Below are 57,671 nucleotides of genomic sequence, written 5' to 3'. Positions count from 1 at the left end.
CGGATTGCCTCTGCGGGTGACCGTGCTGGCTCAGGACCAGAGCGCACCGGCGCTTCAGGTCGGCTTCACCGCAATTGACTTCGCAGTTCCCGACGCCGCTCTGTTCGACTTCGTGCCGCCGGCCGGTGCCACGGTCACGGAGCAAACCTTCTCGAAAATGTCTGACGGCGCTCCCGGTGATGGCGTCGATCACGCCGGCGACCACAGCGCAGTGACGGGCGACATGCCCGTTGTTACGGGAACCGGCTGGTCCACCATCATCGAAGTGCCCGCAGCCACGGTACCGGCCGAGCTGGGGGACAACCCCATGGTCGACCAGCTGATGACTGCCGTCGACGGCGGGCGCGCTCTGACGACGTCCCTCCTGACGGTCTTCCTGGCCACTGATGGTCGCGTCTTTGTCGGCGCGGTCCCGCTCGCTCTGCTCCAGGCAGCCGCCGAGTGAGTTCTCCAGCAGTGCTGGTCATCGTACTGATATACCCCACGCTGTGACCGGCGATACTACGGAGCGAGACTTCGCGATCGAGAGCCGGGGGCTCACCAAGCGGTTTGGCAAGCAAACCGCTGTGAATAACATCGATCTCGCGGTTCCCCGCGGCTCCGTCTTCGGTTTTCTCGGACCAAACGGTTCCGGCAAGACCACCAGCATTCGCATGCTGCTCGCTCTGACCCAGGCCACGAGCGGCACGATCTCCGTGCTGGGCCACTCCATGCCGGACCGGCTCCACGACGTACTGCCCCGGGTCGGTGCCCTCGTCGAAGGGCCGGCCTTCTATCCCTTCCTCTCGGGTGCGGCCAACCTGCGCCGACTGGACACCGCCGACCGAAACGCACCGAGCATCACCCGCCGCGCCAGGGTGCAGTCCGCCCTCGAGCGGGTCGGGCTCTCCCATGCGGCAGACAAGAAGGTGCACGCCTATTCACTGGGCATGAAGCAGCGGCTCGGCATCGCCAATGCGCTGCTGCTGCCGCGCGAGCTGTTGGTACTCGATGAGCCCACCAACGGCCTGGATCCCCAGGGCACCCGGGAGGTGCGCAGCCTGGTGCGTTCCCTGGCGGCCGAGGGAACGACGGTGTTCGTTTCCAGCCATCTGCTCGCGGAGGTGGAGCAGATCTGCACTCACGCCGCCGTGATGAGCGCCGGCAGCATCGTCGCCCAGGGCACCCTGGCCGCGCTGCGGCAGGTCGGGGACACACGGGTGCGCGTGCGCACACCGGATGCCGCCGGTGCGGTCCGCGTGCTCACCCACCTCGGGCTGGAGCCGACACACGCTCCGAACGACGGTGCCGACCCGGACGTGGTCGCGCCGCTTCGCGGCTCCCACTGGCAGCCGGAGGCCATCGTGACGGCCCTCGTGGCCGGTGGGGTGCGCATCCGTGGTTTCCTCATCGAGGAGCCGAGCCTCGAAGAACGCTTCGTCGCCTTGACCGGGGAGGGTTTCGATGTCGTCCAGTGACGTTCTTGCGCCGAAAAGCGCCGACTTCCCCGCCCGCCGCGGGGGTGGCTGGAACCTGCTCGGATCCGAAATAGCGGTGCTGTTTCGCCGCCGTCGCACCTGGGCCATGCTCGTCGCCGTTGCACTCATCCCGATCCTGCTCGCCGTCGCGGTACGGTTGTCTTCGTCGACACTGGACCCGGGGGAGGGGCCGCCTTTCCTCGATCGGGTGACTCAGAACGGCCTGTTCGTCGGCTTCACCGCGATGGTCGTCGCCGTCCCCCTGTTTCTGCCGCTCACCATCGGTGTGGTCGCCGGTGACACGATCGCCGGGGAAGCCGGCCTCGGCACCCTGCGCTACCTTCTGGTGGCGCCGGCCGGCCGGGTGCGGCTGCTGCTGGTCAAGTTCACCGGTGCGGCCCTGTTCTGCCTCGTAGCGACGCTGACGCTCACTCTGTCCGGAGCGCTCATCGGTGCGGCGCTGTTCCCGGTCGGACCCGTCACTCTGTTGTCGGGCGACACCATCAGCGTGGCCGAATCGCTGCTGCGTTCGCTGCTCATGGCCGCCTACGTCACCGTCTCTCTGCTGGGTCTGGCGATGATCGGGCTGTTCATCTCCACGCTCACCGACGTTCCCGTTGGCGCTATGGCGGCGACGATCGTGGTCTCGGTCGTCGCCCAGATCCTCGACGTCATTCCGCAGCTGTCCTGGCTGCACCCCTGGCTGTTCAGCCACTATTGGCTCGGCTTCGCCGACCTGCTCCGGCAACCCCTCGACCTGGGCTCGTTCGGCCAGAACGCGATCGTGCAGGCGTGCTACCTGGCAGTTTTCGGGGCGCTGGCTTACAGCAGATTCGTCACCAAAGACATCCTGTCTTGATGCACAGCCGGAGAGACAAGCAAACTTAACGAGACAAGGCCGGATCCATGGGATCCGGCCTTGTGAACTGTCTCAACCAGTCCTCGTTGATCTCTCGAAAGAAATCTCCGTGTCCGAGATGGGAATTGAACCCACACGCCCTTAACGGGCACTGGCACCTCAAGCCAGCGCGTCTACCAATTCCGCCACCCGGACTGGGTGAAACGGCCTCCGGATGAACCGGCTGCCGAGGTAATAACTTAGCACGGTTTAGAACCCTCGTTGTGTCACTGCCCCCGGCACCGACCGGTAGCGTTTGATCATGGCTTCTTTCCCAAACGTGCCCCCGGCCCCACATTCCGCTGATTCAGCGGGGCCGTCCCGTGAGGACGTTCCTCAAAAACTAGACCTGACCGCAGAAATCGCGAGGGATCTCATCCGTTTTGACACCACAAACTATGGTGAGGGTCGTTCCAACGGCGAAACGGACGCCGCCGAGTACGTTGCCGAGAAGCTGCGCGCCCTCGGCCTCGCACCCCAGCTGTTCGATTCCGAACCGGGCCGAACCAGTGTGGTCGCGCGGGTGAAAGGGCGCGACGCCTCCCGGCCGGCGCTGGTCGTGCACGGGCACCTCGACGTTGTGCCGGCCGATGCGGCCAACTGGAGCGTCGACCCTTTCGCCGGCGTGATCAAGGACGGCCTGCTCTGGGGCCGTGGCGCGGTCGACATGAAGAACATGGATGCCATGATCCTGGCTTCCCTCCAGGACGTGATCAGCGCCCACGGTGCGCCCGAGCGAGACCTCATCATCGCGTTCTTCGCCGACGAAGAAGCGGGTGGCGTTCTCGGCTCGCACTTTCTCGTCAACGAGCACCCACACTTGTTCCACGGTGCGACGGAGGCGATCAGTGAGGTCGGCGGGTACTCGATCACACTCGGCGGAAAACGTGCATATTTGCTTCAAACCGGGGAGAAGGCCCTGATCTGGGTCAAACTCGTCGCCCGCGGCGAGGCGGGGCACGGCTCCCGCATGCACCCGAACAACGCGATCACCCGGCTTGCTGAGGCCGTGGCCAGGCTCGGTCGCCACGAATGGCCGATTCGGCTGACCGACACGACTGAGCAGCTGCTCGGTGAAATTGCCCGCATCCTGGACGTCGACCCTCAGCGGGTCGGCCCCGACGAGCTCGCCCTGGCGACCGGTACAGCCGCCGGCTTCATCCAGGCCAGCCTGCGCACGACCGCGAACCCGACCGGCCTGGCCGCCGGTTACAAGCACAACGTCATTCCCGACACGGCCCAGGCCCTCATCGACATCCGTTCCCTGCCGGGCGAGGAAGACCTCGTACTCGCCCAGATTCAGGAGATTGTCGGTTCCGACATCGAAATTGTGACGATGCACCGCGATATCGGCCTGGAAACGGAATTCAGGGGGCCGCTCATCGAGGCGGTCGTGAGCACCCTGGAGCGCCACGACCCCGGTGCTCCGGTATTGCCGTACCTGCTGTCCGCGGGAACCGACAACAAGGCGCTCAGCACGCTCGGCATCAAGGGCTACGGTTTCGCACCGCTCCGCCTCCCGGCCGACCTGGATTTCCCGGCAATGTTCCACGGTGTGGACGAGCGGGTACCGCTGGACGCATTAGTGTTTGGCAGGCAGGTTTTGACCGACCTGCTGTCAAACTATTGACGAAGTGAACCCCGCTCGGCGCAGCCGGGCTCGGGCTCCTGTGAGTATCCTGAGTGACCTGAGAAAGCGAAGCGTGTGGATTTTCTGAATGCGATCATCCTGGGCCTGGTCCAGGGATTGACCGAGTTCCTTCCGGTGTCCTCGAGCGCGCACATCACCATTGTCGGCCAGTTTCTCGGCACCGGTGAAGACCCTGGGGCTCGATTTACCGCCATCACGCAAATCGGCACCGAGGCAGCCGTCGTCATTTTTTTCTGGCGCGACATCGTGCGCATCATCGGTCAGTGGGCCAGATCCCTCACTGGCCGAGTCCCGCGAGCGGACCCGGATGCCCGCCTGGGCTGGCTGATCATTCTGGGCTCGCTGCCCATCATCATTCTGGGCCTGCTGTTCCAGGACCAGATCGAGACCGTGCTGCGCTCGCTCTGGATCACCGCCACCATGCTCATTGTCTTCGGCGTCCTGCTCGGCATTGCCGACTACGTCGGCGCCAAACGGCGCAAACTGCAAGACATCACCGTCGGCCACGGTGCAATCTACGGCTTCGCCCAGGCGCTCGCGCTGATCCCAGGCGTGTCCCGGTCGGGCGGAACCATCACCGCTGGCCTGTTCCTCGGCTATGAGCGCGCCGCCGCTGCCCGCTATGCCTTCCTGCTGGCGATTCCCGCCGTTCTCGGGAGCGGCTTCTTCCAGGTCTACAAGTCCATCGCCGAACCCTGCCTGGCCGGCGCGACCACCTGCACCCCCGAAATCTTCGGACCGCTCGAAACACTCGTGGCAACGATCATCGCCTTCGTCGTTGCCCTCGCCGTGATCGCCTTCTTCATGAACTACATTTCCAAACGGAGTTTTCTCCCGTTCGTGATCTATCGCATCGTGCTCGGCATCGTGCTGTTCGTGCTCCTCGGCACCAACGTCATCTCCGCGTAGCCGGCCCCTACAGCATGACCCCTGCCAACCGATCGCCGCAGCGAAGCTAGGCTGGTCGAATGCGTGCATGGGAACGACCCGACATTGTCTCTGTCCCCGGTGAGTCGAGTGCACCCTGGCTCCACGACACCAAAACCGACAGCCTCGTGCTGGCACGGCCGCTCGATGCCGCCCGCCTCTACGTCTGCGGAATTACACCCTACGACGCGACCCACATCGGCCACGCCAACACCTACCTGGCCTTCGACACCCTGCAGCGGGTCTGGATCGACGCCGGTTTCCGCGTGCACTACGCCCAGAACGTGACGGACGTCGACGATCCGCTTCTGGAACGCGCCACCGCCACCGGCGTGGACTGGCGTGAGCTGGCCGAATCGCAGGTTGAACTGTTCCGCACCGACATGGAGTCCCTCGGCATTATTCCGCCGAATGATTTCGTCGCCGTGACCGAGGTCATCGACGAGGTCGCCGCCGCCGTCGCGCTCCTGCAGGCAGCCGGGTTCGCCTACACCGTGCCGACGGACGATGCCATCGCAGGGGCTGACGGAACGATCGCAGCTGACCTGTATTTCGACATTCAAGCGGCTGAAACCAGCACAGACTGGACCCTCGGCGACGAGAGCAACCTCGACCTGGTCAGCATGCTCCGGCTGTTCGCCGAGCGCGGGGGAGACCCCGACCGGGCAGGCAAACGCGATCGCCTCGACCCGCTGCTGTGGAAAGCCGCTCGAGCCGGCGAACCGGCGTGGGAATCGATGGTCGGTGCCGGGAGACCCGGGTGGCACATCGAATGTTCGGTCATCGCCCTGAAAGAACTCGGCACCGATTTCACCGTGCAGGGGGGCGGCTCAGACCTGATCTTCCCGCACCACGACATGAGTGCCGGGCACGCACAGGCGCTGTCCGGACATCCGCTTGCCGGCGTCTACAGCCACACCGGAATGGTGGCGTATCGGGGCGAGAAAATGAGCAAGTCCCTCGGAAACCTCGTTCTGGTCTCAAGGCTGCGCGCCGGCGGTTTCGACCCGCGCGCGATTCGACTGGCGCTCCTGGCCCGGCACTACCGCACCGACTGGGAATGGACCGCAGCGCTATTGGACGAGGCCGTCGTGCGCCTGTCCGTGTGGACTGCGGCCTTCGGAGCTGCGGCCGTGACCACTGCCGCGGGCGCAGCTGGCACGGCGACGACCGGTGCGTCCGCCGAGCTTGTGCAATCCCTCCGGCTCGCGCTCCGCCATGACCTCGACACTCCAGAGGCCCTGCAGCTCATCGACGACGCGGTCGACGTCCCGCTCGATGACCTCGGCCTGGTCAACCGTGCGATCAGCGCACTGCTCGGCGTTGCGCTGTAGCGCTGCCATTCCGCGGGCGTGATCCCCGCGGCTCGGCTAGTGTCGTGGGCCGTCGGGCCTGCTGCCGGGACCATCCGGGCGACCGTCGGGTCGGCCGTCGCCGCCGCGCTTGCGCAGGTACTTCTCAAATTCCTGCGCGATAGCTTCTCCGCTCGCTTCGGGCGAGTCGACGGTGTCGCGGGCCTGCTCAAGCTGGGCGATGTAGGCGGCCATTTCCTCGTCCTCTCCGGCCAGGACGTCGATACCGGTCTCCCAGTCGGCCGCTTCGGTGACGAGCGCCCCGCGGGGGATGACCACGTCGATGACCTCCTCGAGCTTGTCGATCAACGCGAGCATCGCCTTGGGCGAGGGGGCGTTATGCACATAATGGGGGACGGATGCCCAAATCGACAGGGTAGGAATTCCGAGCGTCTCGGCGGCGTCCGACAACACGCTGAGAATACCCACCGGGCCCTCGTAGTTGCTGCGTTCGATCTGTAGCTCGGCGCGAACCTGCGCATTGTCGCTGGAAACGAAGATCGAAATCGGACGGGTGTGCGGAACATCGGCGAGCATCGCTCCGAGGAACACCACGCAACTCACGTCGGCGGCGAGAGCCGAGTCGAGAATCTCTGCGGCAAAACTCTTCCAGCTGCGTGACGGCTCCGTGCCGATCAGAAGGTAGATGTTGCCCGCGTTGGTTCCGCTGACCCGCAACTGGGCATCTTCGGCGAGGGGAACGCTGACGACTCCAGGCGTTTTGGGGCCGTACATGATCGCGCCCGGCCAGCCGAGCGCGCGAACGCCGTCTTCATTCGTCGAAACGTTCGGCCGGTTGAACTGATAGTCGAAGTACAACTCCGGATCGACCTCGGTGATCACCTCGACGTCGAGCAGGTCCTTGAGCGCGCGAACGGCACCCGTCGCGGCCTCTCCGGCATCGTTCCAGCCTTCGAAAGCGACGACCAGAAGGCGACCGCTCAGAAACCCATTACCGTCAGCCACCGTGTCTGTCCTCAATTCCTTCGGCCTCCCACGTGGAGGGCCTCAGTCAAGGATAGGCGGTGGCCCTACACTTGAACCCCGTGAATGTTTTTCCGCTACCGCTGCCCACGCCCCTTTCCCTGCCCGCTGCTGTCCTCTGGGACATGGACGGCACCATCGTCGACACCGAACCGTACTGGATGCGGGCGGAAACTGAACTCGTGGCCGAGTTCGGCGGTGTCTGGACCCACGATGACGGTATGTTGCTCGTCGGATCCGGGCTGTGGAATTCCGCTGCGATCCTGCAAGCGCGAGGCGTGGAACTCTCCCCGGATGCCATCGTGGCCCGCCTCACGGATCGCGTGCAGGAGCAGCTGGCTGAACACGGTATTCCCTGGCGTCCCGGATCACGCGAGCTGCTGCAGGAGTTGAAAGCCGCCGGTGTCCCGACCGCACTCGTGACAATGTCGGTGGAGCGCATGGCCCGCCAGATCATCGACCTCATCGATTTCGTCGCGTTCGACGTTGTCGTCGCCGGCGATATGGTCGCCAACAGCAAGCCGCACCCGGATCCGTACCTGGTCGCTGCCGCGCAACTCGGAGTCGACCCGGCGGAGTGCGTCGCGATCGAGGATTCCCTGCCTGGCGTCGCATCCGCTGTTGCGGCCGGCACCATCACCATCGCCGTTCCGCACCAGATCGACCTTCCGGAGAGCGACTATTACACCCGCTGGTCCACCCTCACCGGGCGCACCCTCGAAGACATTACCGCGCTGTACCACATCTCGACGCGGTCCGATTCGGCCGCTCCCGTTCATCCTCTCGCCCCCACCGGGTCCGCCCGAAACGAAAGTGCACCACTCGCATGAGCAATAACCAGGTCATCCAGAACAGTGGGCTTTTTCGCGTCGGCGACCGGGTGCAACTCACCGGGCCCAAGGGGCGGATGAACACCATCACGCTCCAGGAGGGCCTCACCTTCCACACACACCGCGGCATCCTCGCGCATGACGACATCATCGGGCAGCCAGACGGATCCGTCGTCAGCAACAACGTCGGGGTCGAACATCTTGCCCTGCGACCCCTGCTGGTGGATTTCGTGATGAGCATGCCGCGCGGTGCCGCAATTATCTACCCCAAGGACGCTGCCCAGATCCTCGCGCAGGCGGATATCTTTCCCGGCGCAACCGTCGTCGAGGCCGGCGTCGGTTCGGGGGCGCTGTCACTCTGGCTGCTGCGCGCGATCGGGCCGGCCGGCCGGCTGGCCTCCTTCGAACGGCGCGAAGAATTCGCCGATGTGGCGAGGGACAATATCGCCACCTTCCTCGGATCCGACCCACAGAACTGGACCATCACGCTCGGTGACCTCGCCGAGACGCTGCCCGATACCCTGCCGGCGCACAGCGTCGACCGAGTCGTCCTGGACATGCTGGCTCCGTGGGAATGCCTCGGCGCCGTTTCCGATGCCCTCAAGCCTGGGGGAGTGCTGCTCTGCTACGTCGCCACGGTGACGCAGCTCTCCCGCGTCGCTGAAGCCATCCGCGGCACGGGGTTCTATACCAACCCGGATTCCAACGAAACGATGATTCGAGGCTGGCATGTGGAGGGTCTCGCCGTGCGACCGGATCATCGCATGATCGGCCACACCGGCTTCCTCATCACCGCTCGACGTCTGGCCCCCGACACGATCCTGCCGGAACTGAAACGACGCCCCTCCAAGACAGACTTCAGCGACGCGGATGTCGAGGCCTGGACTCCCGGAGCGCTCGGCGAACGCAACGTGAGCGCGAAAGTCATGCGTAAACGCGTGCGCGCCGCCGGCACGAGCGCCGAGCTTTCCAAGGCTCGAGACCTCGACGCCGGTTAGGATGGACCCCGGCCCTTTTGGTTGTAGTGCGCCGAAGCCGCAGCCATCATGCGCCCGCAGCACCCCTACCACCCCTCACACCAGCGCAGCAGACCCATGTTGCAGCAACCCCGTACCGAAAGAAGGACTTGTGCGCAAAGCATCCGCGCTGATCATCACCGCCGGCCTCGTGATGACGGCACTGACGGCGTGCGCCAGCCCTGGCAGCGCCCAGGCCTCCTGCGACGCGGGGGCCGCGTCGGGCCCGGCCTCGAAGCTGGTCACGGTGACGGGGAATCTCGGTTCTGCTCCGGCGGTCAGCTTTCCGACGCCGCTGAAGTCATCCACCACTCAGCGCAGTGAGATCATTGCGGGCTCCGGGCAACGGGTGCTTCCCGGGCAGATGGTCTCGGTCGAATTGAACCTGTACAACGGCACAACCGGCGCTGCTCTCCAGTTGGGAGCTTTCGACGGCAGCACCGCCCTACCACTCGCTCTGGGCGATACCACCATTGCCGGACTTGTCGATGGTTTGGTCTGCACCCGGGTGGGCGAGCGCGTTGCGGTCGTCATGGCACCGGAGGACGGCCTCGGTGTCAACGATCAGCTCCAAATCGGCGCGACGGATTCTCTCGTTCTCGTCGTTGACATCGTCAAGGCTTTCCTGCCGCGGGCCGACGGAGAAGAGCAGGCCGTCGCTAACGGTCTTCCTGCCGTGGTGCTGGATGCCGACGGCACACCCGGCATCGTGCTTCCGTCCGGTGATATGCCGACGGGTCTGGAAGTGGGTCTCCTCAAGAAAGGCGCTGGCGAGAAGGTTCCGGCTGACTCTACGGTCGTGATTCACTACACCGGCCTGTTGTGGGCGGGAGACACGGTCTTCGAGTCCACCTGGGCGACCCGAAGTCCCCGCGTGGCAGCACTGGGTGACCTGCCGGAGGGCCTGGCGACCGCGCTCACCGGTCAGACCGTCGGCTCCCAGCTCGTCGTCGTTGTTCCGCCTGACCTGGGCTTTGGCCCGGAAACGCAGGACAAGGTTCCCGGTGGTTCAACCCTGGTCTACGCAGTGGACATCCTGGGCATCGACTGATTGTCGAAACTCAGCGCGTTGATGGGCGTGATCTCCATGCGCCTGTGATCCCGCTCGTGCAGTGTTGTTAGGAAGATAGGATCGCACCGTGACTCCGACGCCCCCTCACTCAGATTCAACCGAGCGAACCGAACTCAAACCGCTGGCGGTCGCGGCTCCGGAGCGGCTGTTCAGCCTGGTTCTGGCGCTCGTGGCAACGGAATCGGGGCTGACCAAATCCGACATCCTGGCCAACGTGCAGGGGTACCGCCAGCGGTACGTTTCCGGCGGCTCCAACGAGAGTCTGGAACGCCAGTTTGAGCGGGATAAAGACGACATCCGCGAGTTGGGTATTCCGCTGGAAACTATCGAGCCGCCGGACGATCCCGGCAGCAATCACTTCCTGCGCTATCGAATCCCCAAAGGTCTCTACGACCTGCCGGCCGACGTGACCTTCACGCCCGACGAGGTGTCCCTGCTCAAACTCGCCGGCACCGTCTGGCGGGAAGGATCGTTGTCGGGGGAATCACGACGCGCGCTGATGAAATTGAATTCTCTCGGTGTCGAATCGAGCGAACCGGTCCTCGGTTACGCACCCCTGGTGCGCACGAGGGACCAGAGCTTTGAACCTCTCGCCAAGGCGATGGACCGCGCGCAGGTCGTGGCCTTCCTCTACCTCAAGCCGGGGCAGACCAAACCGGCACGTCGGGTGGTAGCTCCGCGCGCAATCGTGCAGCATGACGGCCGCTGGCACCTGTACGCCACAGATGAGGCCGTTCACGCACCGCGAACATTCCTCCTGGCGCGCATCGTCGGCGCCGTGGCGGTCGTTCCCCACGCGATTCCTGCTCCGTTCAGTGACGGCGAGTCTGACGACGCGGCCAGACGCGCGGCCGACGGGACGACGGACAGCGCCCGCGCTCTCGCCGAGCTCGACGCCCTGTGGGCCAGCAACACTGCCCGAGTTGTCGTGCTGCCAGGCTCCGACGCCGCCGTGCGCCTCGGTGCCAGGCACACGACAACCAACCCGCCGGCCGACGAGTCGACTGGGCTTGAGCGCACACTGCACTTCACCGACCTGAACATCCTCGCCGACGAGTTGGCCGGATTCGGCCCCGAAGTGTTCGTCGACACTCCTCGCGCCTTACGCACCGCCGTGCGAAATCGACTCGTCGCGGCTCGGGACGCTCATGCCAGTCGGCTGCCGGCCGCCTTGTCCGGGCGCACGCCGCGACGTCGAACGCCACCGCTGCTCGCGGCTACGGGCAGACCGGCCGCCCAGCCGCGGGTGGCCGGTGACCAACTCACCCTCCTGCTGTCCCTCGTCCCGTACCTCATCGATCAGGGACGCGTCACCGTCTCCGAGGTAGCCGAGCACTTCGGACTTACACCGGAGCGGGTTCGTGGCCTGGTCAGCCTGATTGCCCTGTCTGGTATCCCCGGGGAAACGCACCAGTACCTGCACGGCGACCTGTTCGACATTCTCTGGGACGAATTCGAGAACAACGATCGGATCGTACTCACCCACCAGGTCGCCATCGACGATTCACCACGATTCTCGGCCCGCGAGGCCGCAGCGCTCATTGCCGGACTGCAGTATCTGTCCGCGCTTCCCCACAATACCGACACCGACGCCATCGCGTCACTGATGGCCAAGTTGACTCGCGGCGCATCGGCGCCGCCCACGCAGGTCGCCGTCGCTCAGCGGGATGCCGGTACCACCCGCGATATCGTGCAGACGTCTTTGAGCACCGGGATGCAGGTCGAGTTCGACTATCTCAATGCTCGCGGCGGCCAGGAACACAGACTTGTGGACCCGTTGCGCATTGAATCCGTCGACAGCGACTGGTATCTTCGCGGTTGGTGTCACCTCCGGGAAGCCGTGCGCACGTTCCGGCTGGACCGGATGAGCAGCCCACGAGTCACCGCCGCGCCGCGCAGCACGCACCCGGCCGACCTGCTCCTGCCCGACACCCTGTTCCAGGCGTCAGCCGAAGACATCGACGTCCGACTCGAGCTCGCGACCGCGGCCCTGCCGCTGCTGGCTGATTACCATCCCGAACGGTCCGAACCCATCGGCTCGGGAGCCCGCACCCGCACCACCCTGCGCGTCGCTCACGCTCATGCGTTGAAACGCCTCGTCACCGGCCTGGCCGGAATCGTAACCGTTCTCGAACCGGCCGAATCGCGGGCTGTAGTCGCCGACTGGGCCGCGGCCGGACTCGCGCAATATTCCGGTAACGAGTCAACGTCGGAAGAGGGCTAGCGGATGCCCTGGTGGTCCTGGCTGCTCATCTGGTGCATGTTGGCGCTCGGCCTGCTGGCTGTGCTCAGCTGGTTCACCGTGGCGCTGTACCGTCAGGTCCGTGGGACTCTGCGGGCTCTGGAATCTTTGAGCGATCAGGTCTCCGCAATCGACCGTGATCTGTCGTCCGCCACGCCTCCCTTCGCTGCCGCCGCGTTCGCGGATGCGACAGTGCTGCTGCACGATGTCGAGCAGCAGCGAGTGGAACGCACCCACCGACGCCAGCTGCGTCGCGATGCGCTGATCGTGCGGGGTAAACTGATGCGAAACGCCCGCTAACCGCCACGCCCGCTGATCCAGAGGACATACCCTCATGCTGCAAAACCTGACCGGATGGCATTTCCTGATCATCCTCGTCGTCGTACTGCTCCTCTTCGGTGCTCCCAAGCTTCCCGGACTCGCGCGAAGCCTGGGGCAGTCGATGAAGATCTTCAAGAGCGAGATCAAGAGCGATTCTGTCGATCCTGATCCCAACGCTGCGGCCCAGTCCGCGGGGAATGACGCATCGAAGACGTCCGGCCCGACGGCGGCCGGCCCAGCCGATCCCGCCGTCAAGCCCTAGCACCGTGGCGGTCCGCGCCCGACGAAGTGCGACCGAAGCGGGAAAGATGTCGCTGGGCCAGCATCTGATCGAACTGCGCAAGCGCCTCTATCTGGCTGCGGCCGGTCTCCTCATCGGTGCCATCGCTGGTTGGTTCCTTTCCGATTTCGTTTGGGATCAGCTGCGCGAACCGATTTATGCCATCATCAATGCGCAACATCGTAACGCCCAGATCAACTACCCCGACATCACGAGTGCTTTCGACCTCAAACTGAAGATCTCGCTCTATGTCGGGCTCATCGTTTCGAGCCCGGTGTGGCTCTACCAGGTCTTCGCCTTCCTCGTTCCCGGGCTCACCCGCACCGAGAAGAAATACACCTTCGGATTCCTGTTCACGGCCATTCCCTTGTTTCTGGCCGGCTGCGCAGCGGGGTGGATCGTACTGCCGCACGTGGTCGAGCTCATGACGAGCTTCGCCCCCACCGAGGATTCGGCGTTCATCAACGCGCAGGGATACTTTGACTTCGTGCTCAAGCTCGTCGTAGCGATCGGAATTGCGTTCGTGCTGCCGGTCTTCATCGTGCTTCTCAACTTCGCCGGCGTCATCAGTGCCACGTCGATCATCAAATCTTGGCGGATCGCCATATTGGTCATCGTGCTCTTCACGGCGATCGCCACCCCGGCCGCCGACGTCGTGTCGATGTTCCTGCTGGCCATTCCCATGGTCATGTTGTACTTTGCCGCCTATGGCATCGCCTGGCTGCACGATCGGCGCGTGGCCAGGAAAGTGCTCGCGTTCGAAAAAGAACTCGCGCTCTAGCGCTAAGACCTGGATGTAGCAATTGTTAAGGACCACGTGACGCACACGCAATCGCCGGCCGAACGGTACGCGGCCGCACGCACCCGGGCCGGCCAGCCAATGCTGCAGGACTTCGAGGGCGGCCTCAAATTCGACCTCGATCCGTTTCAGCGCGAGGCCTGCGCCTGTCTGGAGGCCGGCAATAGTGTGCTTGTGGCAGCACCGACCGGAGCCGGCAAAACGATCGTGGCCGAGTTCGCGATCTACTTGGCGATGCGACAGTCCCGTGCGAAAGTTTTCTATACCGCGCCCATGAAGGCGCTCAGCAATCAGAAGTTCCAGGAATTCGTTGCCGAGTACGGCGCAGACCAGGTGGGGTTGCTTACCGGTGACAGCAACGTCAATCCGGGAGCACGCATCGTGGTCATGACGACCGAGGTGCTCCGGAACATGCTCTATGCCGACTCCGATCTGCTGACGAACCTCGCCTTCGTGGTGATGGACGAGGTGCACTATCTCGCGGACCGTTTTCGAGGAGCTGTGTGGGAGGAAGTGATCATCCATCTTCCCCAGCCGGTGCGCATGGTCTCGCTCAGCGCGACGGTGTCGAATGCGGAAGAATTCGGAGACTGGTTGCAGGCCGTGCGCGGCGAGACCGACGTGATCGTGTCTGAGGAGCGGCCGGTCCCGCTCGAACAACACGTGCTCGTCAAGAACAATATGCTCGACCTGTTTGATTCCACCGGCCTGATCGGCACCCATCGGGTGAACCCCGAACTCGTTCGTCTGGCCCACGCCGGGGGGCGCTCGGCTGGCGGGCGCGGCCGAGGTTCCGGCCGCCAGGGCGGCGCCTCCGGGGGCTACCGGGGGCATGACAAGCAGCGCCCGCAGTTCGACGCCGGTCGGATGGATCGTGGCGATATCGTGCGCATGCTCGACGGCAAGCATTTGCTGCCGGCCATCTTCTTCATCTTCAGCCGGGTCGGCTGCGACCAGGCCGTGCGGCAGGTTCTCCGCTCCGGGGTGCGTTTGACGCAGGAACACGAGCGCGAAGAAATTCGCCAGATCGTCGACGATCGGTGCCGTACCCTGCTCGACGAAGACCTCGGCGTGCTCGGCTACTTCGAGTGGCTGGACGGGCTCGAACGCGGTGTCGCCGCCCACCACGCCGGCCTGCTGCCGGCGTTCAAGGAAGTCGTGGAGGAGCTGTTCCAGAAGAAGCTCGTCAAGGCGGTGTTCGCGACGGAAACGCTTGCGCTCGGCATCAATATGCCGGCCCGCACGGTCGTCCTGGACAAACTCGAGAAGTTCAACGGTGAGGCTCGGGTTCCGATCACGCCGGGGGAATATACGCAGCTGACCGGTCGGGCCGGTCGCCGCGGCATCGACACTCTCGGCCACTCGGTCATCCAGTGGGCGCAGGGACTCGACCCCCAGGCCGTTGCCTCGCTCGCCTCCCGGCGCACCTATCCGCTGAATTCGAGCTTCAAGCCGACCTACAACATGGCCGTCAATCTCATCGACCAGTTCGGTGTCGTGCGCACCCGCGGAGTGCTGGAATCGTCGTTCGCGCAGTTCCAGGCCGATCGCGCCGTCGTCGACCTGGCCCGCTCGGTGCGCCAGCAAGAAGAGTCCCTGGCCGGATTCAAGACCAGCATGACCTGCCACCTGGGCAATTTCGAGGACTACTCGTCGATTCGTCGCCGTCTGACCGAGGTGGAACGCGAAGGCACCAAGGCCGATAATTCCCTACGCGGTGAGCGGGACAAGCGTCAGCGTGAAGTGACCAGCCTGCGCAAGCAAATGCGCGCACACGGCTGCCACCACTGCCCAGACCGGGAGGCGCACTCCCGGTGGGCGGAACGATGGTTCAAACTCAAGCGGCAAAAGGATGCCCTCAACCAGCAAATCTCGCAGCGCACCGGAGCCATCGCCCGCGTTTTCGACCGGGTGTCCGATGTTCTCCTCGGCTACGGTTATCTCGAATCCGATGCGAGCGGCGCCATCGCGCTCAGCGAGAGCGGACGCATCCTGCGCCGCATCTACGCGGAACGGGATCTGCTCGTTGCCGAGTCCCTGCGCCGGGGCCTGTGGAACGAACTCGATGCCGCGAGCCTCGCAGCGATGGCCTGTGCGCTCGTCTTCGAGCCGCGCCGGGAAGAGGGACTCATCGATGCCCGCTTCCTGCCCAAGGGTGCTTTCCGCCCCGCCCTCGACGAGACGCAAGACCTCTGGAGCCGCATCGACGACCTCGAACGCGACCACAAACTGCCCGGCAGCAATCCGCTCGCGGTCGGCCTCAGCCTCGCCATGTGGAAATGGGCCCGCGGCGCGTCACTGAGCGACGTGCTCTACGAAGCGGAGATGGCCGCCGGCGATTTCGTGCGCTGGACCAAACAAACCATCGACCTGCTCGATCAACTGTCCATCGCCGGCGACGCACAGGTCGGGTCGACCGCCCGGGCGGCCATGGACGCGATCCGTCGCGGCATCGTCGCGTACTCCTCGGTGGCCTGAACCGGCCATGGGGGGGAGTGAGCGTGCGTTCAGCCTGCCGTTGTGGGCATCCGTTCTCGTCGCCGCGGGCGCCGGAGCGATTCTCGATGCCGGTTTCCCCGATCGCGACTGGTGGTTTCTCGCGCCCGTGGGCGTCGCTCTCATGCTCCTGGCCCTGCTCGGACGCAGCCTGGGCACCGGGCTGCTCGTGGGGCTGGTCGCCGGATTGTCGTTCTGGCTGATCCACATCTTCTGGATCACCCTGTATCTCGGTCTCGTGCCGTGGTTTGCGCTCGGCGGGCTGCAGAGCCTGTTCTTCGCCGCCGGACTCGGCTTCACCGCCGTCGTGCTGCGGCACGGTCCGCGAGTCTGGCCGAGCAGCTGGGGCCGTCTCGGTCTCCTGCCTGTCATTGTCGCCGGTCTGTGGACGGCGCGTGAAGCCATCAGCGCGGTCTGGCCCTATGGTGGTTTTGCCTGGGGCCGAGTCGCGCTGTCGCAGTCGGAGAGCCCGTTCGGACCACTCGTCGCCTGGGTCGGCCTGTCCGGCCTGAGCTTCATCGTGGTCTGGCTGAGCGCCCTCGCCGTGCAGCTGTGCCGCGAGCCCGACCTGGCACGCACCCTGCGCGCCGGCATTGGCGTCGGAGCCGTCGCGCTCGTCCTCGCCATCCCGGCCTGGCCGACCATCCAGAGCGGAACGATCCGCCTGGCCGCAGTGCAGGGCAACGCGGATGCCGGGCTGTTCGCCGAGTATGCCCCCGGCCAGATTCTGCAGGACCACACCTCAGCCACCCTGCCGCTGCTCGGCGAGACGGTCGATTTCGTCGTGTGGCCGGAGAACGCGAGCGACATCGACCCCACCCGGTCGGCAGCCGCGGCGCAGGTACTCGACTACATCAGCACCGAAATGGATGCCCCGCTCATCACCGGCACCATCACCCGGCCCGGAGACACCTATTTCAACAGCTCGCTGCTCTGGAAGGCCGATCGGGGAGCCGTCGACGTCTACGACAAGATTCATCCGGTACCGTTCGCGGAATACATGCCGGATCGGGCCTTCTGGCGACCATTCGCCCCGGACCTGATCGACCTCATCGGCCGCGACTACGGCATCGGCACCCGCGACAACATCTTCGACATCGATGGGGTGCTGGCTGGCATCGCGATCTGCTTCGACATCGCCGACGATCAGCTCGTGCGCGAGATGATCGACGGAAACGCTCAGATCATCCTCGCGCAGACCAACAACGCCGATTTCGGCCGCACCGACGAGAGCGTGCAGCAACTCGCCATCGCCCGGTTGCGCGCGCTGGAAACTTCACGCACGGTGGTGAACATCTCCACCGTCGGGTCGAGCGCCATCATCACTCCCGACGGACAGACGCTGGACAGCTTGCCGACCTTCACGGCGGGCGCCATGGTGCAAACGGTGCCGCTCAGTGACGCCGTCACGCCGGCGATGCTGGCCGGCCGCGGCGTGGAATGGCTCGTGTCGGGGCTGGGCCTCGCCGGTCTGGCGCTCTGTATCGGTGCCGCTCGGCGTCCACGACGCCGCTAGCCCACCCCGGATATCGAACCGCCTGGTGAACCAACAGCCTGACTAGCCAACTTCCTGATTAACCGACGACGACCCCGCCACCAGGTGCGGAGTCGTGCGGGGTGCAACCGGCGGTCAGGCGCCGATCTTCTGCTGGCCACCACGGCGCAGACGCAACACGGAGAGGCGCTCTTCGAGCAACTCTTCGAGTTCGTCCCTGGTGCGACGTTCCAGCAGCATGTCCCAGTGGGTCCGAGGGATCTTCTCGTCCGAGTGGTCAACGATCACCGGCAGGGAGTCAACGAGCCGGGTCGCCGTCCGTGCACAGTACTTGCATTCCCATTCGTCCGGAGCCTCGGCTTCGGCCGAAAAAATCATAACCGTCTCCCGCCCACACGTTTCACACCGGTAGGTGTGCGGTAATCGGGGGGAGAAGGTGACGCCTTCTTCGCTCTGTAGGCTTTGTGCGCCTAATCTCATGCCACGCAAACTGCGGTCAGCCATAGTGTGGTCTCCTCTCGCTCGCAATCACAGGTTCGATCACGACGCTTTCACAGTTGTAAACCATCAAGCTGGGTATTAACCTTCCCAGACCCCCCATTCTGGGAGGTAATTCTCAGGTTCGGCGAGTAATGGCGTTCACAGCAAGATCCGTGCGGTCAGTGACCAGTCCATCGACACCGAGGTCGAGGAGTCGAATCATGTCGAGGGGGTCGTTGATAATCCACACGTGCACCTCAACGCTTGCTCTGTGCATCATCGCCACGAACCGGGGCGTGACGATTCGAAGAGCGCCGGCTCGTTCGGGAACCTGCACGGCGACACAACCCTCGAGGGCGCGGCGGACCAGGGTGGTAAGCCCCAGGTTCGCCGCCGCCACGGCCCGGGCCACGAGCGGCGCGGAAGCCGATGAGACCACACCGGGCAGCAGACTGACCACGTGTCGGCGGCGTCGTTCGTTGAACGAGGTCACGAGGACCCGAGCGGTGGCTCGCTGGTCCCTGATCGCCCGGGCGGTCGGTTCGGCGGCGGCATCCGTCTTGATATCGATATTGAACAATGCTGTCGGAAACGCCTCGAGCGCATCCGCCAGGGACGTGAAACCCTGCCCGTAGCCCAGATCGATGTGTCTCAACTCGGCCATGGTGAGCTGGTCAATGCGCACGTCCCGCCCCAGGGTCGCCAGATCGGGATCGTGGCTGATGACCGCCACACCGTCAAGGGACACCTGAACATCGGTCTCGAGGTGGGTCGCCCCGCCGGCGAGGGCCTTTACGAAGGCGAGCAGGGTATTTTCCGGCGCTTCCTGCGCCAGGCCGCGGTGGGCGAATACCCGGGGCGACGGTGCGGTCAAGAACTCCGACGGTGCGCTGTCGACCACCACCTAGACCTGGGGTGAAGCGGATGCTGCCGGTGCGGCCGCGCCGGACGGCGCAGCCCCGGGGGACTGGGCCGCATTCGCACCGAACGCACTGCCGATGCCCTTCATCGCTTCGGTTAATTCACTCGGCACGATCCAGAGCTTGTTGGCGCTGCCCTCGGCAAGTTTGGGCAGCGTGAGCAGGTACTGGTAGGCGAGGAGCTTCGGGTCGGGATCTCCGTCGTGAATGGCTTTGAACACCGTGGTGATGGCTTCGGCCTCGCCCTGCGCGCGCAGAACGGCCGCTTTGGCATCACCCTCGGCTTCGAGGATCGCCGCCTGGCGTGCTCCCTCAGCGGTGAGGATGGCTGATTGCTTGGTGCCCTCAGCAGTGAGGATGAGCGCGCGACGGTCACGTTCGGCCCGCATCTGCTTTTCCATCGAATCCTGGATGGAGTGGGGTGGTTCGATGGCCTTGAGCTCGACTCTGCCCACGCGAATGCCCCATTTGCCGGTGGCTTCGTCGAGGACGATGCGCAATTGGCTGTTGATGTTGTCGCGGCTGGTCAGCGCCTCCTCGAGGTTCAGGCCGCCGACCACGTTGCGGAGGGTCGTCGTGGTGAGCTGTTCGACCGCACCGAGATAATTATTGATCTCGTAGGTGGCGGCGCGGGCATCCGTCACTTGAAAATAGACCACGGTGTCGATGGAGACGACGAGGTTGTCCTCGGTGATCACTGGCTGCGGGGGGAAGGAAACGACCTGCTCACGAATGTCCAGGAGCGGCCGCACCCGGTCGACGAACGGCACGAGCAGGTTGAGGCCGGGGAGCAGGGTCTTGTGGTACTTGCCGAGGCGTTCCACCACACCGGCGTTGCCTTGCGGGATGATGCGAATGGCGCGCACGAGGATGACGATGACAAACACGGCCAATACGGCGAGCAGGGCGATCACGAAGATCTGCCCGATGAAGGCTGCTGGGTCAAGCATTGTTCTGGGTCCTTTCAGCGGGGATGACGACGGCGGTTGAGCCCTCGATGAGATGCACGGTGACCGGATGGCCAGGCTCGATGCCCGCTCTGGCCATCAGCAGGCGAGCCGTCCAGGTTTCACCATTGGCCAGTTTGACCAGCCCGCCGGTCTCGGTGACGGTCGAGACGACCCGGCCGGTCATCCCGATCAGAGCATCGATATTGCTGAGCGCCGGATCGCCGCCCTTGCGCAGGGCTCGCAACAGAAAGGGCCGGATGGTCAGGAGCAGCAGCACCGACAGGCCAGCGGCAACCACGATCTGCAGCCACCATTCCAGGCCGAGCAGGTTGGCGGCCAGACCCCCGAGGCTGCCGATGGAGATCATCAGGAATGTGAATTCCAGGCTCAACAGTTCGATGGTGATGGCCACCAGAATGAACACGAGCCACAAGATCCAGAGATAGTCGGTCAGGTCGACCATGGGTGACACCTTCCACATTCCGTTTCCCCTCGAAACTAGCAGGTGCCGGGGACAACACGCCGGGGGAGTCGCCGAGGCTTGTTGATAAGGTCGGACGGTAGATGATGGCCGATCAGGTCACACTTCGCCACGGAATATCGATGACTGAATTTAGAGGAGCACCCGTGACCAATCCACTTGCAGCAGGATCACTCGAGGGCAAGCGTGTACTCGTCACCGGCTCGTCTCGCGGTATCGGCGCCGACACGGTCGGCTATTTCGCCGAAGCCGGAGCACGCGTCGTCATCAACTACCGAAACAAGGAGGCGCGCGCGAACAAACTCGCCGACGCCATTCGCGCCGCCGGGGGAGAAGCCATCACGGTCGGCGCCGACCTGACCGATCCGGCTTCGGTCGCCGCGATGTTCGAGACCATCCGGTCCGAATTCGGCGGCCTCGACATTCTCGTTATGAACGCCTCGGGCGGCATGGAAAGCGGTATGGCTGAGGACTATGCCATGACGCTCAACCGTGACGCCCAGGTGAACCTGCTGAACGAGGCCATCCCGCTGCTCGGCGACGACTCGCGAATCGTCTACGTCACGAGCCATCAGGCACACTTCATCAAGACCACCCCCACCATGCCGGAGTACGAGCCGGTCGCCCGCAGCAAGCGCGCCGGCGAGGATGCCCTGCGCGCTGTCATCCCCCAGCTCAAAGACTCCGGTATCGGATTCGTCGTCGTCTCGGGCGACATGATCGAGGGCACCATCACGGCGACTCTCCTCGAACGGTCCAACCCGGGAGCCCTCAGCGCCCGCAAGGAAGCGGCCGGACGACTGTACAACGTCAGCGAGTTCGCTGGGGAGATCGTTTCGGCAGCGGTCGAGCCGGTTCCGGTCGGAAACACCCGCCTCGTTGGCGACACGACCGGTTTCGTCGGCGAGTAGGGTGATCGGCGAGTACCGGGTCTATTAGCCGATGAAGGCCGCCGATCTTCCCCTGCTCGGGTCTTTGTCGCGCCCGACGATCCATCCCGACGGTTCTCGGGCCGTGTTTGCGAGGGCCCATGCCGATTTTTCAGCGGATGACTACGTCGGCCAGCTCTGGACTGTCGCGCTGCTGGGGGAGCCCGCTCCGCGCCGTGTGACTCGCGGCTTCCGCGATTCGGCGCCCCGGTTCTCCCCAAACGGCAGCCTGATCGGATTCCTTCGGGCGCAGGCCGGTGGTGCAGCACAGTTGCACGTTGTCGACGCGGCCGGGGGCGAACCCGTTGCAATGACCGACGCCGCGCTCGGCGTGACCGACTTCCGGTGGCATCCAAGCGGCGATCGGATCGCCTTCCTGGCCCGGGTTCCCGAGCAGGGCCGGTACGGCACAGTGGCCGGTCTGTCCGCAGAATCCGAGCCGGCCCGCCGTGTTCTGACCCTCCGATACCAGGCAAACGGGGTCGGCTACACCACCGATCGCCGGCTCCACGTTTTCCTGGCTGCGGTTCCCAACGTCTGGGATGAACCGACGCCCGCTTCCGCGCCCTCCGCGGCCGATGTGACGCGCACCGAGTCCGGCACCGACGCTGCCGCCGGATTCATCGCTGCCGCCATCGTCCCGTCCGGACTCGCTGTCGCCCGCCAATTGACCGACGGGGACTTCGATCATTCCGGGTTGGCGTTCTCTCCGGATGGGACCCGTCTCCTGACGATTTCGGCCCGCCATGCCGGGCGTGACTGTGACCTGCGCGGCCAAATCATCGAACTCGACCTCAAAAACATCGAGGATGCCGAGACGGTGGTTCCCGTTCGCACTGTGGTGGGGCCGGAGGGAAACCTGAGCATCTCCGGGCTGGCCTGCGCCGAGAACGGGTCACTGTGGTTTCTCGCGACCGACCTGGGCCTGGCCGGCCGAGATTTCGTCGGACGGGTGACTGCTTTGTACCACTGCAGTACCCCGTTCGACGACTCAGCTCCGATCCGCGTGACAGACCCGGAGCAGAACGATCAGGACCGGCTCGACCTCGACCCGGCCGGGGGCATCACCCCTCTCGCGGATGGCTCGGCGCTCGTGCTGCGCGGTACCCGGGGCCGGGTCGAGCTGGTTCGCGTGCACGGTCAGGGACCGGTCGAAGCCGTCGATTGCGGCGCGGCCGTGGTCACGGCCGTGGCTGCCTGCGAGTTCACCGTCGTCGTCGCCGTGCAGTCCGCCGGCACGACCGGTGACCTCGTTTTCGTGCGCCTCGACCGCAACGACGCCGAGCCGCGGGACGCCGGACCCCGGCGTCTCACCGATTTCTCCGCTGCGCTACGAGCAACCGGTCTGGTATCCGGCATCGAGCTCACCGTCACCGGGCGAGACGGCTATCCGGTGCACGGCTGGGTGCACGCCCCTCCGGGGCCGGGCCCGCACCCGGTACTCCTGACCATTCACGGCGGCCCATTCGCACAGTACACCGGTGCGCTGCTCGATGAGACCCAGGTCTACGTCGACGCGGGCTACGCGGTTGTCCTGTGCAACCCGCGCGGTTCATCCGGTTACGGTGAAGCCCACGGGCGCGCCATTCGGCAATGTCTGGGCACCCTCGACCTGGCCGATGTCCTGGATTTCCTCGATGGCGCCCTGCGGGCCGAGCCCGTTCTCGATCCTGACCGGGTCGGCATCATGGGCGGGTCCTACGGCGGCTATCTGACCGCCTGGACGATCGCCCACGACCATCGATTTGCCGCGGCCATCGTGGAACGCGGCTTTCTCGATCCCGAAGCGTTCGTCGGTACCAGTGATATCGGTGACTTCTTCGGCGACGAATATGCGGGAACGGATGCCGAACTGTTGCGGTCCCAGAGTCCACAGTTCCAGGTCGGCCACGTGGTCACCCCGACCTTGGTGCTGCACTCAGCACAAGACCTCCGATGCCCGCTCGCGCAGGGGGAACGATATTACGCGGCGCTCAAACGCGGCGGAGTTCCGACGGAACTGGTCATCTTTCCGGGGGAGAACCACGACCTCAGCCGCACCGGTCGCCCACGGCACCGTCTGGAACGGTTCGAGATTATTCTGGATTGGTGGGACCGACACCTGCCAGCCACACCGACTCACAGGAGAACCGATGAGCACGACCTCGAAAACGGCCACCCCGTCAGGTAAAATCCCGATTGCGGACAGCCACGATCTGATCCGCGTGCAGGGCGCCCGGGCGAACAATCTCAAAGACGTCAACGTCGAGATTCCGAAGCGGCGGCTGACCGTGTTCACCGGGGTATCCGGGTCCGGCAAGAGCTCGCTCGTTTTCGGTACCATCGCCGCCGAGTCCCAACGCATGATCAACGAGACGTACAGCACATTCGTCCAGGGGTTCATGCCGACCCTGGCGCGGCCGGACGTCGATGTGCTGGACGGGCTGACGACCGCCATCATCGTCGACCAGGAACGCATGGGTGCCAACGCGCGCTCCACCGTCGGCACCGCCACAGACGCCAACGCGCTGCTGCGCATCCTCTTCAGCCGGCTCGGCCAGCCTCACATCGGCTCGCCACAGGCGTATTCCTTCAACGTCGCCTCGATCAGCGGCGCCGGTGCCGTCTCGATCGAACGCGGCGGACAAACCGTCAAGGAGCGCCGCAGCTTTAGCATCACCGGCGGGATGTGTGCCCGCTGCGAGGGGCGGGGCTCCGTCACCGACATCGACCTAACAGCGCTGTACGACGACACCAAGTCCCTCAACGACGGAGCGCTCACCATCCCGGGGTACAGCATGGACGGCTGGTTCGGCCGCATCTTCAACGGTTGTGGATTCTTCGACCCGAATAAACCGATTGCTGAATTCACCAAGAAGGAGCTCGGCGACCTGCTCCACAGGGAGCCGACCAAGATCAAGATCGAGGGCATCAACCTCACCTATGAGGGGCTGATCCCGAAGATTCAGAAATCGATGCTCTCCAAGGACGTCGACTCGCTTCAGCCTCACATCCGCGCGTTTGTGGAGCGAGCGGTCACCTTCACCGTCTGCCCTGACTGCGACGGAACCCGACTGAGCGCGGGGGCCCGGTCGTCCAAAATCAACGACATAAGTATCGCGGATGCCTGCGCGATGCAGATCAGCGACCTCGCCGACTGGGCACGGGAGCTGGCCGAACCATCCGTCGCGCCGCTGCTCGTATCTTTGCAGCACCTACTGAACTCCTTCGTCGAGATCGGGCTCGGCTATCTGTCCCTCGACCGCTCCTCTGGCACCCTCTCCGGCGGCGAATCGCAGCGCACCAAGATGATCCGTCACCTCGGTTCTTCCCTCACGGACGTCACCTACGTCTTCGACGAGCCGACGATCGGCCTGCACCCCCACGACATCCAACGGATGAACACCCTGCTGGTACAGCTGCGCGACAAGGGCAACACGGTGCTCGTCGTGGAGCACAAGCCGGAGATGATCATGATCGCCGACCACGTCATTGATCTGGGCCCTGGTGCGGGCACGGACGGTGGCACCATTGTGTTCGAGGGGTCCCTCGCCGGTCTCCGATCCAGCGGTACGTTGACCGGGCGGCACCTGGACGACCGGGCCGCCGTGAAACCGACGGTGCGCACACCCTCGGGTGTCCTTCAGGTGCGCGGTGCCGATGCCCACAACCTGCAAAGCGTCGACGTCGACATTCCGCTCGGTGTGCTGGCGGTGCTGACCGGCGTGGCCGGTTCGGGAAAGAGCTCACTGATCCAGGGCTCAGTTTCCGGCCGAGGCGGGGTGGTGACCGTTGACCAGGGTGCGATCAAGGGCTCCAGACGCAGCAACCCGGCCACTTATACGGGAATGCTCGAACCGATTCGCAAGGCCTTCGCAAAAGCCAACGGCGTCAAACCTGCACTGTTCAGTTCCAACTCCGAAGGTGCATGCCCCAACTGCAACGGTGCCGGCGTCATCTACACCGATCTCGGGATGATGGCCGGCGTTGCCATACCGTGCGAGGTGTGCGAGGGAAAGCGGTTCCAGGCATCCGTTTTGGAGTACCGCTTCGGCGGTCGCGACATCAGCGAAGTTCTGGCAATGTCGGTGACCGAGGCCAATGAATTCTTCGGTGTGGGGGAGGCACGCACTCCGGCCGTCCACGCGATCCTGGGTCGGCTGGCCGACGTCGGGCTCGGATACCTCAGCCTCGGCCAGCCGCTGCCGACACTGTCCGGCGGCGAACGGCAGCGGCTGAAGCTCGCTACCAACATGGCCGAAAAAGGCGATGTATACATTCTGGACGAACCGACCGCCGGTCTCCATCTGGCCGACGTCCAGAATCTGCTCGGCCTGCTCGACCGGCTCGTCGACTCTGGAAAGTCGGTCATCGTGATCGAGCACCACCAAGCTGTCATGGCGCACGCAGACTGGATCATCGACCTCGGCCCGGGAGCCGGCCACGACGGCGGTCAGATCGTCTTTGAGGGCACACCAGCCGACCTTGTGTCCGCTCGTTCGACACTCACGGGCGAGCACCTTGCAGCCTACGTCGGCGCTGTGGCAGTTGTCAGGACCTGTGCCTGACCGCGCGGTCTAGCCTCGCCGGGAAGGAACCCATGCTGACCCCGCTCAGAGCCACCCACCTAATGACCGATAATGCACATTATGTCAAGTAAGTCGTTTCGAAAGGGCCGAAGCGGCACCTCGCATCGGGGACAGCGCTGAACGCCTGCTCTGGCTCCAGCGCCGCCGCAGGTCATCGGAGAAGGCCGAACGAAAGGCCATAACCCGCCACGCAGTGAGAACCACGAATACGAGATAGGCCTCAGCGCAGACGACGAGGACTGCAAGACTGAGGGCCTCGATCCCAATCAGGTTCATGCCGATCGAGATGATTCCGGTGGCCATTACCATCGCAAAGCATCCTGGCGGCATCGTCCGCACAGCGGCGTGCACTCGCACACTCCGCTCCGACGTCATGTTCACAGGCTAGCCCCCGGAGTGGCCCAGCCTCCCCTGGACCGGTCGCAAGCGACCGGATCCTTCGCGGAGAGGGGTCAGACCGGCGCGGATCAGTGCACCGGTGGGCTGGTCGACAATAGGGTGAACGCGTCAGGCTTGGGTACGGTGAATCACCATGCCGAACTCATTGACCGGTTCAAAAGCGTCGCGGTCCCAGGCCCCGGGATGGGGAACCGGACAGTTGACCACGGTGTTTCGGGTCGAATGATCGATGGTGTGCTCGCGCATCGCGTGGCCGCAGATCGGGCACGCCTGCAAGCCAGTCGAACTCCGCTCTTCCGGACTGTTTGAGGTGTTCCTGTCCTGAATCATGCCATTACGATACGCCGGATTGGACAAAAAGGCACGCAACTGCTAGGTCAGTTCGGATCGGCGCGTGCCCGAAGCTGCTAGTGCTCGCCGAAGCCTGATTCCAGCAGGTCAGCGAGGGCCTTGATCGCCGGCCCGGCCAACGGGTCGGTCGAGGCGAGCCGCACGCTGCTCCCCCTGGCCAGCCCGAGCGACATAATGCTCAGTAGACTTCTCGCATCCGTTCCGTTCACCGTGATGGGAAACGAAAATGTGCTCGCCAGGTTGACGAACTCGGCGGCCGGACGGGCGTGGAGGCCATCCTTGTTGACAAGGATCACCGTGCGCGAGGTCACGGCCGAAGCCGACGAATCGGTGACCGGCTGGGAGTCGTCGCGCGGTGTACCCGCGGGGGCGCCGTCATCACGTGCTGGGAATGTGTTCGCACTGGTCAGCTGCAGCGCTGTCTGAGCCGCCGCCACGACAGCGTCCAAATCTCCCCCGGTTTCTGCGGCTACCGCTGCCGCTACCCCGCCCTCGACGAGGGGAGCATCAACGATCCGCACGCGGTACTGGTCGGACTCCTCCAGAAAGTCACGTGCCGTTTCCGCCGTCAGGATCGCCGAACCGAGATCACAGAGAATCACAACGCCATCCCCGGTGTCTGCCACGGCGATTGCCTCACTGATCTTGTCGAAGCTGGTCCCGATCCCGCCGGAATCCGTTCCCCCCGCGGCGATGAGCTGCGCGGTTGGCGCCATCTGCCGCGCCAGTTCGACCAGCCCCGTCGCGATCTTCTCGCTGTGGGAAACGAAAACGATACCCACGAGCTGAGCGGATGCCGCCCCCATCACGCCGCGGTCACGTCGGCGGCGGCGCGCAACAGCAGCGAGGTCGACTGGGAGCCAGGGTCGCGGTGTCCGATCGCTCGCTCCCCCAGGTAGCTCGCCCGCCCCTTGCGCGCCACCAGCGGTTCCGTGGCCTGCGCGCCGGATGCTGCGGCATCCGCTGCGGCCAGCAAGACGCCAGCCACAGCTGAACCGGTTGCCTGCGCTGCCTCCGCCGCGTTGACCGCGGGAGTCCAGGCGTCGATCATGGTCTTGTCACCCTCCTCTGCTTTGCCTCGAAGCACGATGCCGTCGCGGGCCGCCGTCAGCAGGGCGACGAGTGCGGTCGCATCCAGCGACATCGCCGACCCGACCGCGCCGGCGGCTTTGAGAAAAGCCGTGCCATACAGCGGCCCGGCGGCGCCGCCCACGGTTGAGATGAGAGTGGTGGCGACCAGCTTGAGCACCGCGCCCGGGGTTGTCTCATCGGCCAGCTGCTCGAGTTTGGGCAGGATCGCCTGAAAGCCTCGATCCATGTTCTCGCCGTGGTCACCGTCGCCAATGTCCCGGTCGAGGGTATTGAGTGCGGCACGGCTGGCGGCGAGCACCTCGGCGCTCTGCCGAATCCAGCGAACGGTCCAGGCGGTGTCGAGCGTGAGCGCACCACCGCCCGCTGTGTTGCTCAGGTTTGCGCCAGCGTCGGGTTGTTCCTTCGGGGTCATTGACTCTCCTTCTACCGTCCCCACCGTAGCGCCGCTGTCTGAACCGGGGCATCCCAGAGGCTCGTGAGTTCCTCATCGAGTTTGAGAACGGAAATGGATGTTCCGGCCATTTCGAGACTCGTCGTGTAATTGCCGATCAGGCTGCGGGTGACCGTGATCCCCCTATCCTTGAGCACTTCTGCGGCGCGGCGGAACACGATGTACAGCTCAACCTGTGGCGTTCCGCCCATGCCGTTGACGAACAGGAGCACAGTGTCGCCAGTGACAAAGGGCAGGTCGTCAAGGATGGGAGCAAGCAGCCGGTCCACGATGGCATCGGCCGGTTCGAGCTTGATCCGCTCCCGCCCTGGCTCGCCGTGAATTCCGATGCCGATCTCGATCTCGTCGTCGGCGAGAACGAAGCTCGGCTCCCCCGCGTGGGGAACCACACACGGGGTCAGCGCAACGCCCATGGTGCGCACCCGGGAGTTCACCTTCTCGGCCACGGCGACGACGGCAGCCAGGTCATCCCCGCGTTCGGCAGCGGCACCGGTGATCTTTTCCACCAGTACCGTTCCGGCAACTCCGCGGCGTCCGGCCGTGTAGAGAGAGTCCTTGACGGCCACATCATCGTTGATGATGACCGTGCGCACATCGATGCCTTCAGCGGATGCCAGATCGGCCGCGGTCTCAAAGTTCAAGACGTCCCCGGTGTAGTTCTTCACGATGTGCAACACCCCGGCGCCGCCATCGGCGGCGTGGGTGGCCGCGAGAATCGGATCGGGCGTCGGCGAAGTGAACACGGCTCCTGGCACGGCAGCATCCAGCATTCCGTACCCGACGAACCCTCCGTGGAGTGGTTCATGGCCGCTTCCACCACCGCTGACGATCCCCACTTTGCCCTGCACGGGGGCATCGCTGCGCGCGATGAAGATCGGATCGTGCGAGACGCGCACGATATCGCCGTGCGCCGCTTCGAACCCGGCAACGGCCTCGTTGACGACGTTCCTGGGATCGTTGATGAGCTTCTTCATGACCATCCATTCACTCGGTGATGCCACGGTTCAAATCAGGAGGACCACGGCGGGGCGGGCGCGCCAGCGCCCTGAACTGCCATTTTCCCACGGTCAACATACGCGCTGCGACCGCGCGCGGTAAGGGGCGATAGCCAACTCCATCAGCCCATTCCCCTCGATGACACCCCGCGCTATGTTGTTGCCAACCGCTCGCCGCAGAGGGGCAGCTTCGGCATCCCCGGCCTGATCAGAAAGGTTCTCGTGGAAAATATCGGAGCTGTATTCGTTTCGGAGGTCGTGGGTACCGCGATGCTGGTCCTTCTGGGAACCGGCGTCGTCGCCAACGTGGCCCTGGCCAAGAACAAGGGGCTCGGGGGTGGGTTCCTCATGGTGACCATCGGCTGGGGCTTCGCAGTGTTCGCCGGCGTCGTAGTCGCCTACCGTTCAGGGGCACACCTCAATCCCGCCGTCACCCTGGGCCTCGTCGCCAATGGTTCCACAGAATTCGGAATGGACGTTCCCGTCAACGCGGTCTCCGTGCTCGCCTACATCGGCGCGCAGATGATCGGTGGCATTCTCGGCGCCGTGGCCTGCTGGCTCGCCTACAAGCAACACTTCGACGCCGAACCCGACCCGGCCAACAAACTCGGTGTCTTCTCGACCGGGCCGGCCATTCGCTCGTACGGCTGGAATCTCGTCACCGAGATCATCGGTACCTTCGTTCTAGTTTTCGTTGTCATAGCTTTCGGAGGTGGCCGGCAGGGCGAGACCGGCGGGCTGGCCTCTCTCGGCGCCCTTCCAGTGGCACTGCTCGTGATCGTCATCGGCACGTCGCTTGGTGGCCCGACAGGCTACGCCATCAACCCCGCTCGTGACCTCGGTCCGCGGATCGCGCACTTCATTCTGCCGATCAAGGGCAAGGGCAGCTCCGACTGGGCCTACTCTTGGGTTCCCGTCGTCGGCCCCGTCATCGGCGGACTGCTGGCCGGCTGGTCAGCGCTGGCTCTCCTGCCCCTGCTCACCACCTGACCCGAGCCAAACGGGCCGGTTCCCAGAGGACCGGTCCGTTGTCGCGTAGAAGACATGTTTCCTGAACTACTCAAGAAAAGGACACGTACCAATGACTGACTACATTCTCGCCATCGACCAGGGAACGACCAGTTCCCGGGCCATCATCTTCGATAAGGCCGGATCGATCGTGTCGACCGGGCAGCTCGAACACGAGCAGATCTTTCCTCAGGCCGGCTGGGTCGAGCACGACCCGAAAGAAATTTGGGACAACACCCGTGAAGTGATCGGACAGGCTCTGTCCAAGGCCAATCTCACCCGGCATGACATCCGGGCCATCGGAATCACCAACCAGCGCGAAACCGCTGTGGTCTGGGACAAAACGACCGGGGTACCCGTCTACAACGCCATCGTTTGGCAGGACACCCGCACCCAGCCGATCGTCGACCGGCTCGCTGCCGACGGAGGTGTCGAGCGGTTCAAAAAGAAGGTTGGCTTGCCCCTGGCCACCTACTTCTCCGGGACCAAGATCGTCTGGATCCTTGAGAACGTCGAGGGCGCCAGGGCCAAAGCGGATGCCGGCGACCTGCTCTTTGGAACTACGGACTCCTGGGTGCTCTGGAACCTGACCGGTGGAGTGGACGGCGGCGTGCACGCCACCGACGTCACCAATGCGAGCCGCACGTTGTTCATGGACCTGGAAACCCTGCAGTGGGACGACGAGATCCTCGCTATTTTTGACGTGCCCCAGTCGATGCTGCCGTCGATCCGCTCCTCGTCGGAGGTCTACGGCACCGCGCACACCTCGAGCCTGCTCCGTGAAGTGCCAGTGGCAGGCATCCTCGGCGACCAGCAGGCCGCGACGTTCGGTCAGGCGGCGTTCGACCAGGGCGAAGCGAAGAACACCTACGGCACGGGAAACTTCCTGATTTTCAACACCGGAACGGAGATCGTGCACTCCAAGAACGGCCTCCTGACCACCCTCGGTTACAAACTCGGCGATGACGCTCCGCACTACGCCCTGGAAGGTTCCATCGCCGTGACCGGTGCCCTGGTGCAGTGGATGCGCGACAACCTCGGCATGATCAGCTCGGCCGCCGAGATCGAGAGCCTCGCGAAAACAGTCGACGATAACGGCGGAGCCTACTTCGTGCCGGCGTTTTCGGGACTGTTCGCCCCGTACTGGCGTTCCGACGCCCGGGGCGCTCTGGTGGGCCTCACCCGGTTCGTGAACAAGGGCCACATTGCCCGCGCGGCATTGGAGGCGACGGCGTTCCAGACTCGGGAGGTCATCGATGCGGTCAACGCCGACTCCGGTGTTCCCCTCACCGAGATCAAGGTCGACGGCGGCATGATCGCGAACAACCTGCTCATGCAGTTCCAGGCGGATATTCTCGGTGTTCCGGTGGTGCGACCGGTCGTCGCCGAGACGACCGCCCTCGGCGCCGCCTACGCCGCCGGCCTCGCAGTCGGGTTCTGGAGCGGTCTCGACGAACTGCGCACCAACTGGCAGGAAGACAGCCGGTGGACGCCCCAGATGGACGAGGCCGAACGCAGCCGCCAGTTGCGCAACTGGAAGAAGGCGGTCACGAAAACCTTCGGCTGGGTCGACGACGACGTTCTTTAGCCACCGTCTGTAGCGATCAGTGGATGCGGCGACCCGGAATCAAACCTGGGTCGCCGCAATCCATGCCGACAACTTGGCCGTGGCCCCACCGGAGTCGACGGCCTCAGCAGCGACAGCTATTTTGGCGCGGAATCGGTCGAGGATAGCCACCTGCATCTGTGAGGCGTCGTTGGCCAGATCGAAGGCCACGAGCCCGGCAGCGGCGTTGAGCAAGACGATGTCACGGATCGCACCCGTCTCGCCGGCGAGAACGGAGTGCACGACGTCCGCATTGTGCTGGGGCGAGCCGCCCACCAGGTCGCTCATCTGCACTCGTTTAATGTCGAGATCTCGCGGGTCAATGTCGTGCTCGGTAACCAGACCACGGGACACCTCCCAGACGTGACTGTGCCCGGTGGTCGTCAGCTCGTCGAGTCCGTCATCGCCGCGAAAGACCAGTGCTGTCGCGCCGCGGGTCTGGAACACACCAACGAAGAGCGGTACCCGGTCAAGATTGGCCACACCGACAGCGGATGCCTCCGGCCGGGCCGGATTGCACAACGGTCCGAGGTAGTTGAACACTGTGGGGATCCCCAACTCCTTGCGGGTGAGCGCGGCATGCCGGAATCCGGGATGAAAAGCCGCCGCGTAAGCAAAGGTGATCCCGGTCTCCTTGAACACCTGGGCTACCCGCGTCGCATCCCGCGACAGGTCGATGCCCAATTCGCCGAGCACGTCCGACGCTCCGGAGGCCGAGCTGGCGGCTCGGTTCCCATGCTTGACGACCGGCACACCGGCCGCTGCGCACACGATGGACGCCATCGTGGAAATGTTTACCGTGCCGAACTGATCACCACCGGTTCCGACGATGTCGAGGGCCATGGGATTCACCGGCAACGCGACGGCCTGCTCGAGGATCGCATCCCGGAATCCAACAATCTCGTCGACGGTCTCGCCTTTGGCACGAAGCGCCACCAGGAAGGCCCCCAATTGGGACGGAGAGGCTTCGCCGAGCATGATCCGTTCCATACTCCACGCGGCATCCGCCACACTCAGGTCCCGTCCGTCGAGAAGGGAATTTAATATGTTCGGCCAAGACTGCGATTCAAGCATGTTTCCGATCATAGGAGAACGGGCCCAACTCCCCCGAATTCACGGCATTCGTACCCCGAGATTGCAATCCCGAACCAGGTATTAACACTCACTTGCACGCCTGATTGAGAAAAACCTGTGGGAATATCGGCCATAATGGAGGGGTGACCAGCACCTCAATTACTCAGACGGCGAGTGCGCCCGTCGTGAACCGGCCCAACAGCGTGGCTGTAGGCACCATTGTGTGGTTGGGCAGCGAGGTGATGTTTTTCGCGGGGCTCTTCGCAATCTACTTCACGCTTCGTTCAACCTCCCCCGAGCTATGGCTCTTCGAGGCCGACAAGCACAACTTCACCTTCGCGTTGATCAATACGCTGATCCTGGTGTCATCCTCGGTGACCTGCCAGTTCGGAGTGTTTGCCGCCGAACGGCTGCAGGCGCGCTCGACCGGCTGGAAGCCGAGTGAGTGGGGCATGGTTGAGTGGTTCTTCCTCACCTACGCCCTCGGTGCCATCTTCGTCACCGGCCAGGTTTTCGAATACGCCACCCTGGTGTCGGAAGGAATTTCTCTCGCCTCAAACGCGTACGGTTCTGCCTTCTACATCACGACCGGTTTCCACGGCATTCACGTGACTGCCGGTCTGCTCGCCTTCCTTCTTGTGATCGGGCGCGGATTCGCGGTCAAGAACTTCGGCCACAAGGAAGCCACCAGCGCCATTGTGGTTTCCTACTACTGGCACTTCGTCGACGTCGTCTGGATCGGGCTCTTCCTGGTCATCTACGTTCTTAAATAGAAGTTCATACTTAGAAACGGGAGCGGACCACTTCAGCATGACCACGATCAAAACCCCTCGCGCACGCCGGGCACGCAAAGCCGGACGTCGCCATCCCCTCGCCAGTGTCGCCCTCATTGCCATCGGGTTGCTCTTCACCGGAGGCGCCTACGCAGCTTTCAGTACGAGCACCGCAATTGCAACAACGGATGCTTCCTCGCAGCAGACCATCGCCCAGGGTGAAAAACTCTTCGCGGCGAACTGCGCCACCTGCCACGGACTCAGTGCCCAAGGCTCGTCAGAAGGCCCCAGCCTGATCGGAGTTGGCGCCGCATCGGTGGACTTCCAGGTCGGCACCGGTCGCATGCCGATGCAGATGCAGGGTCCGCAGGCGCAGAAGAAGCCCGTGCAGTTCACCGCGGAGCAGACAGCGGCTCTCGCCGCGTACGTTGCCTCGCTCGCTCCCGGGCCGGCCATTCCCGCCGCTGAACTCCTCGACAGCGCGGGTGACTCCGCTAACGGTGCTGAATTGTTCCGCATCAACTGCGCCATGTGCCACAACGTCGCCGGTGCCGGTGGCGCCTTGACCGAGGGCAAGTTCGCCCCCGCGATCGAGAACGTGTCGGCCCAGCACATCTACGAGGCCATGATCACCGGCCCGCAGAACATGCCCGTCTTCAACGACATGAACATCACCCCCGAAGACAAGCGCGACATCATCACCTACCTCAAGTACGTCGAGGACAACCCGTCTCCGGGCGGATTGGCTCTGGGCTCGCTGGGACCGGTAGCCGAGGGCCTCTTCATCTGGATCTTCGGACTGGGCGCAATCGTTGCCCTCACCGTGTGGATCACCGCAAAATCAAACTAAGCATCGGTATCCGGTGATGACGCGGCATTCGATTCCGATCGAATGCCGCGCAGCACCAGAGTGCAGAGTATTTACACAGCCCACAAAGGAGAACAATGGCCAAGGACGATAACGGCGCGGAGCACGTAACCGCCGCCGACTCGCCTGGCGCGCAGCTCGCGACATCCGCCGCAAGCACAGCCGTCGTTACACGGGATGCCCTGGTCAACCCAGGATTCCCGCCGCACCGTCCGCGCATCACCGACCTTGATCACAAGGAAGAGCGCAAGGCTGAGCGTGCCGTTTACACGCTGTTTTACGTATCCATCGTGGGTAGTGTTTTTGCCATCGCCGCGTACATGGCCTTCCCGATCGTTGCCGAAGACCCGGGTTCTGTTCGCCTGAACAACCTCTTCATCGGCCTCGGACTCAGCCTCGCGCTGCTGGCCATCGGCATCGGCGCGGTGCACTGGGGCAAGGCCCTCATGAGCGATCATGAAGGTGTCGACGAACGTCACCCCGTGCGTGGAACCGAGCCCGTTCGGGCCCGCGCCGTGGAAATTTTCCAGCAGGCCAATGAGGAATCGGGCTTCGGTCGCCGTACGCTCATTCGCAACAGCCTGATCGGCGCCCTCGTCGTCTTCCCGCTGCCGGCGGTTGTACTGTTCCGTGGCCTCGGCCCGATGGACCAGGACCCGGTGGCGCTTCTCAACGAGACCATGTGGAAGAAGGGCGTTCGCCTCACCATGGACCCGAGCGGGATCCCAATCAAGGCGGCGGATGTCACGCTTGGATCGTCGTTCCACGTCATTCCGGAGGGCCTGTCCGAGATGGAGCACGGTCGACTGGAGGAAAAGGCTAAAGCGGCCGTCCTTCTCATCCGCATGGATCCCGCGGACCTTATTGAGTCCGACGACCGTAAGTCCTGGTCCTATCAGGGCATAGTGGCATATTCCAAGATCTGTACCCACGTCGGGTGCCCGGTTGCCCTGTATGAACAGCACACGCACCACCTGCTTTGCCCGTGCCACCAGTCGCAGTTCGACGTTGAGAACCACTGCAAGGTCATCTTCGGTCCGGCCAAACGGGCACTACCCCAGCTCCCGATCGCCGTGGACGCTGAGGGCTACCTGATCGCGCAGAGCGATTTCACTGAACCAGTCGGCCCGAGTTTCTGGGAGCGAGCATGACAACGATAACCACCCGCGAATCCACTGAGGATCAAGCTGTCGGGGTGAAGAAATCCGGAGGCTTCACCGCTTCCGCTGCCAACTACATTGACGAGCGCACGAGCATCTCGGGCGCGGTCAAGGAGCTGGGCCGCAAGATCTTCCCCGACCACTGGTCGTTCCTCCTCGGCGAAGTAGCGCTGTACAGCTTCGTCATCATCCTGTTGTCAGGATCATTCCTGACCTTCTTCTTCCAGGCGTCCATGGCTGAAGTCGTCTACGAAGGGTCCTACGCGCCCCTCAAGGGCATCCCGATGTCGGCGGCGATGTCCTCGACGATGGACATCTCCTTCGACATCCGCGGCGGCCTGCTCATGCGTCAGGTTCACCACTGGGCCGCTCTGCTCTTCGTGGCGGCCATCGGCCTGCACATGCTGCGCATCTACTTCACGGGAGCGTTCCGCAAGCCTCGCGAGCTCAACTGGGTCATTGGCTTTATCCTCTTCATCCTGGCCATGGCGGAAGGATTCACCGGATACTCCCTCCCCGACGACCTCCTCTCCGGTAACGGACTGCGTATCATCGACGGTCTCGTCAAGGGCATCCCCGTTGTCGGCACCTGGACTTCCTTCCTGCTCTTCGGGGGAGAATTCCCCGGCACCGACATCGTGGGTCGTCTGTACTCCCTGCACATCCTGTTGCTGCCGGCCATCATCGTCGCGTTGATCGCGATGCACCTTTTGTTCGTCGTCGTGCACAAGCACACCCAGTACCCTGCCGCCGGACACACCAACCAGAACGTGGTCGGCTACCCCGTGCTCCCCGTGTACGCAGCCAAGGCCGGTGGATTCTTCTTCATCGTCTTCGGTGTGGTCATGCTGATCGCGTCCCTGTTCACGATCAACCCGATCTGGAACTACGGACCGTATGACCCGTCACCGGTCTCCGCCGGTACCCAGCCGGACTGGTACATCGGTTTCGCTGATGGCGCCATGCGTCTGATCCCGCCGGGGTGGGAGTTCGTCTGGCTCAACCACACCTACTCGCTGAACATTGTGGTCGTGCTGGCCGTGGTCGGATTGTTCATCGTGACCGTCATGATCTACCCGTTCATCGAAGCGTGGATCACCGGAGACAAGCGCGAACACCACGTACTTGACCGGCCGCGTAACGCACCGACCCGCACCGCAATCGGCGCGGCCGGCGTCACGTTCTACGCGTCCCTGTGGGCCGCAGCATCGTCGGACATCATGGCCACGCACTTCCACCTCACCATGGAGGGGGTCATCCACACCCTCCAGGCGACAACACTGCTCGGCCCGTTCCTCGCTTTCTTCATCGCCAAGCGCGTCTGCCTGGCCCTGCAGAAGAAGGACCGCGAGATCGTCTTGCACGGTTATGAGTCCGGCCGTATCGTTCGGCTTCCCGGTGGAGAATTCGTCGAAGTGCACCAGCCCGTCGACGAGTACGAACGCTGGAAGCTGGTCAGCTACAGCGACTTCAAGCCCCTCATGCTGCGTCCGAACGCTCAGGGCAAAATCGGTCCGGCCGAGAAGGTACGTGCCGGCCTGTCCCGCTGGTTCTTCGAAGACCGGATCACCCCGGTGACGCAGACCGAACTGGACCACGCCCATGGCGATCACCCAGCGGAGATCACCGACAAGTAGCAGAAACGAACAGAACGGGCATCGATGTCTCTCCAGACGTTATCGGAGTGGCTTCGGTGCCCGAACTGTTTTCTCCCCCTGCACCCCAGCGGCCAGCTCCAATTGGGGTGTGAACGCGGGCACTCCTTTGACGTGAACAAGCGGGGATTCGTCACCCTGCTCACCGGGCCGCGCAAGTTCATCGGGGATAGTGCAGCCATGCTCGACGCCCGTGATCGCTTCCTTGACGCCGGATGGTACGAACCCCTCCGAGACACCATCCGCACCCGGGTTGCCGGTGAGTCCCCCCGGCGCATCCTCGATGTCGGTTGTGGGACCGGGTATTACCTGGGGGCAGCGTTGCCCCCAGGAGACGATGTGCGCGCGCTGGGAATGGACCTCTCCCCCGTCGCCGTCGGACGCACCATCCGCTCGCACGATCGCGCTGACGGGCTGGTAGCGGATGTCTGGTCCCCCCTTCCCGTGCGCGCTGGTGCCGCCGACCTCATCCTGAACGTTTTTGCACCGCGCAACGCTGCCGAATTTCGCCGGGTGCTCCGGCCGGATGGGCTGCTGCTGGTCGTCGTGCCGCAGCCGACTCACCTGCGGCAGCTGCGCGAGTCCGGTCTTGCCGTGCAAATGCAGGCCGACAAGGCCGCTCACCTGACGACAAGTCTTGCTGCCTGGTTCAGCCTCGAGTCGCACGACCAGCTCGAACGCACCGTGCGGCTGTCGATGACCGAGGTGTCGTCTCTTATCGGCATGGGCCCGTCCGCGCACCACACCGACAGCGCCGCCGCGGCCGGTTCGGGGAGTCTCGATCGGGATGTTACCGTCGCCTTCGACATCTTCGGTTTTCGTCGCCGCTGACCCGGTGACGGGTGGGCACTGGTGGCGCCAGCATCCCGTTAAACGACGATACCGACCTCCCACCAGGGAGATCGGCATCGACTGTTCAGAATGCTTAGCGGGCGAAGAGACCCCGATAATACTCATAGACCCAACCGGTCAGTGCGACAAGTCCAAGACCCAGGCCGATGAAGCCAACCCAGATTCCCACGGCGAGGCCGAGGAAAACCAGCGCGGTGGCTGCGGCCAGGAAGATCGGCCACCAGCTCCACGGGCTGAAGAAACCCATCTCGGGATCTCCATCGTCGATGTTGCCATCGAGGCGATCCTCGGGCAGTTCGCCAGCCTGTGCGCCGTGCACCTTGTCGAGGTAGAAAGCAATGAACGCGACGAGCAGAGTCGAGAGGGCGAGCATGAATGTTCCGGCCCACTCAATTCGCCCGTGATCGGGATCGAGCAGGCTCCACGTGACGTAGACGACCGTCACAATTCCGAAGAAGGCGGTGAGGACCCAGAGGATATTGATGTTGGTCTTCATTTATTTCACCTGGTTCGAGTCGATGTCGTAAACCGCAGCGTCGGGCGCATCCTTGCCCGGTCCGATGCCGACGGGCAGGCCGGCTTCGGGGTGATTCAGGTCGAAGGCCGGGCGCTCGGAGCGGATTCTCGGAATGGAGGTGAAGTTGTGACGCGGCGGCGGGCAGGACGTCGCCCACTCAAGCGACGACCCATAACCCCAGGGGTCGTTGACGGTGACCAGCGGGGCCTTGCGAGCCGTGATGTACACGTTCAGGAAGAACGGAATCATCGAGACGGCGAGGATCATGGCGCCGATGGTGGATACCTGGTTCATCCAGGTGAACCCGTCTTCCGGCGAATAGGTCGCGTATCGACGCGGCATGCCCATCACACCGAGCCAGTGCTGGATCAGGAAGGTCGTGTGAAAGCCGATGAACAATAGCCAGAAGTGCCACTTGCCGAGGCTCTCGTTGAGCATCTTGCCGGTCCACTTCGGCCACCAGAAGTAGAACCCGCTGAACATCGCGAACACCACGGTACCGAAGATGACGTAGTGAAAGTGCGCGACGACGAAGTAAGTGTCTGACACGTGGAAGTCGAGCGGCGGCGACGCCAGGATGACTCCGGTCAGGCCACCGAAGGTGAACGTGACGAGAAAGCCGATGGCCCAGATCATGGGGGTTTCGAAGGTGATGGACCCTCGCCACATCGTGCCGATCCAGTTGAAAATCTTCACCCCGGTGGGCACCGCGATCAGCATGGTCATGAGCGAGAAGAACGGCAGCAGCACCGAACCAGTGACGTACATGTGGTGCGCCCAGACCGAAACGGACAGCGCGGCGATCGAGATGGTCGCGTAGATCAGAGTCTTGTAGCCGAACATCGGCTTGCGGCTGAAGACCGGGAACACTTCGGAGACAATTCCGAAGAACGGCAGCGCGATGATGTAGACCTCGGGGTGGCCGAAGAACCAGAACAGGTGTTGCCACAGGATGGCACCACCGTTGGCGGGATCGTAGATGTGCGAACCGAAGATACGGTCGGAGGCGGCAGCGAGCATGGCAGCGGCCAGCACCGGGAAGACCAGGAGCGCGAGCAGCGCAGTGATGAGCGAGTTCCAGGTGAAGACCGGCATCCGCCACATCGTCATGCCGGGAGCACGCATCGTGATGATGGTCGTGATGAAGTTGACTGAACCGAGAATGGTGCCGAAACCGGAGAGGCCGAGGCCGACCATCCAGAGGTTGCCTCCGACGCCGGGTGAGAAGGTTGTGCTGGCTAGCGGCTGGTAGGCGAACCAGCCGAAGGAAGCCGCACCCTGCGGGGTGAGGAACCCGGCGACGGCGATGAGGCTGCCGAAGTTAAAGAACCAGTAGGCGAGGGCATTCAGCCGCGGGAAGGCAACGTCAGGGGCGCCGATCTGCAGCGGAACCAGGAAGTTGGCGAAGCCGAAGAAGAGCGGCGTCGCGAACATCAGGAGCATGATCGTGCCGTGCATCGTGAAGAGTTGGTTGTACTGTTCCTTCGTCTGCACCACGTCGAGCCCCGGAGCGAACAGCTGGGCGCGAATGATCAGCGCCATGACGCCGCCGATGCAGAAGTAGATGAACGAGGTAATCAGGTACATGTACCCGATGATCTTGTGGTCGGTGGAGGTGATCCACCGGACGAGGGTGTTGCCCTTGCGTTCCGCCGACGTGGAGACTGGTGCCGCCGGGTGTGACTGGGCGGGTGCGATGGTCGTGGTCATGGCTTAGTTGCCCTCCGGAGCCGTCGGGGCGCTCGTGCCCGGCTGATTCTGATTGCGGTCGAACTCGTTGTCGAGCTGACCGACGTTGCCCGCGGTGCGCAGGGACTGGATGTACGTGTCGTAGTCAGCCTGAGAGACGACCTTGACGTTGAAGAGCATGAGGGAGTGGTATTCACCGCAAAGTTCGGCACACTTTCCGGCGTAGGTTCCGATGCGCTCGGGGGTGACCGACATGTAGTTGGTCTTGCCGGGGATGACGTCCTTCTTGTACAGGAAGTCGATGACCCAGAACGAGTGGATGACGTCGCGTGATTCCAGTGCGATCTCAATGGTCTTGTCGACCGGGAGAACGAGCACGGGAAGTTCGGACTCGATCAGTGAGCCACGTTCACCGTCCGGATCCGACTGACCCTGGATACCCGGTGAGTAGACGTCTTCATCGACGTAGTTGAAGTCCCAGGCCCACTGCTTGGCCTGAACTTCAATCGTCACGTCGGGATTGTCATAGCGAGCTTCAAGGGCGATCTGGTCGCGCACGGTGAATGCGAAGAAGCCGACAACGAGGATGAGCGGCACGACCGTGTAGAAGATCTCGATCGGCATGTTGTACCGCAGCTGAACCGGCAGTCCGGTCTGGCCTTTGCGGCGCCGATAGACGACGATCGTCCAGATGATCAGGCCCCAGGTAATGAGGCCAACGATGAGGAGCACGATCCAGGAGGTGGTCCAGAGACCCGCAATGCGATCGGTCTGGTTGGTCACCGCCGTTTCGCCCTCTTCTTCAAAACCGGGCAGGTAGCCATGGAGCTGGGCCTGCGTACATCCGGCCAGTACAACGGCGAGCGTCGCGGCGAGCGGAATAGCAGCCCAACGAAGGCGGTGATTATTGCGCACCGGGGACCTTTCGGGAGATTCGAGGACACTTCTCAGGAAGCGTTTTGATCGATTCCTAGCCTACTCCGCAGGAACGCTCGCGTTGTGCACTCCGGGTCGGGTCGCCGACGATTTGCGCCCCTGGCACCGTCGCGGTGCGCAGATTCGGGCGAATGAGACGTAATTCAGGCAAAAAGCAGGGACACCATCGAAGTGATGATGTCCCCGCCGAGTGTTTCTCCAACACCGATGCTGCCGCGAACCGGAGCTAGTGGAAGGAATCTCCACATGCGCAGCTGCCGCCGGCGTTTGGGTTGTCAATGGTGAAACCCTGCTTCTCAATCGTGTCCTCGAAGTTGATCGAAGCACCATCCAGGTAGGGAACGCTCATTTTGTCGACGACGACCTCGACGCCGTCGAAATCGACGAGCGCATCGCCGTCGAGTACGCGTTCATCGAAGTAGAGCTGGTAGATGAGGCCGGAGCAGCCGCCAGGTTGCACGGCGACGCGCAGGCGGAGGTCTTCGCGGCCTTCCTGCGTCAACAGGCTGCGGACCTTGAGTGCGGCGGCCTCGGTGAGTCCGACGCCATGGGCAGCGGCCGGGGCGGGTGCGGTGTCAGCAGCGCTGACGGTTTCGGTCATGGTGTCGGTCATGCTTCTCCTCGGTTCACGCAGTCACGCACTGTTGCGATCTCATTGATTTGCGATCTAATAAATTCTACCTGCGACAACCAGAAAGTCGACGTGGGCATTCCCACGGTGTCATATTTTCTTGGCCGTCGGCTGTGATCGAATTCGCGGTTGGTCAGTGGCCGGCGCGCTCGTTCAGGCTGCCGAGCAGGAATGCCTCGCTGAGGACGGCGCGTTTGAAGACGCCGAGGTGCAGGGATTCGTTCGGACTGTGCGCCCGGGAATCCGGATCCTCCACTCCAGTCACCAGAATCTGAGCAGCCGGAAAGACACGCACCAGGTCGGCGATAAACGGGATGGACCCGCCGACACCGATGTCGACCGGTGGTACACCCCAGGCAGCGGCCATGGCGGATCGAGCCTCGGCCACGGCCCAGCCACTGGTGTCGACGAGGAACGGCTCGCCCGTGTCCACATCATCGATCTCGAGGACCGCGCCGAAGGGGGCGTTCTCGCGCAGGTGCGCCTCGATCGCCACGGCCGCCTCGACCGCCGATTGGCCGGGGGCGATGCGAGTACTGATCCTGACGGTGACCGACGGGGTGAGGGTGTTGGACGCATTGTCGACGGTGGGCGCGTCAATGCCGGTCACGGTCAGGGCTGGCTGGGACCAGATTCGGCTCAGGATGGAGCCGTGGCCGATCGGCGTGACACCGGGCAACAGTCCGGTCTCCGCTCGCAACTGCTCTTCGGAATAGTCGGGGGTGGGCACATCGATGCTGGTGAGGCCGGCCACGGCCACCGAACCATCCGCGTGATAGAGCGTGGCGAGCAGCTGGATCGTGGCGAGCATGGCATCGGGCACCGCTCCCCCGAACATGCCGGAGTGCGAGGCGTGGGCCAGGGTGCGCACCGTCAAACGCAGGGTGACGTTGCCGCGCAGCGCGGTGGTGATTGCTGGCGTTTTGATGTCCCAGTTGTTCGAATCGGCCACGACGATCACATCGCCGCGCAGCGCCTCACGGTTTTCGTCGAGGAAGGTCGCGAAGGAGCGACTACCGAATTCCTCCTCCCCCTCGATGAACAGGGCGATCCCCAGATCAAAGTCAGCGCCGACGGCCGCGACGAGGGCGCGGACGGAGGCGACGTGGGCCATGACACCGGCCTTGTCGTCGGCAGCGCCGCGCCCGTAGAGGCGGTCGCCGCGCACGGTCGGTGTGAATGGATCCGACTCCCAGTCCTCGTCTCGACCGGGAGGCTGCACGTCGTGGTGGGCATAAAGCAGAACGGTCGGGCGGCCGTTTCTGGCCGGGCGCGACGCCAGGACCGCCGGCTGGCCCAGCTCGGTGTGGCCGCCGGCACTGGCCGGCCCAATGCCAGCCTGCACGATCTCGACCGACTCGAACACGTCGAGTTCGCGCACGAGCGTGGCGACGGCCTCTGCGCTCGCGGCGACCGCCGCACGGTCGAAGGCTGCCCAAGACACCGAGGGGATACGCACGAGTGCGCACAGGTCGGCGATCGTGGTGGGGAGGCCCAATTCGACAGCGGCGCGGAGGCTGGCCCGTACGCCAGAATCGGTGTCGGAGGCGGGCGGACGGCCGTCGGAACGGGAATTTGTCTGTGGGTTACCAGTCATACGGGTAATCTTAAGGCACCCAATTGCAAGGATTTGATGTGGCCAAGCCTCCCGTAAACCCCGACGCCCAGCCGTCGATAGAAAGTTCCGACGAGACCGCAGCGCGCCTCGGTCTCACGCACAATGCAGGCAAGGGTCAGGCGACCCCCACCCGCAAGAAGCAGGAAGCAGCGAACAAGCGCCCGTTGGTTCCGGACGACCGCAAGCTCGCCGCCAAACAGGCGCGCGCCAAGTCGACCGCGGCGCGCGATGTAGCCAGGGCCGGCATGGCCGCGGGCGTCGATAAGTACCTGCCGCTGCGGGAACGAGGCCTGCAGAAGCGGTACGCCCGCGACTACGTCGATGCGCGCTTCAACGTGGGCGAGCTGATGATTCCGATCATGTTCCTGGTCATCCTGCTCACCACGATTCCCAGCATCGACGTTTATGCGATCTTCGCGCTCTGGGCCTTCTTCATCCTCGCTGTCATTGACTGCGTCGTGCTCGGCTTCATCCTCACCAAAAAGATCGAAGCTAAGTTCGGTGCTGACAAGGCCGAACGCATCCGCTGGTATGCGGCCATGCGCGCGCTGCAGCTGCGGCCGATGCGCCTGCCCAAGCCGCAGGTCAAGCGCCGCCAGTACCCGGTCTGACCGGTCCGAGTCACACCTTGCGGGCACCGTCCGGCGCCCCTGGGGCGCCGGACGCGCAGTTTCTGGTGTGGTTATCTAGCGAAGGCGCCCGCGCGGATCAGGGGCACCCGGACTTCCTCATCGGTGAGGGAGCCGTGCTGCCCGATCATGCCGCGAGCCTTCTGATTCGCCGGTCGGGAGTCGTAGTAGGCGACTGATTTTCGGGCTGCGACGACCACGTCGCCGATGCGAGGAAGGACCTCGTCGGCCACCCGGCCGTACAGACCGGCGGCGACAGCTTCGGCGCGGGTGTAGACCCAGGCGCGGTCCCCCTGGGACTCGCGCCAGGCATCCGCGAGTGTGTCGGCGGCGGTCGAGTCAGACCCGGCCGCGGTCTGCTGCGGCTCCAGGTAGAGCTGCACGCAGCGAGGGTCCCCCGCGACGTGGCGCACGCCGGTGACGAGCGCCGGTTCCGTGTCGAACAAGACGTGTCGGGTGCTCGGCACGTCGATCACACCGTGATCCGCGGTGAGCAGCAGGCCTTCATCGGAGCGCAGGGTCGACGCAAAGCGGGTCACTTCGGAGTCGAGGGTCTCGAGCTGGGCCAGCCACCGGTCGGATTCCCAACCGTGCGCGTGCGCAGCGACGTCGAGCTCGGCCACATAGAGGTAAATCAGTGCCGTCGGGTTTTCTGAGAGGATGCTGCGCGCGGCAGCGAAGCGATCGGCCACAGTGTCGGCAGGAACGTACCGGGCGCCGCGCAGCACGGCCTGGGTGAAGCCAGAGGCCACGAACCGTTTGGGGCCGATGGCGAAGCTGGGAACGTTCTCGTCGGCGGCACGGTCGAAGACGGTGCGGGCCCGCTGCCAGGTGGCTGGCAGCATGTCGTCGTCCCAGCCGGTGAGTTGGTTCACGACGCGGTCGCGGGCACCATCGAGCACCTGGTAGCCAACCAGGCCATGCTGGCCCGGTTCCACCCCGGTGGTCAGGGTAGCGATCCCTGCGGCCGTCGTCGCTGGGAAAACTCCGTCGATGATGCTGGACTTGTTCAGGCGGGACGACAGAAAACGGGCGTGCCCGGCCCGAGCCCGGATCGAGCTGGCACCGAGACCGTCGGCCAGAATCACCACCGCCTTCCGCACCGCGGGAAGCCCCAGCGGATTCGGCCGGGCGCAAACGGCGTCGAGGGAACTGGTGAGAACATCGGCAAGGCGCAGGGCGCTGAATTGGCGGGCCGGTAGCATGGTGGGCATCGGGTCTCATTCTTTCACAGGGACGAACCCGAGCCCTCCAGCGCTCGAAGGCGCTCCCTACGTAGTGCAGCCCGACCGGTACGACCGGTTGTCGCCGCACGCCTGAAGCAGAATTCACGATGAGCCGCTCAGACAGCACCCCACCAGCCGCCGCCAGCACCGCCAGTACCGAACGCATCGAGGATGTCGACGTGACGGTCGAGATGCAGGGGTCCTTCCTCGAATACGCCTACTCCGTGATCTACTCCCGTGCCCTGCCCGACGCGCGGGACGGCCTGAAGCCCGTACAGCGGCGCATCCTGTATCAGATGAGCGAAATGGGGCTGCGTCCCGACAAGGGGCACGTGAAGAGCGCTCGTGTCGTCGGTGAGGTGATGGGCAAGCTGCACCCGCACGGCGACACGGCCATCTATGACGCCCTCGTGCGTATGGCCCAGTCGTTCTCGCTGCGGGTTCCCCTCATCGACGGGCACGGAAACTTCGGCTCGCTCGACGACGGGCCGGCCGCACCCCGGTACACCGAAGCCCGGCTGGCGGCTCCCGCACTGGCGATGACCGAGAACCTCGACGAAGACGTCGTGGATTTCGTGCCCAACTACGACAACCAGCTCACCCAGCCCGATGTGCTGCCAGCCGCTTACCCCAATCTGCTGGTGAACGGCACGAGCGGCATCGCCGTCGGCATGGCGACCAATATGGCACCGCATAACCTGATCGAGGTCGTCGGAGCTGCCCGGCACCTGCTGGCGCACCCGAACGCCACCCTCGACGACGTGATGGAGTTCGTGCCAGGGCCCGATCTGCCCACCGGCGGCACGATCGTCGGCTTGGCCGGCATCAAGGATGCTTACAGCACCGGCCGCGGAAGTTTCAAGACTCGTGCCCGCGTCTCGGTGGAGTCGATCAGTGCCCGCAAGACCGGGCTCGTTGTGACCGAACTCCCCTACCTGGTCGGCCCGGAAAAGGTGATCGAGAAGATCAAGGACGGGGTCAACTCCAAGAAGCTCAGCGGCATTTCAGACGTCACCGATCTCACCGACCGCACCAAGGGACTGCGCCTGGTCATCGGCATCAAGACCGGGTTTAGCCCCGACGCCGTGCTCGAACAGCTCTACCGATACACCCCGCTCGAGGATTCGTTCAACATCAACGCCGTCGCCCTGGTCAACGGCGCCCCGCAGACCCTCGGCCTGCTCGAATTGCTGCACGTGTACGTCAACCACCGCATCGACGTCGTCACTCGCCGCTCGGCCTACCGGCTGGCCCGGCGCAGAGAGCGCTTGCACCTCGTACTGGGTCTGCTTGTCGCGATTCTCGACATCGACGAGGTCATCCAGGTCATCCGGGCCAGCGACGATACCGAGCAGGCCCGGACCAAACTCATCGACGTGTTCGACCTGAGTCAGATCCAGGCCGAGTACATTCTCGAACTTCGGCTGCGACGCCTGACCAAGTTCTCCCGCATCGAGCTTGAAGCCGAACGCGACCAGTTACTCGCCGAGATCGCGAAACTCGAGAAGCTCCTGTCGTCCAAGCCCGCCATCCGCACTCTGGTGTCGGAAGAACTGGGCGCGGTAGCCGAGAAATTCGGAACCCCGCGGCGCACCGTGCTCACCGAGGCGAAGCCGAGTATCGCCGGCCTGTCGGCGGCGGCCGCCAAACGTCAGGCTGCGGTGCTCGAGGTGCAGGACTTTCCCACCCGGGTCTTCCTGAGCGTGACTGGGCGAATCGCCCGCGTCGACCTGGTCGCGGTCGACGACGCCGTACCGCCTCGGATCCAGCCGCCGCAACGCCGCAGCAAGCACGATGCCGTGCTGTCGACGCTCGACACGACGAGTCGCACCGAGGTGGGCGCGGTGACCAACCGGGGTCGGCTCATCCGCTTCTCCCCGGTCGACCTGCCGGTGATGCCGCCGACGTCGATTCAGCTGGGCGCCGGCGTCCGCATCAGCGAGTACCTGGTGTTGCCCGACAAGAAGGAACGTGTGCTCGCGATCGTCTCGCTCGACTCCGATCGGGCGATCGCCCTCGGCACCCGGCACGGCGTCGTTAAACGCGTCACGCCCAATGACTGGGCCAACAAGCCGGACTTCGAGATCATCGCGCTCAAGCCCAAAGACGAAGTGGTCGGTGCGGTACAGGGTGCCGACGACGACGACCTGGTCTTCATCACGTCGGACGCGCAGCTGCTGCGCTTCACCGCTCTCGGCGTGCGACCGCAGGGCCGGGCGGCTGGCGGCATGGCCGGCATCAAGCTGACTCCCGGCGAGACGGTCGTGTTCTTCACGAGCCTCTCCACTGACGACGTCGCGACGGCGGTCGTGGCCACGGTGGCCGCGAGCAGCCAGACCTTGCCCGGAACCGATCCCGGCAGCGCCAAACAGAGCGAGTTCTCCGAATACCCGGCCAAGGGTCGTGCGACCGGCGGAGTACGGGCCCAGCGGTTCCTCAAGGGCGAAGACACCCTCGCCGTGGCCTGGGTCGGCCGAGCACCGGCCCGTGCCGTCGGTCCGGACGGCACACCCCGAACCCTGCCGGAGTCGGGCTCCCGCCGAGATGCCTCCGGGGTCATGCTGGACGCCCTGATCGGAGCCATCGGCACCGAGATCTAGTCCTCCCCCCGCCTGCGGAAAGGGACGGGCTAGACGTCGATCCGATCACGGGAGAGCGTGTCGGAACTGTCGATAATGAATTCCTTGCGGGGGGCCACGTCGTTGCCCATCAAGAGTTCGAATACCTTTCCAGCGGATTCGGCGTCATCGACGCGTACCCGCCGCAGCGTGCGGTGGGCGCGTTCCATGGTCGTGGTCGCGAGCTGGTCGGCATCCATTTCACCAAGGCCCTTGTACCGCTGAATCGGGTCCTGGTAGCGACGGTTCTTCTTCTCGAGCGCGCTCAGCACCGCGTGCAGTTCGTTCTCCGAATAGGTGTAGATGGTCTCATTCGGTTTGCTGCCCGGGTTCATGACGACGACCCGGTGCAGCGGCGGCACGGCGGCGAAGACCCGGCCCTCGGTGATCATCGGTCGCATGTAGCGGAAGAACAGCGTGAGGAGCAGGGTACGGATGTGGGCGCCGTCGACGTCGGCGTCGCTCATGATGATGACCTTGCCGTAGCGGGCCGCCGACAGGTCGAAACTGCGGCCGGAACCGGCACCGATCACCTGGATGATCGAGGCACACTCGGTGTTGGAGAGCATGTCGGCAACGGATGCCTTCTGCACGTTGAGAATCTTGCCGCGGATCGGCAGCAGTGCCTGGTGCTCGCTGTCGCGGGCGAGCTTGGCGGTACCGAGGGCCGAGTCCCCCTCGACGATGAACAGCTCGCTCGTGGACACATCGTTGCTGCGGCAATCGACGAGCTTCGCCGGCAGGGACGAACTTTCCAGAGCATTCTTGCGTCGCTGGGTCTCCTTGTGAGCCCGGGCGGAGATGCGGGATTTCATCTCGGCGACGATCTTGTCGAGCAACAGGGCTGACTGCGTCTTGTCGTCGCGTTTCGGCGAGGCGTACCGTTCGGCCATGGCCGTGGCCACGACGTTCGCGACGATCGCGCGCACCGCCGGAGTACCGAGCACCTCCTTGGTCTGCCCCTCGAACTGAGGCTCGGGCAGGCGCACGGTGAGCACGGCGGTGAGCCCGGCCATCACGTCGTCCTTGTCGAGCTTGTCACTGCCGACCTTGAGGCGGCGGGCATTGAGGTCGACCTGGCCGCGCAGAAATTTCAGCAGTCCGGCGTCGAATCCGGCCTGGTGGGTTCCGCCCTTGGGCGTGGCGATGATGTTGACGAAGCTCTGCACGATCGTGTCGTAGCCGGTGCCCCAACGAAGGGCGATGTCCACCTGGCACTCGCGCATGAGCTCGGTCGGCACCATCGCCCCCTTGTCGGTGAGCACGGGCACAGTCTCACGGAAGGTGCCGCTGCCGGTCAGTCGCCAGGTATCGGTGATCGGAGCATCCGTTGCGAGGTGTTCGACAAATTCGGAGATGCCGCCGTGGAATTGGAACAGGCTGGTCACGGGCTCGTCCGTGCGTCGGTCAGCGACCTCGATGGCGAGCCCAGGTACGAGGAAGGCCGTCTGGCGGGCTCGGTTCAGCACTTCGTCGGTCTGGAAAGCGGCTCCCTTGGTAAAGATCTGGCGATCGGCCCAATAGCGGATACGGGTTCCAGTGACGCCGCGTTTGACCTTGCCGATCACCCGCAGTTCGCTCTGGTTCTCGAACGGGGTGAACGGCGCGTCGGGGCTCTTCTCCCCCGAATCGGCGAACAGGCCCGGTTCGCCGCGGTGGAAGGACATTGCCCAGGTCTTGCCGTCACGGTCGACCTCGACGTCGAGCCGCTCGGACAGGGCGTTCACAACGGATGCTCCCACCCCGTGCAGCCCGCCCGACGCGGCGTAAGACCCACTCCCGAACTTTCCGCCGGCATGCAGCTTGGTGAACACGACCTCAACGCCGGTCAGGCCGGTCTTGGGTTCGATGTCGACCGGGATGCCGCGAGCGGTGTCGCGCACTTCGACGCTCTGGTCGGGGTGCAGTTCAATGTGGATGCTCGCGCCGTGCCCGCCAAGGGCCTCATCGACGGAGTTGTCAATGATCTCCCACAGGCAGTGCATCAGACCACGCGAGTCGGTGGAACCGATGTACATACCGGGGCGTTTGCGCACTGCCTCCAGTCCCTCGAGGACTGACAGGTGGCGGGCGGAATAGTCGGAGCTCACAACGATCAAGAATACCGGCCCCGACCGGCGATCTTTCGCGCCGACCTAGCTGGTCACTGGCCGACGCCCGGCAGAGCACGTCTACGCGGTAAGCGAAATACCGGCCGTACATCTCGTCATTGGTCCTCCGGCGTGTTTACATTAGTAAAGAGGGTTCATGCAATTCAGTCTGGAGGAGGAGAATATGTCCCAGATCGCCACCGAAAATGGTGCTGTAGACAACGGTGCTGTAAACAAGCAGGGCACCCCCCACCAGCTCACCGCAGCCGACCGCTGCGATGCTTGCGGTGCCCAGGCTTACATTCGTGTCGTCGTGAAGAACAGCGAGTTGCTGTTCTGTGCCCACCACGGCCGAAAGCATCAGGAGAAGCTCGCGAGCATCGCCGAAAGCTGGCACGACGAGTCGAGCAGATTGCTCGAAGACCAGCGCTCCTAACTGCTGTTCGAGTTTCTACGCTGCGCAGGCGGCTGGCTTCGGCCAGCCGCCTGTTTTTCTTACAGCCGGAGCTATTCGGCGCTCTGGCCTAACCGAACGGCGACCTGATTGCGTGCGGCCAGTGCGGTCGCATCGACGCTGCCTGCCCGAGCGCCGCGTGAATACTCGAGTCCATGGCGACTGAATGCTGCCCGCAGCAGGTGATCGGCGAGACCAGGATTGCGCGCCAACACCGGACCATGCAGGTGGGTACAGAACACCTCCCCCATCGTCAGCCCCTCGATCCGTGGGCCGGATGCTCGATCGCCGTTGCCGGAGCCGTAGACCACCCGGCCGAGCGGACTGGCTTCGGCGCCGACATAGTCGCGTGCGTGGTTTTCGAATCCGATCAGCCGCCCGTATTTCGATGCGACGATGATGTCATCGGTGGCGCGCGTCGCTCGGGGCACGGCCTGACCGGCCACGAGTCCCAGGCCCTCCAACACACTGCCGTCGGCCAGGTCGATGCCCCAGCTCAGCAATTCCCAGCCGGTACCGACGGCCAGGATGGGCACGCCGGAGTTGGACCACACGCGCAGTTCCTCAACCAGAGTTCGTAGCGCGTCTCGGGCAGGCAGGAGCGCAGCATCCGTTCCGGAACCGATCGACACGGCGTCGACGTGTTCGGGAAGGTCAGCGCGGGAGTGCACGTCGACGACCTGCGCGTCGTGACCGCTCCAGCGAATCCGCTGCGCGAGCACGCGAGCGTTGCCGGCATCACCGTTGGTGTTGAGCAGGCGCGGCAGCAGCGAAACGACAATGAACGGACGCTGAAGCGAAGTGACGGTCATTTACGATTCCTCAGCATTGGAGACCAGGCCGAGGTGCGCGCGGGTGCGCCGCATGCCGTCGGCGGAGAAGATAATGGTTTTCACCCCGGACGCGGGATCGGGCAGTGCCAGGAACGCATCGAGTGCGGTCGGGACATCGGGTTCGACCCGGTCCACCGCGACATTGTCGTAGGCCAGCTGCAGGGCGATGTCGTGTGCCTTGAGCCCCGAAGCGATGAGCACGTGGCTGAGGCCCGAGGTGTCCACCGGCCAAAAATAGGACGGGTCACGTACGTCGGATCCGATGATCACGAGAATCTGCTCGGTCCCGGCCTCGAGACTGTCGACGTTCAGTTGAAAGCTCGACGGGTTTTGCACGAGAACGAACTCGATGGTCTTGCCGCCAACGGTGACAACCTCGCCGCGACCGAAAACGGCCGGCATGGCCGACAGCGCAGTACAGGCGATGGTGGGATCGAAGCGTTCGCCGAGAGTTGCCTGGGCCGTGCTCAACGCGGTCACAGCATCGACGGCATAGTGGATGCCGCGCGCCGGCAGACGGATGCTGTGGCCGCCCGTGGGGAACTGAACGTCGGCGTCACGACCGACCGCGCGGGTGAGCTGGAGGCCGGTGCCGGCCGACAGCCGACTCGCTGCGGTGTCGGCGTAGCCGAGTCCGCGGGGATACTGGCCCAGCACCTCGGCGGTCACCCCGTAGCGGGCGACCCGCACGGTGGCGTCAAGGCTGGAGCCGAGGTCGGCGAGGTAACGGTCATCAGCGTTGAGCACGACCGTCTCCGTGGCGCGCGCGGCGATTTTAGCGAGCAGGACGGCGACCATTTCGGAGTCGTGGAACCGGTCGATCTGGTCGACCATGACGTTGGTGAGGGCGACGACGCGCGGAGTAAGCGACTCGGCGATCAACGCGCCGTGGCCTTCGTCCATTTCGAGCACGGCGACGTCGCCGGCGATCTGCCCGGACAGGCCGACCCGCTCCAGGAGAGCGCTCGTCAGGCCCTGACTGATGTTCGCCGTCGACTGGTTGGTGAACACGGACAGGCCGTGGGCACGCAGAACGGCGACGAGCATCTTCGTCGTGGTCGACTTGCCGCTTGATCCCGTGACGATCACGAGCCCCAGTGGAAACCCGTTGAGGGTCGTGGCGAGAAAGCCAGGGGCGATGCGATTGACGACGACCCCGGGTATGGCGGAGCCGCCGCCCGGTTTACGCCACCGTGCCAACACTCGAACGGCTCGACCGACGAGAATCGCGGGAGCGTACCGAAGGGAACTCACGAACTGCACGTCACGAACCGGGCGAACCCTGTCACTGTCACGTTTACTCGAGGTAGTCGCGCAGGGACTGCGACCGGGACGGATGACGAAGCTTGGCCATCGTCTTGGACTCGATCTGACGGATGCGTTCGCGCGTGACACCAAAGGTGTCGCCGATCTGGTCGAGGGTCTTCGGCATGCCATCACCAAGACCGAAGCGCATGCGGATCACGCCGGCTTCGCGTTCCGAGAGCGAGTCGAGCAAGCTTTCCAGCTGCTTCTGCAGCATGGTGAAGCCCACGGCATCCGCCGGCACGACGGCTTCGGTGTCTTCGATGAGGTCACCGAATTCACTGTCACCGTCTTCGCCGAGCGGAGTGTGCAGGGAGATCGGTTCGCGCCCATACTTCTGCACCTCGACGACCTTCTCCGGCGTCATGTCGAGTTCGCGGCTGAGTTCTTCCGGGGTAGGTTCGCGACCGAGGTCCTGCAGCATCTGGCGCTGCACGCGGGCGAGCTTGTTGATGACCTCGACCATGTGCACGGGAATACGAATGGTGCGGGCCTGGTCGGCCATGGCGCGGGTGATCGCCTGGCGAATCCACCAGGTGGCGTAGGTGCTGAACTTGAAGCCCTTGGTGTAGTCGAACTTCTCGACGGCACGGATGAGCCCGAGGTTGCCCTCCTGAATCAAGTCAAGGAACTGCATGCCACGGCCGGTGTATCGCTTGGCGAGCGACACGACGAGGCGCAGGTTCGCACCGAGGAGGTGACTCTTGGCCCTGGCGCCGTCTTTGGCGACCCACTGCAGCTCACGACCGAGGGAATTCTTCTTTTCGACGTCGGTCATCTCCGACAGCTTGTCTTCGGCGAACAGACCGGCTTCGATGCGCATCGCCAGCTCGACCTCTTCGGCCGCGTTCAGCAGGGCGACCTTGCCGATCTGCTTCAGGTAGTCCTTGACCGGGTCGGCCGTGGCACCGGTGATGGCGCTCGAATAAACCGGAACCTCGTCATCGTCGTCGACGAGCGAGAGCACGAGGGCCCCGCTGGGAAGCGGTTCCGTCGATGCCGTGCGCTTGGTGCTGTCGTCGTCCGACTCGTCTTCGTCGGGTTCTGAACCGCCGTCGACGTCGGCTTCGTCGTCTTTCTTAGCGGCCTTCGCCTTGGTGACGCGCTTCTTTGGCGCCGGTTTCTCGGCGGCAGCTGCGGACTTCTTCGTCGCGGCAGCCTCGGCGGCTGCGGCTTTCGCTGCTGCGGCCTTGGTGACGGGCTTCTTGACTATCGGTACTACGGGAGTCGTGACAGACTCGTCGGTCACCTCGGTCTTGACGGTGGTTGCCATTCGAACACCTCTCATGCGGAGTCTTACCTGCTTCTGGAAGCCGGGAAGGAGCCAGAAGCGTTTTTGGGCAGAACTTGGACCCATGTCAAGTCCCGGGATGCCCACACCGAAAAGAAATCAGTGTGCCCCGGACCAGAACGGGTCCTAGAAATAATTATTGCACGGTTTGTCTGGACGACAAGCCACGTCGCGTACTACGATCATCTGTTACGCCGTTTCCGGGCGCGTGATAATGCAACCCAGATCGGGGCCACTTCTATTCCCTCGTCGCGGGAGAGCTGACGCCGCGTTCGCCGCCGGGCATGCACCAGAAAGCCGACGCCGATTCCCACAATGATGTATTGCACCGAGAAGGCCACCCGGAACGCGTCGAGCGCGTACAGGTCGCTCGACGCTCCCCCGGCGACGCGCCATCCGTTTTGCAGGTCGAGCAGTAACCCGACCAGATACATCATGACGAAGCTCGCGGTGAAGCCGCCGACGTTGACGACGCCGTTGGCCGAGCCCAGGCTGCGTTGCGGGTTGAAGGTGCGCGCGAAGTCAAATCCGATGAGAGATCCGGGCCCGCCGATGCCGAGCACCACCAACAACAAGACGATCGTCCAGAGTGGCGGAACCCCGGGCCAGAGCAGCACGATCGCCCAGGCGGTACCGATGGCTGTCACGATGCCAAGCACGATGTTGCTCCGGCGCAGTGGGTGGCGCGCCGTCAGCAGGCCGAGGATCGGGCCGAACACGAGACCCGCCCCGACCAGAACGGTGAGCATCCCGGCGGCGAATGCCGGTTCGTAGCCGAGACCGAAGACCATGAACGGATAGCCCCAGAGCAGGCTGAACACGGTACCGGACGACTGGGTCACATAGTGGGACCAGAAGCCGAGTTGGGTGCCCGGGCGCCGAAAACTGTGCCGCAACTGCATCAGTGCGATGCCGAGGCTGTTGGCACGCACGTGCTCGGTGACATCCCTGGGGCGGTCCCGCACGAAAATGATGACGACGATCAGGGCGATCACGGCCACGGAGGCCGCGGAGAGAAAAGCCGGGGTCCAGCCGCTCGCGTGCAGCAGCCAGGCCAGGGGAACCGCAGAGAGGACCTGACCGAGTTGGCCGATATTGCCCATCCACTGCGACAACAGGGGAACGATGCGTCCACTGAACCATGAGCTGATCAGGCGAATCATCGAGATGAAGATGGTGGCATCGCCCGCGCCGACGAGAATACGGCCGACGACCGCGACGCTGATATCCGGCGCCAGGGCCAGGGTGATCTGGCCGGTCACCATGAGCGCCGTGCCGGTGATCATGAGCACCCGCGGTCCGTACCGGTCGATCAATACCCCGACCGGAATCTGCGCGGCGGCGTACACGATGAGCTGAACGACGGCCAGGCTCGACAGGATGGCGGCTGAGCCGCCGAACTTCTCCGTGGCGGCCACCCCGGCAATCCCCATCGAGGTGCGCTGCAAAACAGCGGACAGGTACGCGAACGACCCGATGATAAAGATCAGGGTGGATCGACGAGAGTTCACTCGATCAAACCTATCGCGTTCGCCGGACCGACGAATCAGGTCGCACGCGCCGGCATCGTCCCGGTGTCGCTAGCAGGGCTCAGCTTGCAGCCCCATCGTCCCGACTCCGGCGCAGGGCCAGAAAATTCTCGAGTTCCGCGGCGATTTCATCAGCCGATGGCAGTTCACCGGCTTCGTCGGTGAGGGGCGACCGCAGGGGGCTGCCTTCCATATAGGCGTCGTAGCGTTGTTCCAGGGTGCCGACGAGCTTGGCCAGTTCGGGGTTGCTCTGAACCTGATCGTCGATGCGCGCGACGAATTCGCGATTAGCCTCCCGCAGGCGATCAGTCGGAAAGATCAAACCCGTGGACGCGCTCGTGCTCTCGAGGGCGCTCAGTGCTGCTGCGGGAAACTCGGTGTCGCCCAGGTAGTGCGGAATGAGCAAAACGTATCCGACCGTCGACGCTCCTCGCTCCTGCAGGCGATATTCCAGCAGGTGCAGCACATTGGCGGCCACCTGCGTGTGCGGCCGCCACACCGATCGGTTCTCGATGAGATCGGAACGATTGCCGCTGACCGTCACACCGACCGGACGAGTGTGCGGCACTGGCATGGGAATGGCGTGCACCCAGGTGGTCGAGGCGACGGTGAATCTGTCGACGAGCCGCAGCATGGCCGCGGTGAACTGCTCCCAGCGGAAGTCCGGCTCGAAGCCGGTCAGGAACAGGAAGGGCTGCCCGATCTCATCGCGGGCCAGATACAGTCGCAGCGACGGCGGCTGGTAGTTGGTGAGGTGGTCCTGATCGAAGTAGATGATCGGGCGCCTGGCTCGATAGTCGAGCAGGGTGTCGGTGTCGAAGGACGCCACCACGGTGTGATCCAGCGTGGTCAGGAGGTAGTCGGTGAACTGCGCGACCGCACCGCCGGCATCCGCGAAGCCGGTCAGTCCCATGACCAGATGTAACCCTTGCGGGACGCCATCGGCGTCAGCGGTGAGTTCGTAGAGCTCCTCGGGGTCTGACATTCCTTAACTCTAATCCGGAGGCCTCATTCGTGTTGTGTTTACGGCCTTTCACCATCGCGCCCAGAGCGAACACGGCGAGCGACCTGCAGCGAACCGGCAACAACGGCCGCGGCTACCATCGATGTATGACTGTTCCCACACTGTCCCTGTCCACCGAGTCCGCGCGGGACTCCGCCGCCGACATTCTCATCCTCGCGTCGCTCCAAACGGATGACGGGACGCGCCTTCTCGCCGACGTAACGCTCGGTGAGGACCTCATCACGTCGGTAGCGGCTCAGCTGCCCCTTCTGAACGTGACCGGCGCCCGTGATGAGGTGGTGCGCCTGGTGGCTGCTGTCGGAACCCCCCGCAGTATTGCCATCGTCGGGCTCGGACGCCAGCTGAGCACCGATACTCTCCGCCACGCGGCCGGTTCAGCCGTTCGCCAGCTGACCGGTGCCGCCTCGGTCGCCTTCGCGGTTCCGCTGAACGACGCCGCGCAGGTGGAGGCTGTGCTCGAGGGTGCGGCCCTCGGCGGCTACTCCTACACGGCCTACCGGCATAGTTCCCTGGCCGACGCGAAGCTGCCGGCCCACAGCGTCGTCGTGCACAGCACGACACCGGCGGCATCCGCTGTGGACCGCGCCCTGGCCAGCGCCGAGGCGATCCGCCTGGTCAAGGATCTCGTGAATATGCCGCCGCTCGACCTCTACCCGGCGTCACTCGCCGACCTGGCGGCCCTGGCCGCGCGCGACCTGCCACTCGACGTGACCGTCTGGGACGAGCATCAGCTCGCCGCCGACGGGTTCGGCGGCATCGTCGGCGTCGGAGCCGGGTCCACCCGACCGCCGCGCCTGGTCAAGCTCAGCTACGCCCCGACCGGGGCCGCCAAGCACCTCGCCCTCGTCG

The 57,671-nt window shown here is 64.2% G+C and carries 52 protein-coding genes and 1 tRNA gene (2 of these 53 cut by a window edge); 29 read left to right on the top strand and 24 right to left on the bottom strand.

Going from position 1 to position 57,671, the window contains the following annotated elements; genetic code table 11:
• The 3 genes from E3O06_RS02275 to E3O06_RS02265 form a co-directional block, all read left to right on the top strand.
• A protein-coding gene (locus E3O06_RS02275) for a LolA family protein (RefSeq protein ID WP_134501403.1) crosses the window boundary here: on the top strand, window positions 1–445 show its 3' end. 683 nt of this gene lie to the left of the window's left edge; only the last 445 of its 1,128 coding nucleotides appear in the window; the start codon falls outside the window, past its left edge; it ends in the stop codon at window positions 443–445.
• 121 nt (window positions 446–566) lie between these two features.
• Entirely contained in the window at window positions 567–1,457 is an 891-nt protein-coding gene (locus tag E3O06_RS02270) for an ABC transporter ATP-binding protein (protein ID WP_338144789.1), read from the top strand.
• Window positions 1,444–2,316 carry an ABC transporter permease gene (locus tag E3O06_RS02265; protein ID WP_134501401.1) on the top strand — a complete coding sequence of 291 codons (873 nt, stop codon included), beginning with the start codon at window positions 1,444–1,446 and terminating at the stop codon, window positions 2,314–2,316. The genes E3O06_RS02270 and E3O06_RS02265 overlap by 14 nt, the downstream gene beginning before the upstream one ends.
• Before the next feature lie 110 nt (window positions 2,317–2,426).
• On the opposite strand, the gene E3O06_RS02260 is transcribed toward E3O06_RS02265, so the two are convergent.
• Window positions 2,427–2,511, bottom strand: a tRNA-Leu gene (locus E3O06_RS02260).
• 106 nt (window positions 2,512–2,617) lie between these two features.
• On the opposite strand from E3O06_RS02260, the gene E3O06_RS02255 reads away from it, so the two are divergent.
• The 3 genes from E3O06_RS02255 (at window position 2,618) to mshC (ending at window position 6,267) form a co-directional block, all read left to right on the top strand.
• Window positions 2,618–3,985 carry a M20/M25/M40 family metallo-hydrolase gene (locus tag E3O06_RS02255; protein WP_134501400.1) on the top strand — a complete coding sequence of 456 codons (1,368 nt, stop codon included), beginning with the start codon at window positions 2,618–2,620 and terminating at the stop codon, window positions 3,983–3,985.
• A gap of 75 nt (window positions 3,986–4,060) precedes the next feature.
• On the top strand, window positions 4,061–4,915 hold the full coding sequence (locus tag E3O06_RS02250) for an undecaprenyl-diphosphate phosphatase (RefSeq protein ID WP_134501399.1): 855 nt from the start codon (window positions 4,061–4,063) through the stop codon (window positions 4,913–4,915).
• A gap of 59 nt (window positions 4,916–4,974) precedes the next feature.
• Window positions 4,975–6,267 (top strand): cysteine--1-D-myo-inosityl 2-amino-2-deoxy-alpha-D-glucopyranoside ligase, encoded by a 1,293-nt coding sequence (gene mshC, locus E3O06_RS02245; RefSeq protein WP_134501398.1) that lies wholly within the window; start codon window positions 4,975–4,977, stop codon window positions 6,265–6,267.
• Window positions 6,268–6,303: 36 nt separating this feature from the next.
• Here the strand turns inward: mshC and E3O06_RS02240 are convergent, their stop codons facing one another.
• Entirely contained in the window at window positions 6,304–7,251 is a 948-nt protein-coding gene (locus tag E3O06_RS02240; RefSeq protein ID WP_134501397.1) for a proteasome assembly chaperone family protein, read from the bottom strand.
• An 80-nt stretch (window positions 7,252–7,331) separates the two neighbouring features.
• On the opposite strand from E3O06_RS02240, the gene E3O06_RS02235 reads away from it, so the two are divergent.
• From E3O06_RS02235 to lnt, 9 genes are all read left to right on the top strand, one after another.
• Complete coding sequence (locus E3O06_RS02235; protein WP_255453581.1) at window positions 7,332–8,099, top strand: HAD family hydrolase; 768 nt, start codon at window positions 7,332–7,334, stop codon at window positions 8,097–8,099.
• On the top strand, window positions 8,096–9,097 hold the full coding sequence (locus E3O06_RS02230; protein ID WP_134501396.1) for a tRNA (adenine-N1)-methyltransferase: 1,002 nt from the start codon (window positions 8,096–8,098) through the stop codon (window positions 9,095–9,097). Before E3O06_RS02235 ends, E3O06_RS02230 begins: the two co-directional genes overlap by 4 nt.
• A 130-nt stretch (window positions 9,098–9,227) precedes the next feature.
• Complete coding sequence (locus tag E3O06_RS02225) at window positions 9,228–10,166, top strand: FKBP-type peptidyl-prolyl cis-trans isomerase (RefSeq protein WP_166788073.1); 939 nt, start codon at window positions 9,228–9,230, stop codon at window positions 10,164–10,166.
• Between the two features lie 88 nt (window positions 10,167–10,254).
• Complete coding sequence (locus tag E3O06_RS17855; RefSeq protein WP_241979817.1) at window positions 10,255–12,411, top strand: helix-turn-helix transcriptional regulator; 2,157 nt, start codon at window positions 10,255–10,257, stop codon at window positions 12,409–12,411.
• Window positions 12,412–12,414: 3 nt separating this feature from the next.
• Window positions 12,415–12,729, top strand: a complete 315-nt coding sequence (locus E3O06_RS02210; protein ID WP_134501394.1) for a hypothetical protein — start codon at window positions 12,415–12,417, stop codon at window positions 12,727–12,729.
• Between the two features lie 34 nt (window positions 12,730–12,763).
• Window positions 12,764–13,012 (top strand): Sec-independent protein translocase subunit TatA, encoded by a 249-nt coding sequence (gene tatA / locus E3O06_RS18175; protein WP_134501393.1) that lies wholly within the window; start codon window positions 12,764–12,766, stop codon window positions 13,010–13,012.
• A gap of 46 nt (window positions 13,013–13,058) precedes the next feature.
• Window positions 13,059–13,811, top strand: coding sequence for a twin-arginine translocase subunit TatC (gene tatC, locus E3O06_RS02200; RefSeq protein WP_134501392.1), 753 nt, complete (start codon window positions 13,059–13,061; stop codon window positions 13,809–13,811).
• 99 nt (window positions 13,812–13,910) lie between these two features.
• Window positions 13,911–16,307, top strand: a complete 2,397-nt coding sequence (locus tag E3O06_RS02195; RefSeq protein WP_134501655.1) for a DEAD/DEAH box helicase — start codon at window positions 13,911–13,913, stop codon at window positions 16,305–16,307.
• A 7-nt stretch (window positions 16,308–16,314) separates the two neighbouring features.
• Window positions 16,315–17,841 (top strand): apolipoprotein N-acyltransferase, encoded by a 1,527-nt coding sequence (lnt, locus tag E3O06_RS02190; protein ID WP_134501391.1) that lies wholly within the window; start codon window positions 16,315–16,317, stop codon window positions 17,839–17,841.
• 114 nt (window positions 17,842–17,955) lie between these two features.
• Here the strand turns inward: lnt and E3O06_RS02185 are convergent, their stop codons facing one another.
• The 4 genes from E3O06_RS02185 to E3O06_RS02170 form a co-directional block, all read right to left on the bottom strand.
• Complete coding sequence (locus tag E3O06_RS02185) at window positions 17,956–18,324, bottom strand: RNA polymerase-binding protein RbpA (RefSeq protein ID WP_134501390.1); 369 nt, start codon at window positions 18,322–18,324, stop codon at window positions 17,956–17,958.
• Window positions 18,325–18,436: 112 nt separating this feature from the next.
• Window positions 18,437–19,201, bottom strand: a complete 765-nt coding sequence (locus E3O06_RS02180) for a glycerophosphodiester phosphodiesterase family protein (RefSeq protein WP_241979816.1) — start codon at window positions 19,199–19,201, stop codon at window positions 18,437–18,439.
• A 3-nt stretch (window positions 19,202–19,204) separates the two neighbouring features.
• On the bottom strand, window positions 19,205–20,170 hold the full coding sequence (locus E3O06_RS02175) for an SPFH domain-containing protein (protein ID WP_134501388.1): 966 nt from the start codon (window positions 20,168–20,170) through the stop codon (window positions 19,205–19,207).
• A complete protein-coding gene (locus E3O06_RS02170) occupies window positions 20,163–20,633 on the bottom strand; it encodes an NfeD family protein (protein WP_241979815.1) in 471 nt (156 codons plus the stop codon). The genes E3O06_RS02175 and E3O06_RS02170 overlap by 8 nt, the downstream gene beginning before the upstream one ends.
• A gap of 164 nt (window positions 20,634–20,797) precedes the next feature.
• On the opposite strand from E3O06_RS02170, the gene E3O06_RS02165 reads away from it, so the two are divergent.
• The 3 genes from E3O06_RS02165 to E3O06_RS02155 are packed head-to-tail and all read left to right on the top strand — an operon-like array spanning window position 20,798 to window position 26,127.
• Window positions 20,798–21,562, top strand: a complete 765-nt coding sequence (locus tag E3O06_RS02165; RefSeq protein WP_134501386.1) for an SDR family oxidoreductase — start codon at window positions 20,798–20,800, stop codon at window positions 21,560–21,562.
• A gap of 31 nt (window positions 21,563–21,593) precedes the next feature.
• The gene (locus E3O06_RS02160) at window positions 21,594–23,750 is read left to right on the top strand and encodes a S9 family peptidase (RefSeq protein WP_134501385.1); all 2,157 of its coding nucleotides are present in this window, start codon (window positions 21,594–21,596) and stop codon (window positions 23,748–23,750) included.
• Window positions 23,713–26,127 (top strand): ATP-binding cassette domain-containing protein, encoded by a 2,415-nt coding sequence (locus E3O06_RS02155; RefSeq protein WP_134501384.1) that lies wholly within the window; start codon window positions 23,713–23,715, stop codon window positions 26,125–26,127. Before E3O06_RS02160 ends, E3O06_RS02155 begins: the two co-directional genes overlap by 38 nt.
• 84 nt (window positions 26,128–26,211) lie before the next feature.
• Here E3O06_RS02155 and E3O06_RS18350 read toward each other — a convergent pair whose 3' ends face one another.
• From E3O06_RS18350 to dhaK, 5 genes are all read right to left on the bottom strand, one after another.
• Window positions 26,212–26,478 carry an SLAC1 family transporter gene (locus E3O06_RS18350; protein ID WP_420898861.1) on the bottom strand — a complete coding sequence of 89 codons (267 nt, stop codon included), beginning with the start codon at window positions 26,476–26,478 and terminating at the stop codon, window positions 26,212–26,214.
• A 177-nt stretch (window positions 26,479–26,655) separates the two neighbouring features.
• Window positions 26,656–26,877 carry a hypothetical protein gene (locus E3O06_RS02145; protein WP_134501382.1) on the bottom strand — a complete coding sequence of 74 codons (222 nt, stop codon included), beginning with the start codon at window positions 26,875–26,877 and terminating at the stop codon, window positions 26,656–26,658.
• A gap of 77 nt (window positions 26,878–26,954) precedes the next feature.
• A complete protein-coding gene (gene dhaM, locus E3O06_RS02140; RefSeq protein ID WP_241979814.1) occupies window positions 26,955–27,680 on the bottom strand; it encodes a dihydroxyacetone kinase phosphoryl donor subunit DhaM in 726 nt (241 codons plus the stop codon).
• A gap of 23 nt (window positions 27,681–27,703) precedes the next feature.
• Window positions 27,704–28,402, bottom strand: coding sequence for a dihydroxyacetone kinase subunit DhaL (dhaL, locus tag E3O06_RS02135; RefSeq protein WP_134501380.1), 699 nt, complete (start codon window positions 28,400–28,402; stop codon window positions 27,704–27,706).
• A gap of 11 nt (window positions 28,403–28,413) precedes the next feature.
• Window positions 28,414–29,415 (bottom strand): dihydroxyacetone kinase subunit DhaK, encoded by a 1,002-nt coding sequence (gene dhaK / locus E3O06_RS02130; protein ID WP_134501379.1) that lies wholly within the window; start codon window positions 29,413–29,415, stop codon window positions 28,414–28,416.
• 291 nt (window positions 29,416–29,706) lie between these two features.
• Between dhaK and E3O06_RS02125 the strand changes: the two genes are divergently transcribed.
• Together E3O06_RS02125 and glpK are read left to right on the top strand one after the other, a co-directional pair.
• Entirely contained in the window at window positions 29,707–30,426 is a 720-nt protein-coding gene (locus E3O06_RS02125; RefSeq protein ID WP_241979845.1) for an MIP/aquaporin family protein, read from the top strand.
• Between the two features lie 91 nt (window positions 30,427–30,517).
• Entirely contained in the window at window positions 30,518–32,032 is a 1,515-nt protein-coding gene (gene glpK / locus E3O06_RS02120) for a glycerol kinase GlpK (RefSeq protein ID WP_134501377.1), read from the top strand.
• 39 nt (window positions 32,033–32,071) lie between these two features.
• On the opposite strand, the gene trpD is transcribed toward glpK, so the two are convergent.
• Window positions 32,072–33,124: an anthranilate phosphoribosyltransferase gene (trpD, locus tag E3O06_RS02115; protein ID WP_134501376.1), complete on the bottom strand. Its 1,053-nt coding sequence runs from the start codon at window positions 33,122–33,124 to the stop codon at window positions 32,072–32,074.
• A gap of 143 nt (window positions 33,125–33,267) precedes the next feature.
• On the opposite strand from trpD, the gene ctaE reads away from it, so the two are divergent.
• From ctaE to E3O06_RS02090, 5 genes are all read left to right on the top strand, one after another.
• Window positions 33,268–33,897 carry an aa3-type cytochrome oxidase subunit III gene (gene ctaE / locus E3O06_RS02110; protein WP_241979813.1) on the top strand — a complete coding sequence of 210 codons (630 nt, stop codon included), beginning with the start codon at window positions 33,268–33,270 and terminating at the stop codon, window positions 33,895–33,897.
• A gap of 37 nt (window positions 33,898–33,934) precedes the next feature.
• On the top strand, window positions 33,935–34,747 hold the full coding sequence (gene qcrC / locus E3O06_RS02105) for a cytochrome bc1 complex diheme cytochrome c subunit (protein ID WP_134501375.1): 813 nt from the start codon (window positions 33,935–33,937) through the stop codon (window positions 34,745–34,747).
• Window positions 34,748–34,842: 95 nt separating this feature from the next.
• Window positions 34,843–35,916 carry a cytochrome bc1 complex Rieske iron-sulfur subunit gene (qcrA, locus tag E3O06_RS02100; protein ID WP_134501374.1) on the top strand — a complete coding sequence of 358 codons (1,074 nt, stop codon included), beginning with the start codon at window positions 34,843–34,845 and terminating at the stop codon, window positions 35,914–35,916.
• Window positions 35,913–37,562: a cytochrome bc1 complex cytochrome b subunit gene (gene qcrB, locus E3O06_RS02095; protein WP_134501373.1), complete on the top strand. Its 1,650-nt coding sequence runs from the start codon at window positions 35,913–35,915 to the stop codon at window positions 37,560–37,562. Before qcrA ends, qcrB begins: the two co-directional genes overlap by 4 nt.
• 24 nt (window positions 37,563–37,586) lie before the next feature.
• On the top strand, window positions 37,587–38,411 hold the full coding sequence (locus tag E3O06_RS02090) for a methyltransferase domain-containing protein (protein WP_134501372.1): 825 nt from the start codon (window positions 37,587–37,589) through the stop codon (window positions 38,409–38,411).
• A gap of 94 nt (window positions 38,412–38,505) precedes the next feature.
• Here E3O06_RS02090 and E3O06_RS02085 read toward each other — a convergent pair whose 3' ends face one another.
• From E3O06_RS02085 to E3O06_RS02065, 5 genes are all read right to left on the bottom strand, one after another.
• Entirely contained in the window at window positions 38,506–38,928 is a 423-nt protein-coding gene (locus E3O06_RS02085; RefSeq protein ID WP_134501371.1) for a cytochrome c oxidase subunit 4, read from the bottom strand.
• Window positions 38,929–40,659, bottom strand: a complete 1,731-nt coding sequence (gene ctaD, locus E3O06_RS02080) for an aa3-type cytochrome oxidase subunit I (protein WP_134501370.1) — start codon at window positions 40,657–40,659, stop codon at window positions 38,929–38,931. It abuts the gene before it with no gap.
• 3 nt (window positions 40,660–40,662) lie between these two features.
• Window positions 40,663–41,553, bottom strand: a complete 891-nt coding sequence (gene ctaC, locus E3O06_RS02075) for an aa3-type cytochrome oxidase subunit II (protein WP_134501369.1) — start codon at window positions 41,551–41,553, stop codon at window positions 40,663–40,665.
• Window positions 41,554–41,800: 247 nt separating this feature from the next.
• Window positions 41,801–42,187 (bottom strand): HesB/IscA family protein, encoded by a 387-nt coding sequence (locus E3O06_RS02070; protein ID WP_198415763.1) that lies wholly within the window; start codon window positions 42,185–42,187, stop codon window positions 41,801–41,803.
• Between the two features lie 151 nt (window positions 42,188–42,338).
• Window positions 42,339–43,802: a M20/M25/M40 family metallo-hydrolase gene (locus tag E3O06_RS02065; RefSeq protein WP_134501368.1), complete on the bottom strand. Its 1,464-nt coding sequence runs from the start codon at window positions 43,800–43,802 to the stop codon at window positions 42,339–42,341.
• 38 nt (window positions 43,803–43,840) lie between these two features.
• On the opposite strand from E3O06_RS02065, the gene E3O06_RS02060 reads away from it, so the two are divergent.
• A complete protein-coding gene (locus tag E3O06_RS02060; protein ID WP_134501367.1) occupies window positions 43,841–44,434 on the top strand; it encodes a DUF3043 domain-containing protein in 594 nt (197 codons plus the stop codon).
• 71 nt (window positions 44,435–44,505) lie between these two features.
• Here the strand turns inward: E3O06_RS02060 and E3O06_RS02055 are convergent, their stop codons facing one another.
• Window positions 44,506–45,666, bottom strand: a complete 1,161-nt coding sequence (locus E3O06_RS02055; protein WP_241979812.1) for an alkaline phosphatase family protein — start codon at window positions 45,664–45,666, stop codon at window positions 44,506–44,508.
• A gap of 119 nt (window positions 45,667–45,785) precedes the next feature.
• On the opposite strand from E3O06_RS02055, the gene E3O06_RS02050 reads away from it, so the two are divergent.
• Entirely contained in the window at window positions 45,786–48,278 is a 2,493-nt protein-coding gene (locus tag E3O06_RS02050; protein WP_134501366.1) for a DNA gyrase/topoisomerase IV subunit A, read from the top strand.
• A gap of 29 nt (window positions 48,279–48,307) precedes the next feature.
• On the opposite strand, the gene E3O06_RS02045 is transcribed toward E3O06_RS02050, so the two are convergent.
• Window positions 48,308–50,386, bottom strand: a complete 2,079-nt coding sequence (locus E3O06_RS02045; protein WP_134501365.1) for a DNA gyrase/topoisomerase IV subunit B — start codon at window positions 50,384–50,386, stop codon at window positions 48,308–48,310.
• A 184-nt stretch (window positions 50,387–50,570) separates the two neighbouring features.
• On the opposite strand from E3O06_RS02045, the gene E3O06_RS02040 reads away from it, so the two are divergent.
• Complete coding sequence (locus E3O06_RS02040) at window positions 50,571–50,822, top strand: DUF7455 domain-containing protein (protein WP_166788091.1); 252 nt, start codon at window positions 50,571–50,573, stop codon at window positions 50,820–50,822.
• Window positions 50,823–50,893: 71 nt separating this feature from the next.
• Here the strand turns inward: E3O06_RS02040 and E3O06_RS02035 are convergent, their stop codons facing one another.
• The 5 genes from E3O06_RS02035 to E3O06_RS02015 all read right to left on the bottom strand — a co-directional run bounded on the left by E3O06_RS02035 (window position 50,894) and on the right by E3O06_RS02015 (window position 56,783).
• A complete protein-coding gene (locus tag E3O06_RS02035; protein WP_134501364.1) occupies window positions 50,894–51,652 on the bottom strand; it encodes a type 1 glutamine amidotransferase in 759 nt (252 codons plus the stop codon).
• Window positions 51,653–52,927 carry a MurT ligase domain-containing protein gene (locus tag E3O06_RS02030; protein ID WP_134501363.1) on the bottom strand — a complete coding sequence of 425 codons (1,275 nt, stop codon included), beginning with the start codon at window positions 52,925–52,927 and terminating at the stop codon, window positions 51,653–51,655.
• Window positions 52,928–52,970: 43 nt separating this feature from the next.
• Window positions 52,971–54,251 (bottom strand): RNA polymerase sigma factor, encoded by a 1,281-nt coding sequence (locus E3O06_RS02025; RefSeq protein ID WP_134501362.1) that lies wholly within the window; start codon window positions 54,249–54,251, stop codon window positions 52,971–52,973.
• A 200-nt stretch (window positions 54,252–54,451) separates the two neighbouring features.
• Window positions 54,452–55,780 (bottom strand): MFS transporter, encoded by a 1,329-nt coding sequence (locus E3O06_RS02020; protein WP_134501361.1) that lies wholly within the window; start codon window positions 55,778–55,780, stop codon window positions 54,452–54,454.
• Between the two features lie 79 nt (window positions 55,781–55,859).
• Window positions 55,860–56,783 carry a proteasome assembly chaperone family protein gene (locus tag E3O06_RS02015; RefSeq protein WP_134501360.1) on the bottom strand — a complete coding sequence of 308 codons (924 nt, stop codon included), beginning with the start codon at window positions 56,781–56,783 and terminating at the stop codon, window positions 55,860–55,862.
• Between the two features lie 125 nt (window positions 56,784–56,908).
• On the opposite strand from E3O06_RS02015, the gene E3O06_RS02010 reads away from it, so the two are divergent.
• Window positions 56,909–57,671 carry the 5' portion of a leucyl aminopeptidase gene (locus E3O06_RS02010; RefSeq protein ID WP_134501359.1) on the top strand. 731 nt of this gene lie beyond the right edge of the window, so the window shows 763 of its 1,494 coding nt (coding positions 1–763); the start codon lies at window positions 56,909–56,911; its stop codon lies off the right edge, out of view.

It is taken from the genome of Cryobacterium glaciale, assembly GCF_004402535.1.
Classification (GTDB): domain Bacteria; phylum Actinomycetota; class Actinomycetes; order Actinomycetales; family Microbacteriaceae; genus Cryobacterium; species Cryobacterium glaciale.
Note: the sequence above shows the minus strand (reverse complement) of the source record. Positions and strands in the feature narration are given on the sequence as shown.

Coding starts and splice junctions, on each gene's coding strand:
- E3O06_RS02265 (WP_134501401.1), top strand. CDS start 1,444: ATGTCGTCCAGTGACGTTCTTGCGCCGAAAAGCGCCGACTTCCCCGCC.
- E3O06_RS02255 (WP_134501400.1), top strand. CDS start 2,618: ATGGCTTCTTTCCCAAACGTGCCCCCGGCCCCACATTCCGCTGATTCA.
- mshC (WP_134501398.1), top strand. CDS start 4,975: ATGCGTGCATGGGAACGACCCGACATTGTCTCTGTCCCCGGTGAGTCG.
- E3O06_RS02230 (WP_134501396.1), top strand. CDS start 8,096: ATGAGCAATAACCAGGTCATCCAGAACAGTGGGCTTTTTCGCGTCGGC.
- E3O06_RS02210 (WP_134501394.1), top strand. CDS start 12,415: ATGCCCTGGTGGTCCTGGCTGCTCATCTGGTGCATGTTGGCGCTCGGC.
- tatA (WP_134501393.1), top strand. CDS start 12,764: ATGCTGCAAAACCTGACCGGATGGCATTTCCTGATCATCCTCGTCGTC.
- tatC (WP_134501392.1), top strand. CDS start 13,059: ATGTCGCTGGGCCAGCATCTGATCGAACTGCGCAAGCGCCTCTATCTG.
- E3O06_RS02195 (WP_134501655.1), top strand. CDS start 13,911: ATGCTGCAGGACTTCGAGGGCGGCCTCAAATTCGACCTCGATCCGTTT.
- lnt (WP_134501391.1), top strand. CDS start 16,315: ATGGGGGGGAGTGAGCGTGCGTTCAGCCTGCCGTTGTGGGCATCCGTT.
- E3O06_RS02185 (WP_134501390.1), bottom strand. CDS start 18,324: ATGGCTGACCGCAGTTTGCGTGGCATGAGATTAGGCGCACAAAGCCTA.
- E3O06_RS02175 (WP_134501388.1), bottom strand. CDS start 20,170: ATGCTTGACCCAGCAGCCTTCATCGGGCAGATCTTCGTGATCGCCCTG.
- E3O06_RS02170 (WP_241979815.1), bottom strand. CDS start 20,633: ATGGTCGACCTGACCGACTATCTCTGGATCTTGTGGCTCGTGTTCATT.
- E3O06_RS02160 (WP_134501385.1), top strand. CDS start 21,594: ATGAAGGCCGCCGATCTTCCCCTGCTCGGGTCTTTGTCGCGCCCGACG.
- E3O06_RS02155 (WP_134501384.1), top strand. CDS start 23,713: ATGAGCACGACCTCGAAAACGGCCACCCCGTCAGGTAAAATCCCGATT.
- E3O06_RS18350 (WP_420898861.1), bottom strand. CDS start 26,478: ATGCCGCCAGGATGCTTTGCGATGGTAATGGCCACCGGAATCATCTCG.
- E3O06_RS02145 (WP_134501382.1), bottom strand. CDS start 26,877: ATGATTCAGGACAGGAACACCTCAAACAGTCCGGAAGAGCGGAGTTCG.
- dhaL (WP_134501380.1), bottom strand. CDS start 28,402: ATGACCCCGAAGGAACAACCCGACGCTGGCGCAAACCTGAGCAACACA.
- dhaK (WP_134501379.1), bottom strand. CDS start 29,415: ATGAAGAAGCTCATCAACGATCCCAGGAACGTCGTCAACGAGGCCGTT.
- E3O06_RS02125 (WP_241979845.1), top strand. CDS start 29,707: ATGCTGGTCCTTCTGGGAACCGGCGTCGTCGCCAACGTGGCCCTGGCC.
- glpK (WP_134501377.1), top strand. CDS start 30,518: ATGACTGACTACATTCTCGCCATCGACCAGGGAACGACCAGTTCCCGG.
- trpD (WP_134501376.1), bottom strand. CDS start 33,124: ATGCTTGAATCGCAGTCTTGGCCGAACATATTAAATTCCCTTCTCGAC.
- qcrC (WP_134501375.1), top strand. CDS start 33,935: ATGACCACGATCAAAACCCCTCGCGCACGCCGGGCACGCAAAGCCGGA.
- qcrA (WP_134501374.1), top strand. CDS start 34,843: ATGGCCAAGGACGATAACGGCGCGGAGCACGTAACCGCCGCCGACTCG.
- qcrB (WP_134501373.1), top strand. CDS start 35,913: ATGACAACGATAACCACCCGCGAATCCACTGAGGATCAAGCTGTCGGG.
- E3O06_RS02090 (WP_134501372.1), top strand. CDS start 37,587: ATGTCTCTCCAGACGTTATCGGAGTGGCTTCGGTGCCCGAACTGTTTT.
- E3O06_RS02085 (WP_134501371.1), bottom strand. CDS start 38,928: ATGAAGACCAACATCAATATCCTCTGGGTCCTCACCGCCTTCTTCGGA.
- ctaD (WP_134501370.1), bottom strand. CDS start 40,659: ATGACCACGACCATCGCACCCGCCCAGTCACACCCGGCGGCACCAGTC.
- E3O06_RS02070 (WP_198415763.1), bottom strand. CDS start 42,187: ATGACCGACACCATGACCGAAACCGTCAGCGCTGCTGACACCGCACCC.
- E3O06_RS02065 (WP_134501368.1), bottom strand. CDS start 43,802: ATGACTGGTAACCCACAGACAAATTCCCGTTCCGACGGCCGTCCGCCC.
- E3O06_RS02055 (WP_241979812.1), bottom strand. CDS start 45,666: ATGCCCACCATGCTACCGGCCCGCCAATTCAGCGCCCTGCGCCTTGCC.
- E3O06_RS02050 (WP_134501366.1), top strand. CDS start 45,786: ATGAGCCGCTCAGACAGCACCCCACCAGCCGCCGCCAGCACCGCCAGT.
- E3O06_RS02040 (WP_166788091.1), top strand. CDS start 50,571: ATGTCCCAGATCGCCACCGAAAATGGTGCTGTAGACAACGGTGCTGTA.
- E3O06_RS02035 (WP_134501364.1), bottom strand. CDS start 51,652: ATGACCGTCACTTCGCTTCAGCGTCCGTTCATTGTCGTTTCGCTGCTG.
- E3O06_RS02025 (WP_134501362.1), bottom strand. CDS start 54,251: ATGGCAACCACCGTCAAGACCGAGGTGACCGACGAGTCTGTCACGACT.
- E3O06_RS02015 (WP_134501360.1), bottom strand. CDS start 56,783: ATGTCAGACCCCGAGGAGCTCTACGAACTCACCGCTGACGCCGATGGC.